General features: G+C 50.5%; 45 protein-coding genes and 4 tRNA genes. 2 read left to right on the top strand and 47 right to left on the bottom strand.

Annotated features, from left to right (window positions below):
- Positions 1-119, bottom strand: a 119-nt coding sequence (locus BMW41_RS06845; RefSeq protein WP_242870304.1) for a transposase, incomplete at its 3' end; no start/stop codon positions are given.
- A gap of 901 nt (positions 120-1,020) precedes the next feature.
- On the opposite strand from BMW41_RS06845, the gene BMW41_RS06840 reads away from it, so the two are divergent.
- Complete coding sequence (locus BMW41_RS06840) at positions 1,021-2,109, top strand: hypothetical protein (RefSeq protein WP_074649443.1); 1,089 nt, start codon at positions 1,021-1,023, stop codon at positions 2,107-2,109.
- A 150-nt stretch (positions 2,110-2,259) separates the two neighbouring features.
- Positions 2,260-2,607 carry a type II toxin-antitoxin system HicB family antitoxin gene (locus BMW41_RS06835; RefSeq protein WP_207646873.1) on the top strand — a complete coding sequence of 116 codons (348 nt, stop codon included), beginning with the start codon at positions 2,260-2,262 and terminating at the stop codon, positions 2,605-2,607.
- 175 nt (positions 2,608-2,782) lie between these two features.
- Here the strand turns inward: BMW41_RS06835 and BMW41_RS06830 are convergent, their stop codons facing one another.
- The 46 genes from BMW41_RS06830 to BMW41_RS06600 all read right to left on the bottom strand — a co-directional run.
- Entirely contained in the window at positions 2,783-3,505 is a 723-nt protein-coding gene (locus tag BMW41_RS06830) for a hypothetical protein (protein ID WP_074649442.1), read from the bottom strand.
- Positions 3,506-3,625: 120 nt separating this feature from the next.
- Entirely contained in the window at positions 3,626-5,920 is a 2,295-nt protein-coding gene (locus BMW41_RS06825; protein WP_143050826.1) for a hypothetical protein, read from the bottom strand.
- 19 nt (positions 5,921-5,939) lie between these two features.
- Positions 5,940-6,215: a type 1 periplasmic-binding domain-containing protein gene (locus BMW41_RS06820; protein WP_143050825.1), complete on the bottom strand. Its 276-nt coding sequence runs from the start codon at positions 6,213-6,215 to the stop codon at positions 5,940-5,942.
- Between the two features lie 153 nt (positions 6,216-6,368).
- A complete protein-coding gene (locus tag BMW41_RS06815; RefSeq protein ID WP_074649439.1) occupies positions 6,369-6,716 on the bottom strand; it encodes a hypothetical protein in 348 nt (115 codons plus the stop codon).
- A gap of 233 nt (positions 6,717-6,949) precedes the next feature.
- The gene (locus tag BMW41_RS06810) at positions 6,950-8,266 is read right to left on the bottom strand and encodes a hypothetical protein (RefSeq protein ID WP_074649438.1); all 1,317 of its coding nucleotides are present in this window, start codon (positions 8,264-8,266) and stop codon (positions 6,950-6,952) included.
- A 174-nt stretch (positions 8,267-8,440) separates the two neighbouring features.
- Positions 8,441-9,094, bottom strand: coding sequence for a hypothetical protein (locus BMW41_RS06805; protein WP_074649437.1), 654 nt, complete (start codon positions 9,092-9,094; stop codon positions 8,441-8,443).
- A gap of 510 nt (positions 9,095-9,604) precedes the next feature.
- Positions 9,605-9,799 carry a hypothetical protein gene (locus BMW41_RS06795; RefSeq protein WP_031474895.1) on the bottom strand — a complete coding sequence of 65 codons (195 nt, stop codon included), beginning with the start codon at positions 9,797-9,799 and terminating at the stop codon, positions 9,605-9,607.
- Positions 9,800-9,821: 22 nt separating this feature from the next.
- The gene (gene hgdB, locus BMW41_RS06790; protein ID WP_031474897.1) at positions 9,822-10,979 is read right to left on the bottom strand and encodes a (R)-2-hydroxyglutaryl-CoA dehydratase subunit beta; all 1,158 of its coding nucleotides are present in this window, start codon (positions 10,977-10,979) and stop codon (positions 9,822-9,824) included.
- A gap of 2 nt (positions 10,980-10,981) precedes the next feature.
- Complete coding sequence (locus BMW41_RS06785) at positions 10,982-12,235, bottom strand: 2-hydroxyacyl-CoA dehydratase subunit D (RefSeq protein WP_420341569.1); 1,254 nt, start codon at positions 12,233-12,235, stop codon at positions 10,982-10,984.
- Between the two features lie 101 nt (positions 12,236-12,336).
- Entirely contained in the window at positions 12,337-13,119 is a 783-nt protein-coding gene (gene hgdC, locus BMW41_RS06780) for a (R)-2-hydroxyglutaryl-CoA dehydratase activase HgdC (protein WP_074649435.1), read from the bottom strand.
- A 433-nt stretch (positions 13,120-13,552) separates the two neighbouring features.
- Complete coding sequence (locus tag BMW41_RS06775; RefSeq protein ID WP_074649434.1) at positions 13,553-15,334, bottom strand: acyl-CoA carboxylase subunit beta; 1,782 nt, start codon at positions 15,332-15,334, stop codon at positions 13,553-13,555.
- A gap of 128 nt (positions 15,335-15,462) precedes the next feature.
- Positions 15,463-16,266 (bottom strand): glutaconate CoA-transferase subunit B, encoded by an 804-nt coding sequence (gctB, locus tag BMW41_RS06770; protein ID WP_074649433.1) that lies wholly within the window; start codon positions 16,264-16,266, stop codon positions 15,463-15,465.
- 2 nt (positions 16,267-16,268) lie between these two features.
- Positions 16,269-17,231 carry a glutaconate CoA-transferase subunit A gene (gene gctA, locus BMW41_RS06765; protein WP_278245611.1) on the bottom strand — a complete coding sequence of 321 codons (963 nt, stop codon included), beginning with the start codon at positions 17,229-17,231 and terminating at the stop codon, positions 16,269-16,271.
- Between the two features lie 250 nt (positions 17,232-17,481).
- Complete coding sequence (locus BMW41_RS06760; RefSeq protein ID WP_074649432.1) at positions 17,482-18,636, bottom strand: sodium ion-translocating decarboxylase subunit beta; 1,155 nt, start codon at positions 18,634-18,636, stop codon at positions 17,482-17,484.
- 17 nt (positions 18,637-18,653) lie between these two features.
- Positions 18,654-19,094, bottom strand: coding sequence for a biotin/lipoyl-containing protein (locus BMW41_RS06755; protein ID WP_074649431.1), 441 nt, complete (start codon positions 19,092-19,094; stop codon positions 18,654-18,656).
- A gap of 34 nt (positions 19,095-19,128) precedes the next feature.
- The gene (locus BMW41_RS06750; RefSeq protein WP_031474913.1) at positions 19,129-19,563 is read right to left on the bottom strand and encodes an acyl-CoA carboxylase biotin carboxyl carrier protein subunit; all 435 of its coding nucleotides are present in this window, start codon (positions 19,561-19,563) and stop codon (positions 19,129-19,131) included.
- A 47-nt stretch (positions 19,564-19,610) separates the two neighbouring features.
- Entirely contained in the window at positions 19,611-19,907 is a 297-nt protein-coding gene (locus BMW41_RS06745; protein ID WP_074649430.1) for an OadG family protein, read from the bottom strand.
- Between the two features lie 472 nt (positions 19,908-20,379).
- Positions 20,380-22,071, bottom strand: a complete 1,692-nt coding sequence (locus BMW41_RS06740; RefSeq protein ID WP_074649429.1) for a glutamine--tRNA ligase/YqeY domain fusion protein — start codon at positions 22,069-22,071, stop codon at positions 20,380-20,382.
- Positions 22,072-22,358: 287 nt separating this feature from the next.
- Positions 22,359-22,431, bottom strand: a tRNA-Lys gene (locus BMW41_RS06735).
- 15 nt (positions 22,432-22,446) lie between these two features.
- Positions 22,447-22,518: transfer RNA gene (locus tag BMW41_RS06730), tRNA-Gln, on the bottom strand.
- 28 nt (positions 22,519-22,546) lie between these two features.
- Positions 22,547-22,620, bottom strand: a tRNA-His gene (locus tag BMW41_RS06725).
- Between the two features lie 24 nt (positions 22,621-22,644).
- Positions 22,645-22,718 (bottom strand) — tRNA-Arg (locus BMW41_RS06720).
- Between the two features lie 104 nt (positions 22,719-22,822).
- Positions 22,823-23,317, bottom strand: coding sequence for a YfcE family phosphodiesterase (locus BMW41_RS06715; protein ID WP_074649428.1), 495 nt, complete (start codon positions 23,315-23,317; stop codon positions 22,823-22,825).
- Between the two features lie 10 nt (positions 23,318-23,327).
- Entirely contained in the window at positions 23,328-23,930 is a 603-nt protein-coding gene (gene rdgB, locus BMW41_RS06710) for an RdgB/HAM1 family non-canonical purine NTP pyrophosphatase (RefSeq protein WP_074649427.1), read from the bottom strand.
- Positions 23,927-25,096, bottom strand: a complete 1,170-nt coding sequence (locus BMW41_RS06705) for a THUMP domain-containing class I SAM-dependent RNA methyltransferase (protein WP_242870303.1) — start codon at positions 25,094-25,096, stop codon at positions 23,927-23,929. Before BMW41_RS06705 ends, rdgB begins: the two co-directional genes overlap by 4 nt.
- A 250-nt stretch (positions 25,097-25,346) precedes the next feature.
- Positions 25,347-27,230: a HAMP domain-containing sensor histidine kinase gene (locus BMW41_RS06700; protein ID WP_074649425.1), complete on the bottom strand. Its 1,884-nt coding sequence runs from the start codon at positions 27,228-27,230 to the stop codon at positions 25,347-25,349.
- Between the two features lie 128 nt (positions 27,231-27,358).
- Positions 27,359-28,045 (bottom strand): response regulator transcription factor, encoded by a 687-nt coding sequence (locus BMW41_RS06695; RefSeq protein WP_074649424.1) that lies wholly within the window; start codon positions 28,043-28,045, stop codon positions 27,359-27,361.
- A 226-nt stretch (positions 28,046-28,271) separates the two neighbouring features.
- Positions 28,272-29,249, bottom strand: coding sequence for a DEAD/DEAH box helicase family protein (locus BMW41_RS06690; RefSeq protein ID WP_074649445.1), 978 nt, complete (start codon positions 29,247-29,249; stop codon positions 28,272-28,274).
- A 7-nt stretch (positions 29,250-29,256) separates the two neighbouring features.
- Entirely contained in the window at positions 29,257-29,694 is a 438-nt protein-coding gene (locus BMW41_RS06685) for a DUF4869 domain-containing protein (RefSeq protein ID WP_074649423.1), read from the bottom strand.
- A 72-nt stretch (positions 29,695-29,766) separates the two neighbouring features.
- Entirely contained in the window at positions 29,767-29,961 is a 195-nt protein-coding gene (locus BMW41_RS06680) for a hypothetical protein (protein ID WP_074649422.1), read from the bottom strand.
- A gap of 369 nt (positions 29,962-30,330) precedes the next feature.
- A complete protein-coding gene (gene mscL / locus BMW41_RS06675; RefSeq protein WP_074649421.1) occupies positions 30,331-30,783 on the bottom strand; it encodes a large conductance mechanosensitive channel protein MscL in 453 nt (150 codons plus the stop codon).
- A gap of 312 nt (positions 30,784-31,095) precedes the next feature.
- Complete coding sequence (aspS, locus tag BMW41_RS06670; protein WP_074649420.1) at positions 31,096-32,904, bottom strand: aspartate--tRNA ligase; 1,809 nt, start codon at positions 32,902-32,904, stop codon at positions 31,096-31,098.
- 207 nt (positions 32,905-33,111) lie between these two features.
- On the bottom strand, positions 33,112-34,374 hold the full coding sequence (hisS, locus tag BMW41_RS06665) for a histidine--tRNA ligase (protein WP_074649419.1): 1,263 nt from the start codon (positions 34,372-34,374) through the stop codon (positions 33,112-33,114).
- 186 nt (positions 34,375-34,560) lie between these two features.
- A complete protein-coding gene (gene hemZ / locus BMW41_RS06660; protein WP_074649418.1) occupies positions 34,561-36,027 on the bottom strand; it encodes a coproporphyrinogen dehydrogenase HemZ in 1,467 nt (488 codons plus the stop codon).
- Positions 36,024-36,698, bottom strand: a complete 675-nt coding sequence (locus tag BMW41_RS06655) for an MBL fold metallo-hydrolase (RefSeq protein WP_074649417.1) — start codon at positions 36,696-36,698, stop codon at positions 36,024-36,026. The genes hemZ and BMW41_RS06655 overlap by 4 nt, the downstream gene beginning before the upstream one ends.
- A gap of 264 nt (positions 36,699-36,962) precedes the next feature.
- Positions 36,963-39,281, bottom strand: coding sequence for a RelA/SpoT family protein (locus BMW41_RS06650; RefSeq protein ID WP_074649416.1), 2,319 nt, complete (start codon positions 39,279-39,281; stop codon positions 36,963-36,965).
- 224 nt (positions 39,282-39,505) lie between these two features.
- Positions 39,506-40,030, bottom strand: a complete 525-nt coding sequence (locus tag BMW41_RS06645) for an adenine phosphoribosyltransferase (RefSeq protein WP_074649415.1) — start codon at positions 40,028-40,030, stop codon at positions 39,506-39,508.
- Complete coding sequence (locus BMW41_RS06640; protein ID WP_074649414.1) at positions 40,017-42,641, bottom strand: YfhO family protein; 2,625 nt, start codon at positions 42,639-42,641, stop codon at positions 40,017-40,019. Before BMW41_RS06640 ends, BMW41_RS06645 begins: the two co-directional genes overlap by 14 nt.
- 155 nt (positions 42,642-42,796) lie before the next feature.
- Positions 42,797-44,641, bottom strand: coding sequence for a YARHG domain-containing protein (locus BMW41_RS06635; RefSeq protein WP_074649413.1), 1,845 nt, complete (start codon positions 44,639-44,641; stop codon positions 42,797-42,799).
- Between the two features lie 22 nt (positions 44,642-44,663).
- The gene (locus tag BMW41_RS06630) at positions 44,664-46,739 is read right to left on the bottom strand and encodes a zinc ribbon domain-containing protein (RefSeq protein WP_074649412.1); all 2,076 of its coding nucleotides are present in this window, start codon (positions 46,737-46,739) and stop codon (positions 44,664-44,666) included.
- 75 nt (positions 46,740-46,814) lie between these two features.
- Positions 46,815-47,603, bottom strand: a complete 789-nt coding sequence (locus BMW41_RS06625) for an N-acetylmuramoyl-L-alanine amidase family protein (RefSeq protein WP_074649411.1) — start codon at positions 47,601-47,603, stop codon at positions 46,815-46,817.
- A gap of 247 nt (positions 47,604-47,850) precedes the next feature.
- A complete protein-coding gene (locus BMW41_RS06620) occupies positions 47,851-50,070 on the bottom strand; it encodes a Stk1 family PASTA domain-containing Ser/Thr kinase (RefSeq protein WP_074649410.1) in 2,220 nt (739 codons plus the stop codon).
- A 5-nt stretch (positions 50,071-50,075) separates the two neighbouring features.
- Positions 50,076-52,835, bottom strand: a complete 2,760-nt coding sequence (locus BMW41_RS06615) for a serine/threonine-protein kinase (protein WP_074649409.1) — start codon at positions 52,833-52,835, stop codon at positions 50,076-50,078.
- 24 nt (positions 52,836-52,859) lie between these two features.
- Positions 52,860-53,615, bottom strand: a complete 756-nt coding sequence (locus BMW41_RS06610; RefSeq protein WP_074649444.1) for a PP2C family protein-serine/threonine phosphatase — start codon at positions 53,613-53,615, stop codon at positions 52,860-52,862.
- 19 nt (positions 53,616-53,634) lie between these two features.
- The gene (locus BMW41_RS06605) at positions 53,635-54,441 is read right to left on the bottom strand and encodes a PP2C family protein-serine/threonine phosphatase (RefSeq protein ID WP_074649408.1); all 807 of its coding nucleotides are present in this window, start codon (positions 54,439-54,441) and stop codon (positions 53,635-53,637) included.
- Between the two features lie 8 nt (positions 54,442-54,449).
- On the bottom strand, positions 54,450-54,860 hold a 411-nt coding region (locus BMW41_RS06600; RefSeq protein ID WP_074649407.1), incomplete at its 5' end, for an FHA domain-containing protein.

Here is a 54,860-nt window from a genome sequence, read left to right as displayed (position 1 = left end):
AATATTTCTTTGAGACGGATTGAGATTTTGTCATCTATCACCTTGTTGCGGTACTTTACGCACATGATAAGGTGATAATGCAGCATGAACACTGAATGATTATTATTATCTAATTTCACAATATTTACGTCCTTTATTATATATACGACTGATTTATAATTAGATTATAATATCATCAGATACAAAAGTCAAGAAACGCCGTATTTATCGCAAGAAATCCCGCCACCTATAGAGGTGGGGGATTTCTTGCTCACGGCGTGTTAAATCTGAAAGTATTTCCTCTGCAAATTCTCCCTTCGATTCTAGCCGTGCCGGACGTATTACCAACTCAGTTTCTTTGTATCCCATTTTCTTTATCGATTCAATTGTCTTTACATAAATTATCGTCCAAAAACGTAAAAAAAGACATTTGGAAAACGCATAGTAAGCGTATGGCTGTCCAGCTCCAGCGTATCTTTTTCTTTTACGGCAGTCACCCTCTGCGCAAGATCCGAAGCCGTCGGAAGGTCAGGCGGCTCATCCATTCCTCCGTAACGGCGGCATCCACGGAATCCACCACAGCGGCTTTTCGTCGAGAATCAGATAGGAGTTATAGGCCATACCGTTTTCCAGATGATCTTGGTGGTATGACATGCGGGATCAAAGAATTACGGATGAATACCTTAATTTTCCACGCCTTTCGTCCAACGTACATTTTTTCGTCCAAATCATTCGGGTTTTGGACGAAAACCCTTATGTCATCTACACGGGCTTTTGCGTAACAACTTGCAAAAAGCGTAAAACCATTCTAAAATAGTAATAAAAAGTAAAAAAATATCAGTTTGCGTAAAAATAAGTGTTGTTACATAAAATATTCCTTCAAAAAGTAAAATCATGCACACATACGTAAACAGTACAGGGGTTACAACCCAAATCGCATCTCGTCGCCCAAAACGAAGCTGCAGAAAGGAGACCTGCCTAAAGGCAGTACGGATTTCTCATCGGTCATCTTCTTTGTGATGACATCCGTAAATCTAAAATATGAGTATTAGAATAGACCCTTTCACAAGAACACCGGGATTAGCCGGCAAAGCATACATCGATACCGGCATTGCAGATACCATTATCGCAAACTTCAAGAGCAACGACTCCGGTAAACATGTGTACAAGATCACCGGTCTTCGCGGATCCGGAAAGTCCGTGGAATACGGCAAAGTTATGCAGAGCCTAAAAGAAGAAAAAGATTGGCTTGTTTATAACCTATCCGCGGCAGGAAACACAGTGTCCACTTTCCTTTCTCTTCTCAGCGGAGAAGACTTCCTGAGAGCACACGAAAGGACCATCGAAAAGAGCTTCCGCGCCTCCATCGGAGGCAGTATGATTGGCGCATCCGGAGAAGGAAGCATAAAAATAACCAATACGCAAGATGACAACACTTTTCCCAAAACAGATGAAGCCCTGATTATCCGGTTGATAGAAAAGGCCAACAAACAAAACTATAAGATTCTCGTAGGAATTGATGATATTTCAAAAACCGCTGACACGGTGAAACTTCTTTCCATAATCGGATCCATGATCGTTGTCGGAGCCGAACTCTATCTTATAGTAACCGGACTCTCCGAAAATATCGAAGAGTTTTCATCTGAAAAAAACCTTACTTTCTTCAAAAGAGCGGATTCAATAGAAGCTTCCGTGTTAAACAAATACGATATCGTGGCCAGATACCAGACGCTTCTTGGTATTGACGCAGCGGAGGCAAGAAAAATCGAGAAAGCAACCAATGACTATGCTTACGCCTATCAGGTTTTGGGTTCTCTATACTTTGACAAAAAAGGAAACCAAACGTTAGAGGATCTAATTCCGACATTTGAGAACATCATGTTCAAAGATTCTTACGACATGATATGGAAAACCCTGACAGAAGGCGAAAAAGAGATGGTTCGATGCATTTGCCGATCAAAAAACGGTCAGATCGATGACATCAAGGCTCAGATGAAAAATCCTTCATCCTACAATGTTTTCAGAAACAAACTCATCAACAAGCATCTCGTAAATGGAAGCAAACGCGGATATTTGCAAATCGATCTCCCGAGATTTCAAAATTTTGTCGAACTTTGGGGCGACGACTAACTGCTCGAATATCAGACACACGCAAGAACCTGCGGCCGGTCATATCAACGTTTACCGGAACGATCATCGAGCCGAAGCGTATTGCAACTGTATTTAGTTGCACTTTATTCTTTTCTATGGTATATTCCATTATAGAGAGGAGGGCCTGCTTTGAATAATATCATGCAGTACAAAGGATATATTGGCAGCGTAGAGTTTTCAGAAAAAAATAAAGTGCTCTTCGGCAAAGTGCAAGGCATTCGTTCCTTGATTTCCTATGAGGGAACCACTGTTCAGGAACTTCTGGATGACTTTCACGGAGCGGTTGACGATTATCTAGCTCTCTGTGAAGCAGAAGGCACCGAACCGGAAGTTGCCTATAAAGGGAGCTTGAACGTTCGTTTCAAAAGTCCGGACACTCACCGACGCGCTGCCATCTACGCTATGACCCACGACCAGACAATTAACGGTTTTATAGATGAATGTGTCGTTGAACGCCTTGACGCGCTACAGGCATGAACATGCACACTTTTCTTTTCTGCCATTCCTGTCTTGCAAACGGAATGGCAGAACTCATTTTAAGAGTTATCACAACACCACAAAAGCCCGTACTCATGCTAAGAAAATTGCATAAGTACGGGCTTTTCACTGAAAACTTCTGTTGTTTGAATTTATTTTTCGCCAGAAGCTAACATTAAGAAACCTTTTTCATTGTAAAAAATCTATGATAATCGCCATCACTACCAACACCTGTCTCTACTATTATCACATCATCCGATATCACATACACACCATGTATAGTACCATCATCACAACCATCTCCATCTAAATCTGTAGCGACATAGTAACCATCATTTCTGTCAAGCAAAGTTCCCTTATACCAGTACCTCCCATAATCATCATAGTCAATCATAAATTGCAGACTTTCTCCGTCATCCGTAACTTTAAAATTATGATCAAAGTAATCTGTATCAATATGGTTTGGTCCGATACTATCTACATATGTTACATTACGTATACTTTTATAGATCCCCGGCTCTATAGTCAGTGGCGAATCCTCGGGGATAAAAACCTTAACCATATAACTGCTATCGTATTTATTTGCATAGAAGCCTCTATCTTCTCTAAGTTCATCATCCGAAATTTCTCTGTAAACCCATTGTCCATCTGCGTTCACTGCATATCCATCTGGGGTAGTGGTGTTGGTGAGAAGGTATCCATCTTGATTAAAGTAATAACACTCTGCCACATGGTCATTATTTACATCTATCCACTGCCATGTTGAAACAGGATATGTCCCGTCACCATTATCCCACCACCAGCCTTTTGCATCCTGTTTCCACTGTCCTGCAAAGGCCGTAAAAGATGAAAACGCTGTAAATAAAACTGAAGTCATTATTAAAATGCGTTTTTTCATGATACTCTGTTCTCCTTAGATTTCATGCTAATATCATAACTTACAGCAGGAACACCCATAAGATATAAGTGCGGAGGCTTACGTCTCCGCAGCACGGCACGTGCAATACTCAGATCTCTACTAACTCCTCCTCGACATCGGTTCCGATCTTCTTTCCTTTTTTCTTCCCAAAGCCTTCTTCCCGCCCAAAAACAGGACGTATGCCAGTCCCGACGCTGCAAGTATAAGCAGCGACAGCACAAAAGTCAACGGTATTTCCTTTACCGTAGTTTTAAACATGAACAGCATCATGACGAGCGCTACCGTCTCGAGAGCCAACATGAGGGCAAACAGCCGCTTCGCCAGTTTCTGTCCAAGAGATGCCTCGATCTCTATGATGACAGCCAAATACCCGATCATCCTCCACACAAAGTGGTAATCACCATGGAACACGAACACAAACAGTACAACGTGGACTGCAAGAAGGACCCTTCTCACCGTCTTTTCGGACAGAAACATATCGCTCGTCTTCTCCGGCAGCCTCTCGGAGGAAACAGCAAGACCTGACGCGCAGTACATAAGGCCAACCGGATACTGAAGCACATATGCCAGTGTCATAATGTACCCGCCAAAAAGGATCTCGTAGGATTTGTTTGTCGAATAGTAAATGAACATGAAAATGCCGAACACAGATATCAGTTTCTGGAGATCCAGAACAATGGCGTTCCGTCGGCGCGCAAACTTCCTGCCGGATAAAACTGCCACTTCCAGGCATATGAGCACGAGCAGCAGAAGGACTATTCCGCCGGCATAGCTTCCTGACCAATACGGAAAAGTAAATCCATGCTTGATGCATTCAAAACCACTATAATAAGAATCACTCCCACAGGACACAAGATTCATCGGCAGCATAATCACCGCAAGCAGAGAGACAACGCGTGAGGCGATGGACAACTTGCTGCGGCGCGATTTTGCCTCCGAACCATCCATTTTGTCAGCTGCGTGGTTGAGCAGCACCGCAATCCAATCTGTGGGCTGCGCGCCGACTACTCTCTTAGCGCTCTGATCTGAAACCCTGATGAGTTTTGTCTGCACATCACCAAACGCCTGTTTTATATTAATGGCAACATTCGCCGGCCCATCTTCAGACGCAACTTTACAGTTCTTAAAGTATGCAAATGCTACAATGTATACGCAAATCAGAAGCTCTGCAATCTTATTTCTAAAGATTATGTACACAACAACTATCACGACTGCTTCAACTGGAGGAAGCATAGTCAATTTCGCCCAAGGAGGAAGCATAGTCAATTCCGCCCAAATAGAACATACGGCTGACACTGCGGCTACCATGCTGAAGATTATTGTCTTTTGAATTTTCCATCTATGTGTTATAAACAGTGTTCCTATCAGAAGAGCCCCCCATACAATGGCAGACGCAAGAAACACAAAACAATAATTGAAAGGATTAAAAGGATGATAATCTATCTCCTTTACAAAATCCAAGAAAAACCAAAGGTCAACCACCGCACTGACGCACAGCCCATAGAGCAGGATATTATTCTTTTGCCTGATTATCGCGATAGCATCTAGTACCACGCACGCGCATAGCAGTAACAAGGATTTGCTGAAATCGGAACTATAATATACAAATGCACTAAAAGCAGCATTGAGGATCAGCAGAACCCCCAAGACGAAACCGAGAACGCTCAGCACCTTCTCGGATTTCTCCGACCGCACTCTCTGTTCCTCTTTTTCCCGTCTCTTCCGTTCGGCCAGTTCATGTTTCTTGCAGAGTTCCTCGATATGTGCGGCGTCATACATGGCCTGCTTGAAGTCACGCCCGCAGTTTGCGCACTTTCCGTCACCTGTGATCAGTCCGCCACAGATACACCTGCTAATCCCCTCTGCGACATTCTCCGGCTGTACCCGCAGGTCCTTCAAAGTAGCGATAACACGATGATACTCGGCCGGAACAGCCGTCTCCAGCGGTTTTGCCTCCGGGATGTTAAAAAAGCCATCCTGGTCAAAGCGCTCACTCGTTCCATCTGCATACGCCACCCTTACTTCCCGGATGAGGCACTTCCTTGCAACGCTTGAGACCTGACTCAGAACTTTATCGCCGAAGCAACCATCCTTTTTACAGTTGACATCTAAATATGCCGCGTCTATGGTCTCCCCTGCGCGTTCTCCGGTATCGTCAATGCAGTCCAGCTTCAGATAGACCGACTTGATCTCCCTCTCGCCGGCATTTGACAGCTTAAGCTGCAGAAACCTCTTTCCTGTAACACTGTCCAGCAGAATCGCACCACGCTGAAGCATGACAGGACACTGTGCGCCCGCCTGCAGTGCGTAGAGGTCCGTTTCTTTCCGAAATCGCATACTCTTAGGCCTTTTCACGGCCGAAATGTTAAGCATTTCTGTATTATCTTTTTTCAAGATCATTCCCCCATATTTCTCACAACTCTGGGATATCGGAATCGTCTATGTCAGCCGTGAATACCTTCTTGGCCTGATTTTCATTCAGGTCCATGACATTCCCGGCGGTTACCGCATTCACCGCATTGCCCTGAATCAGCGCATTAAGGATATTCTGCAGTAATTCATTCGTTTTTTTCTGCTCCTCGAGTCTTGCGTTGATCTTCCAATACCAACACCAAAATGCTCTTAAAATCAGGAATACTGCTATCCATACCAGTATTATGATCAGCAACACGGGTATAAGATTATCCATAAGACTATCCATATTCTTTTTGCGGAGCATATAGCGCCGGATTTATCCGGCAACCGGACACCGCCCTGCCTAAGCAGGCCTCCTTTCTGAAACCTGATAATATTGTTTTTGATTTCACTTAATCTCTGATGGGTTAATTTCGCACAGCCTCTCTCAATCCCTGACATCATCTTTCGAAGTGATGATATTTATCGCAGGAACCCCGTCTGTTTTTTTCGCCTCGCGCTTTCCTGCAATGGCAATAATCATGATGCAGAGCCAGATGACCGCCGGCAAAAACGGGTTGAAGCAAACCGTCGCGATAACAAGTACGTTGAGCGCACAAACCAAAACACGAAGTCTGATCTGCCTAAACGACGCAATAATCGTCGGTATAAAAAACAGAAACCCCATGACAAGAATGAGCACAATAGCCATAAGGCCCATTGTTTTTAGCATCTCAGTAACAGCGTCTGCAAGGCTCTGTCCTGAAGACATGAAATCAATCAGATTTTCCAGCATTTTTCTTCCTCCTCGAGATCGGTTCCGATCTTCTCTCTTTTTTCTCTCTGCAAGCATATTACCATCGGAGAGCAAACGCATTTTCAGCCAATGTTTACGTTACGCCCAACAGCATTCCGTTCATGCATCCAGTTTTTTTTGCAATCAAGTTCAGCTTTTATCGTCTGTCGAACCTAAGCTCGTGCAAGCACATGCTTAGGTTCGACAAGTCCGAAAGGCCAAGCTTTATTGCATTATGACCAACTACGACTAACGACACCAGAAGTAGCCGTTTTGCTTTCAAGCACATCAACATATACCCCATCGCGATTCCGGCCAGTACTATCAATTTTTAAATCGGAAACTGACGGATACAACTGTCTTACTCTAGCTTCCGCAACCTTGCAGCAGTCCAACCAAGTCACTCCGGTATGCTTCATAGAGTCCTCGGCCCCACCAACAAATGGAAAACTATACCGCCTAACTGTATACTCATATTCCGTTTCTCCACCAAAAATACCCGATTCAGAATCAGTAAAACTCTCCGTTGATTCTTTCATATTTTGGTCATAGCCATATTCCTGAATTTTGGCATTCCAGTAGGCATTGTCTTCTTCGCTGTTAAGAATCGGTCCATTATTTTCATGGTCTAAACAGAAGTTACCATCCTGACCTACGTGGCCGGTATCGGTTGTGAAATTCTCAACACGTCCGCCATACTCATCAAAAAATGACAGATAAGTAAAAAAATCCTGGTAAAGATACGATTTCCATCCCGTACAAGGGTGTCCCGTTTTACCATTCTTATAATCTAAAAAATAAGATTTCCCGTCAATCTCTATATAATTATAAGCCTTTTCACCCCAGTTCAACATAAAATACCGATCAGTGGGATAGGGGCCATCTTGAACCCATTCCCCATTGCTTTCTTTACCCCAATACAAGATACGAAATTCTAATTCATCTTTTTTTTCGAAAAACTTACCATCAAAGTATGGAAACAACTGCTCAACTCTCCAATCCGCAACCTCTTTGCAATCAGCGACGGTCTTTCCGGTCATCTTCTTCCCGAAATCCCCGGCGTTGTCAATGTACGGGAAATGCAACACAGCATATTTATATCCGTCGTCCCCCCGAACAACTTCCGATACCTCAATCTTATCATAGCCATATTCCTGAACCTTAGCATTCCAATATTCCTTATCTTCTTTGCTACTAAAATCATGGTCTGTCCGGAATCCCTTCGGCGTCATGTGACCGGTATCGGTGGTGAGATTCTCGATCCATACGCCGGAATCATCCAAATAAAACCACTCCCAGGAAGAGCCATTTTCGTTCTTTACCTCATACCGAAACCAGCCCCCCACATCAAGATATCCATTATAATCAAAGTGATACCATTTTCCGTCGATCTGCTTCCAGTCACTTATGGTCCGACTTCCGTCATCTTCTTTATACCATTTTTGCCAATATTCCGGACCGTCGAAGACCCATTCTCCCGCATACGCCGAAAGAGCGGCTGCCATAGACAGCACTGCAGCCATCAGCACCGTAAAAATCCCTTTCTTCATCAACTGTCCTCCCATAAATCTGTTCCGATTTAAGCCCGTGTTCTCGCAACTACTGCGAAAACACGGGCCTTTCGAAACCTCTGATGATCTGATTATGATCTCATTGCCACTGACCGGATCAGGTCAAGCGATTCTCAACGATCCGAAGCCGAGATGCTTCTGATAGTAGTAATTTCAGCGCATATACTCGTATACAATTTCATTATCTGTTAAATACCAGTAGCAAGACTGCGAAAACTCCGGATACACCTGTCCGACTCTTGCTTTTGCAACCGCTAAGCAGTCTACAAGAGTCTTTCCGGTAAGATTAGAACCATCCTTAGCGTTATCTACATACGGGAAGTGAAGCACTTCATATGTATATCCGTCTTCTTTCGTAATGGTCTCCGATGGCATAATATTGGCATAACCATATTCCTGAATCTTGGCAGCCCAATATACATTATCTTCATCGTCATTGTTAGCCACTCCGACATTGCAATGATCTTCCTGGAATCCCTCCGGCGTCATGTGACCGGTATCGGTGGTGAGATTCTCGATCCATACGCCGGAATCATCCAAATAAAACCACTCCACCCAAGAGCCATATTCATTCTTTGCCTCATAATAATGCCAGCCCACATCAAGGTATCCATTGTCATCAAAGTGATACCATTTTCCGTCAATCTGCTTCCAGTCATTTTTAGTCCAGCTTCCGTCATCTTCCCTATACCATTTCTTCCAGGATTCCGGACCGTCGAATTTCCATTCTCCTGCATACGCCGGAAGAGCAGCTGCCATAGACAGCGCTGCACCCATCAGTACCGCCAAAACTCTTGTTTTCTTCATTTTTCCTCCTCGAGATCCGTTCCGATCTCCATCTTGTTTTTTTGTCTCTGCAAGCATATTACCATCGGAGACCTGACGCATTTTCAGCTAATGTTTACACTACTCCCTCCTGCCCGATTCGTCAAGATTCTCCTTTTTTTATCATTTTTATCCCGTGATTCAGTTTCTTTTGATTCTTCTGTTCTCGCACTGCCAGGATCGCCGTGGCGATCAGGGATCTGATGCCAGATCTGCTTATCCTTCCGTTGCCTTCATTAAACGGGTGAATAAATTCCTGTCTACCTTTGCACTCGTGAATCTTCGCAGCAAGGTTGAATATCTGTATCCCAGGCCTTTTCATATAGCCTGCTGTAATTAAGCTCCCACATTAAATCTTCTTTTGTCCAGTTCATCCTCTTTTCGTCCAATTTGCCTGATTCTGGATGAGAATCCATCTGTTGGACGTAAATGCCCCCGACCGATCCGCTTTTGCGGTCCGGTCGGGGGCATCTAGCACGCATTAATCAGGAATTACTTCTTGATCGGAGCGTCCTTCTCTACGATGAATGTGTGAAGAGTATCGTTAGCCTTCAGCCATGCAAGATAGTTCTTTGCATCTTCCTCATCACGGAAGGTAGCCTTCAGGAACTTTGTCGGCTCAGCAAGAAGGCCGCACTTGTAACCTGTATCATTGGTCTGATAAAGTTTAAACTTGAAATCTGCCATTGTTGTTCACAACCTGCCTTTCTTACTTTCTGAGCTCAAGAACGTCTGCAAATGCCTGCAGAGATGTCTTAGCCTGACCGAAGTCGCGCATCTGCATAGCAACACCGAGTTTTACGTGCGGGATGTTTGCATCGTTGAGAGCCTTCTTCAGGTACGGATACTCCATCTCCTCCGGATCACAGAACTGAGTCATGAATACAACTACACCCTGTGCGCCGTTATCCTGTGCAAGACGTGCAACGTGCTCGCCGCGGCGGTTCTCGTTGGACTTCTCGTCGAAGAGGATGGTATCGTAGTCCTGACGGCTAAACTGTACAGCCAGATCTCTCATCGGATCGTTGGTCTCCGGTGCGTCGGTTCTGAAGGAACGTGTCCACTGAGCAACATCATCTGCAGCGATGGCAATGTTGTACTCATCAAACAGCTTCAGAAGCTCCGGGTTGTCGCAGATGATACCGGAAAGAACAACCTTTGTGCCCTTCCAGTCACATGCCGGAAGCTTAACCAGCTCTGCGTTGAGCTCGTTCAGCTTTGCGGTGTACTCATCTTTCAGCATGAAGTTTGCAGCCTTGAGAACTGCGCTTCTCATACATGCATTGACAACGTCGCAGTGATCATTTGCCAGAGTGGAGAAGAGGCGGCGTGCCTTGCGGCTCTGGTTGTAGACCTTGATTGCCTTCTTCAGAGCATCCATATCGGTTGCCTTGCCGGCGATCTTCTCAAGGTGCTCTCTTACGTTATTGTACTGATCCAGTGTGAACTGAATACCGAACTCCGGAACTCTGTTCTGCGGATGAGACAGGAAGATCGGCTCCGGCTTGCCGTACTTCTCAAATGCTGCCTTGAAGTTCTGGGATGCCGGACGAAGGGTATCACACGGAGTCGGGGTGATGATACCGGACAGGCCATCAAATGTGCCGTCCATGTACATCTCGAAGGAAGTCTGTACAAGGTCACAGTAGAATGTAAGGAAATACTCTTTTGCCTTGGAAACAGTCTTTGTGTTGGAACCCCAGATTCCGAACGGAACCATATCAAGGGCATAAACCAGCTCCTCCGGTGCATAGTACGGAAGGATACCGATTACCTTCTTGCCCTGGTCCATGTATGCTTTCATCTGCTTGCCCGGATTGGAAGCAATCTCGTTAAACTCGTTTAATAATTCTTCAACTCTGCTCATGATTACGCCTCCTGTCCTTTCGCAGCCATTCTCTTCTGTCTGTTCTCTTCCATCGCCTCTACCAGACCCTGAACACGTGTCATGTACTGAGCCTCGTTGAAGTTACGCGGATCTGCCTGGTCACCGTCGAAGGATACGCACGGTACACCCATATCGTCTGTGAATCTTCTCATCATCTCAGACATGTAACCGGACCACGGCTTGCAGGAACGGTTGTTGTGGATGAGAGCGCCGTCAACGTGGTTCGCCTTCATGAGGCCTTCACGCCATGCAACACCCTGCTCCATGGATACGGAGTTTGGAGCCTTGTAGTATGCTCTGCAGAGTCCGTCCAGGTTGTCCAGAGAATCGGAATCGTATACGAAACCGAATGCCGGAGCATAAACAACGGCGGTAACGTTGACACCATTCTCCTTCAGCGGCTTGAACAGAGTCTTCAGCTCCGGCCAGCACGGGATTCCCTCGAAGAGAACTCTGTACTTCTCAGCGAACGGTGCTCTTGTCTCGCCCTTAGCCACTACTTCTGCAAGGTTCTGATCGAGAAGCTCGAATGCCTCAGCGGCAGCAACCTTACCACGAGCGGTAACGACATCAGCCATGTGGTTGAACAGATCGAAACCGGACATCGGAGCCGGATCGTACTGAAGGTAATCACAGACTTTTAACCATGCCTTAGCGGTACGGTTTGCGTTATGACATGCCTCTTTGAACTTCTTCTCGGAGAACTTGGTTCCTGCGATCTTCTCAAGCTTCTTGATGGCATCGAGGAACTGGCCCTTGATGTAAGCAACCTGGGAGTCATCAACTTCCATGTTGTTGTTGTACGGTACATCGATCATGATCAGCGGGATGTTATGCATTCTTGCGATGTTCTCATACCACTTTGTCATGTCGTTACAGATATTGTTACAGCAGAGCACGAAATCCGGCATCGGGACACGGCGTGTCTCGTTTGTGGTCTCATAACCGGCAGCGTAAGCAAGGGAGATACGTGTGTATCCGCAGATATCCGGATCGTATCCCATATCCTCTGCATACTCGCACATACGCTGACCATCGTGACGTGCGCCGATTCCGGCTGCCTGGTTCTCCGGATATACAACCGCGAGGTCAAGAGCCTCACAGATCTCGCACGGGAACTTGGAAGAAGACCAACCTACCGGTCTGCCTGCCTTCTTAGCATCCCAAGCTGCCTGGTAAACATCATTTACAACCTTGCGGAGTGCAAGTACGCCCGGAAGTTCCGGCTTCTTCACTTTTTTCGCCGGTGCCGGAGCTGCTGCAGCATTTACATTTTCTGCCATAATATAATTCTCCTTTCAAAAACATCCGCTTTCACCATGAAAACCGATGATTTTTAACGTGTTGCCTTCTGATAAGCGAACAGAGCTGCGCCCAGTGCGCCTACATACTGTGTCATCGGGTCTGTGTGAATCACATGGCCCAGTTCTTCCTCAAGAGCATTCACTACTCCGGAGTTCTGCGCTACGCCGCCGGTCATCATGACATCGTCACGAACACCGACACGATGTGCCAGTCCGACAACTCTTGCCGCTACGGAATGATGAACACCATTGATGATATCGCACTTGTGCGTGCCAAGTGCAAGCTGGCTGATAACCTCGCTCTCTGCAAATACGGTACAGGTGGAGCTGATATCAACTCTCTGTGTCGACTGCGCGCCCAGATCACCGAGTTCGCTGGTCTTAACCTCCAGAACGCCTGCCATTACATCCAGGAATCGTCCGGTTCCGGCTGCACATTTATCATTCATCTGGAAATTGACCATTGCGCCATTTTCAATCTGAATTACCTTAACGTCCTGACCGCCGATATCGATTACTGTCTTAACCGACGGGAGAAGGAAATACGCTCCCTTGGCGTGACAGCTCAGCTCGGACATGTTGTGATCGACAATCTTCAGAGAGTTACGTCCATATCCGGTACCCATAATGTATGCCATATCCTCTTTGGTCATACCGGCATCCTCAAATACCGCCTGAATCGCTCTCTCCGGACCGGATGTACCGGTTCCAACGTCGATCAGAGATTTACCGACGATCTCTGCACCGTTCTTCAGCACGATTGCCTTGGAAGCGGTAGAGCCAACGTCGATTCCCATCGTGTAAATATCACCCATGATGCAACCTCCGTCTCTAAGTGATGTTTTATCGCCTGACTTTTTCCATTATATCATGTTCGCAACGTAAAACAGCCAAAAACAACAATATTATTGTGCATGTTCACCGATGAAATTATGGAATCGTTTTTCATTCCTTCAGTGTATTGCATAGGATATGCCATTTTTTTCGTTTTCGTTCCGACATTTATTTCGTCACTTTTGGATAAAATATCAGTGCGCAAAAAGGAACGGACCGCATTTGCCGCATAGCCGGCAATATGCGGTCCGCATTGCTCTCGTCGTTATCTCCGGAACCAGCCCCACCAACCTGCCTTAATTGCCGGTGTCTCGGAGCGGAACGAAAAACTTATCCTGTTGTGTCCGACGAACGGACTTATGTTTCAATTGAGACGAAACACACTTCGCGGCTATCGCTCATTGCTTTCGCAAATTACTTCTCGTAGTTAGCCTCAAAATCGCGCTGTGCTCTCGGAGTGATCATCTGATGCATCGGGCAGATGGACTGCGGGTTCTGGTAAGCAGCCTCTGTGAATGCCTGCATGTACGGACGGATCTCTGTCATGTCAACGATCTCGTCTACCATACCCATCTTAGCTGTGTAAGCCGGAGCGGACTTTGTCTCGTAATCCTCGATCAGGTTGTTCATCTTATCGATAACCGGCTGAAGGTCGTTGCCTGCCTTCTGCTCCTTCACAAGTCTTCTGGAGTACAGAGCGTTTGCTGCGGTTACACCCGGCATTACATAGTACTTGGAAACTGCAGTACCGATGGAGAATGCGTTGTTGTCATTACCCTGCGGACCGCCAAGTACATAGTGAGCTGCTGCGGAAGCAACACGGAGTGTTACCTCGAGAGACGGCATACCGGAGTTCTGGATGGAGTAGATCAGGGACTGACCAAGACCAAGAAGCTCAGCCTTCTCTGCATCGTCACCTACATCGATACCGGTTGTATCCTGCAGCCAGATCAGCGGAATGCGGTCACGTGCGCACAGAGTTACGAACTCGTTCATCTTGATGAGACCTTCACGGTAAAGCTTACCACCTACGGATACGTGGCCCTGGCCGCCGTTCTCATAGTACTTCGGATAGTTCATCAGGATACCCTGAACGTTTGCGATGATACCAACAAGGAGACCATTTACCTTTGCAAGACCCGTGGTCATCTCCGGTCCATATGTCTTCTTGTACTCGAGGTACTGGGAATCATCGACAAGACGAGCGATAACCTCACGAACATCGTACGGCTTCTTGCTGTTTGCCGGGATGAGGCTGTAAAGATCCTCTGCCGGGAACTTCGGAGCCTTCGGGCTGTCAACGCGGAAGAACTCAAGGTTGTATGCCGGCAGATAGCTTACATACTTCTTGATGCCCTCGATTACGCCGTAATCGTCCTGATATACCTCACGGAAGAATCCGGTCTGGTCATAGTGAACCGGAACGGAACCCGGAGCCGGAACCTTGTTGTTCTTGTTTGCCTCAAGGTTATCGATGATACCCTGAGCAACTTCCATATCAACTCTGCCCTTCGGGTTCATACCGGAAAGGATACCAGCGCCGCCGACTGCCATGTTCGCATCTTTGTGAGCGATCAGGATGGTCGGGGAGATGGAGTGATAGCCGCCGCCTGCCGGGTTAGTTCCGTAGATACCTACGATTACCGGAAGACCGAGCTGGTTGAGTTCTGCATTGCGGAAGAACGGTGTACCGCCGCCGCGTCTGTTCGGATATACCAGATCCTGTACCGGGAAATCAACGCCGGAGCAGTTCAGAAGGTATACAACCGGAACATGAAGAATCTTAGCAGCATCGGAAGCACGAAGAAGGTTCTCAGCCTGTCCCGGAACCCATGCGCCGGCGATCTTCTTGTTATCGGAAGCGATAACCATAACCCACTTGCCGCCAACACGTGCAAGACCCTTTGTGATGGATGTATCACCAAACTTGTTGTCGCTCGGGTTGAACAGAGAGTTCAGAGAGCAGAATGTGCCCGGATCTACGAGAGCGTTGATTCTCTGCATAGCGGTGAGCTGGCCCTTCGCGTTCAGCTTCTCCTCGGTTGTGATACCAGCAGCGCGGGTTGCCTCAACCTTGTCCTGAATCTGCTTCTCAACAGTCTTGATCTCCTGCTCGTTCTCAGCGTTTGCTGCCGGAATAGCCTTTCCGAGTGTCGGCATATTCTGGAAGTAATTCGGCATAGAATAGAAATCCATTTTAATCTCCTTATTTATACGGACGCCGGGGCGCTTCCGGTGAAATGTCTCCGAAAGCGCTCTGGCGCAATGTTTCGGCTGTGAAACATTGTTCTCTGTATTTTATATCTGGTCTTCGATATCTGGTCTTACTTTGCTTCCGGTACCGGAACCTTGATGAATACCTGATCCGGGTCGATCTCTTCACGGATCATCTTGATAACCTCCGGATCCGGTGCATCGAGCTTAACTGCTCTGGATACATCGATATCAAATCCGGTGTTCTCGATAACCTCTTCCGGAGAAGAAGACTCATAGTAACCTGCAAGGTACATTCTCTTTGTCTTCTCGTCAAACTTCATAACACCGAGGTCAGTAACAACTGCCTGCGGTCCGCGGTTTGCCGGAAGTCCGAGTTTTGCACGGCCGTCCGGTCCGTCGATCCAACCCGGAGAAGTTACGTAATCGATCTTCTGCATGAATCTTCTCTTCTCATGCTGGATCATGATTACGGTGTTGGTGAAGGTAGCGATTGCGTTTGCGCCGCCGGAACCGGTAAATCTTGTCTTCGGATGGTTGTACTCACCGATGCAGGTGGAGTTAACGTTTCCGTACGGGTCGATCTGCGCGCCGCCGATGAAGCCGATCATTCTGTCGGAATCGTGGAGCCACTCGTTTGTCTCGAATCCGATGAAACGGATATTCGGCCACTGAACACCGCAGTGTGCCATGAAACGAAGGTCACCTACAGAACGCGGTACCTCGATCGGGGAGCAGTCCATAAGACCGGACTCTACGACAAGGTTGCAGTTCGGAGCATATACTCTCTTAGCTACGGAAGCGCCGATCAGCGGAAGACCGGTACCTACGATTGCGATCTGGCCATCATGGAGCATCTTTGCAAGGGTGATAGCCTGCATTTCCTTATTGGTGTAATTTGTATAATCTGCCATGATTAGTCCTCCTTAGCTACATCTGTATGATAACCATAGCCCTCTGTTACTTTCAGGTTGAGAAGGCGCTTAACACCCAGCTTCTCCAGGTACTCATCCTGGTCCTTAACGTCGTAGATCCACTCATTCAGGAATGTGTGGAAGTCTTCCTCTGTCTTGGAAGCTGCGCCATAAGCCTTAAGGAATGCGTTATCATAATCATAGTAATCGTAGCACTGTGTCGGATGAGCACCGTACGGAACTACGCAGACAGCGTCTACAGTGAAGCACGGAAGCTTTGTCTTGGTCGGATCACGACGGATCTCCTCGTTGCTTACGAGCTCTTCGCAAGTAACGATGGTCTTCTTTGCTGCAACAGCAATATCAACATCGTGGAACTCATCGCCGAGAAGTACACAGGTACCGTCCGGGGATGCCTTCTGAACGTGGATGATTGCGGTATCAAGCTGCGGAACCGGAAGAGCAACAACCTTCTCGCCCTTCTTGAACGGGTTCTCTACATATACGAACTTATCCTCGGTAAGGCCCGGGATGGTCTTGCGTACTTCCTTGGAGATTCCCCACTCGTCAACAAGACCGGAACCGATCATGAAGCGAACCGGAAGGAACGGAAGTCCGAGAGATGCAGCGTGGAGCATGTACATGATAGCATCCTGAGAATAGTCCTCATAGATGAGCTCTCCAGACTCGATCTTCTTTCTGAAACGGCGGGAAACGTTGGTTACACCGGAATCTGCGGTATAGCAGTTGATGTAAGCTTTTACGCGGTTCTCACCGATCATCATATCCCAGTCAGATCCTGCCGGACCTGCCCATACGATGAAATCTTTCTGTCCCTGACGAAGGATCTCACGAACAGCAGCCATCGGCTTCTTGTTTGTTGTGAATCCACCGAAGGAGATCTGGTCGCCAGACTGTACGTACTTGGCAACTGCATCATGTAAAGACATTACTTTATTACTCACAATAAAGCCTCCTTTTGTAAAACTTTTAAAGCATCTTATTTATACAAACTGCGGGGCGTCTCCGCGCCCGGGCTGGCACACACCCCAGCCGGGCGCGCTTTACGCGCGTCTTCCTGTCTGCCTGTGAAGCAGCATATGAAGCGGTGGGAGTCATCAGCCTACGGCCGGTGACTACCCCGCAGTGCATAACAATTTAATATGGATTTGTGGCTCGCGCTTTGAATACGTTGGAATGGTATCCTTATGTACATCAGCCCTTGAAAAGAACCATGAAGAAACCGGCTGCAACCGCAGAACCGATAACTCCGGCAACGTTCGGGCCCATAGCATTCATCAGAAGGAAGTTAGCCGGATCAGCCTCGGATCCAACCTTCTGGGCGATACGAGCAGCCATCGGAACGGCAGATACACCTGCGGAACCGATCAGCGGATTGATCTTCTTTCCTGTGCAGATGTACATGACCTTGCCAAGGATAAGACCGCCGGCAGTAGCGAAACCGAATGCAAGAAGACCGAGAGCAATGATAGCCAGGGTCTGCGGTCTCAGGAATACCGGACCGGTTGCAGTGGAACCTACGCCCACGCCAAGGAAGATGGTAACAATGTTGCACAGCTGGTTTGTTGCAGTATCAACAAGACGATCTACAACTCCGGACTCCTTGAACAGGTTTCCGAGCATCAGCATACCAAGAAGCGGTGCTACGGACGGAAGGAGAAGGGATGTGAAGAGTGCTACGAATACCGGGAATACGATCTTCTCTGCCTTTGTTACGGCACGAAGCTGCGGCATTCTTGTCTTTCTCTCTTCGAGTGTGGTCATTGCCTTCATGATCGGCGGCTGGATCATCGGGATCAGCGCCATGTAGGAATATGCAGCAACGGCGATCGGGGACATCAGCTCCGGTGCCAGGTTGTTTGCAAGATAAATCGCGGTCGGGCCGTCAGCACCACCGATGATACCGATGGAAGCTGCCTGCTGCGGTGTGAACATACCTGTGATGATTGCAAGGCAGAACGCAACGTAGATACCGAACTGTGCTGCCGCACCGAGGATCAGAGCGATCGGGTTCGCAATCAGCGGTCCGAAGTCTGTCATCGCACCGATGCAGAGGAACATCAGACACGGGAACAGGTTACATTTCTCACCCATGAACAGGATGTGAAGAAGTCCGGAATCATACCAGGCACCGCCGTTTGCTGTTGCATCGTATGCAAGGTTTGCAGCCGGAAGGTTTGTCAGGAGCATACCGAACGCGATCGGCAGAAGCAGAAGCGGTTCGAACTCCTTTACAATTGCCAGGTAGATCAGGATGAAAGAAACAGCGATCATGACGCACTGCTCCCACTGCAGAGACGCGAAACCGGACTCAGCAGCAAGACTCGTCAGAATTCCAATAAAATCCATTACTTGCCTCCTGTCAATTAGTTAAGGGTCATCAGAACTGCGCCGGTATCTACAGAGTCGCCGGCCTTTACGTTAACGGAAGCAACGGTTCCGTCCTGCGGAGCTACGATCTCGTTCTCCATCTTCATAGCTTCCATGACAATTACGCACTCACCGTACTTAACTGCCTGTCCAACATTTGCGTTAACCTTCAGGATCTTGCCCGGCATCGGGGCTTCAACGGAAGCTGCGCCTGCTGCTGCCGGAGCTGCCGCCGGAGCCGGTGCTGCCGCCGGAGCCGGTGCCGGTGCCGGTGCCGGAGCTGCTGCCGGAGCCGGTGCTGCCGCAACCGGTGCGGACTGCGGAAGTGCTACTGCCTGCGGAGCTGCAACGCCGTTGCGGTCCAGAGACTTGTAGCCGTTCACCTGCTGTACTTCTACTTCATATTTTTTTCCATTGATGGTAGCAATGTACTTCATATCGTTTTTATCCTTTCCCTTGATTTGCTGCGGATCAATTCAGAGTTGCAAGGACAGCGCCGGTATCAACCATATCGCCAGCCTTTACATTAACAGAAGCAACCGTGCCGTCCTGCGGAGCTACGATCTCATTTTCCATCTTCATCGCTTCCATAACAATGACACACTCACCATACTTAACTGCCTGTCCGGATGTAACATTAACCTTAAGGATCTTACCCGGCATCGGAGCTTCAACATTAACGGAACCTGCGCCTGCCGGTGCTGCTGCCGGAGCCGGAGCTGCTGCCGGAGCCGGTGCTGCTGCCTGAACCGGAGCGGTAGCCGGAGCTACGGCCGGTGCCGGTGCTGCGATCGGTGCTGTCGGAGCTGCCTGTGCCTCACCGAATCTCGGGATCGGTGCATAAGCGTCAACTCTCTCTAATTCTACTTCGTAATTCTTACCGTTCAGAGTAGCTGTGTACTTCATAACTGCGGTAACCTTCCTTTCAAAAATCCTTCATTCCCAGAAATAAATTATCTGATCTCCGTAACTTTTGTGATCTGGAACTCATCCGGCTGACTGCCGAGATCCTCTGCAATGGTAGCTGCGAGAACTGCAAGAAGTTCCTTGTCTGCCTCGTCGTTCACTACCGGAGCGGCTGCTGCTGCCTTAACCGGCTGCTGTTTCTTTGTTCCCGCAATGCTTCCGACTATGGAAGAAATGATTGCGATGGCGAACATCAGAATGAGCAGCATGATGAAAACGACAGCCAATCCGCTGACAGAGACAACCAGAGCGGTAGGAATGTTCATTGTGGTTGCTGTATACATCTGGACTACACCTCCTTTGAAATATGACCCGCGGCTGGAAAAGGCCGCAATGCAAAGTTAAGATTCCGCATTATGGAACGTATTCCATTTTCAAAAGGGCAAAATATAAAAAGGGAAGATTGCCCTTTTGCTAGATTTGTCCACATTCACAGAATCTGCCCTTTTTCCTTTTGGAATTATAGCGTATGTGCTATGGAAAGTCAACGAACTTCCTTACGAAATCATAATCTTTCATTAATCTACGTTAAAATTCAAACCGGCTTTCCAACTATACGCAATATCGTCCATAAATGAGCAAAAAACACCGCAACGGCGATAATCTGCAATAGATATATCGACGGTGCGGTGATGAATTATTACTATATTATAGTGGTTATCGGTTCCGGTTATATTTCTCTGTGTCCCTGCCGTTTTATCATAGAGAAATCTCTATATAATTTCGGTCTCAGGCAGATCCAAAAAACCGTTTTTCTTACTTCTGAACTTTGAACGAGCTCTTCAGCGGAACAATACGGTTGAATACCGGCTGGCCCTCTTTGCTGTCCTTGCAGTCAACACAGTAGAAACCGTCACGGACAAACTGGAAGCGGTCGAATTCCTTCGCGCTCTTGAGGCTCGGTTCCAGATAAGCATCCTCGATCACGGTCAGGCTGTGCGGATTCAGGTTCAGCGTGCCGTCGGCATTGAGTTTGCCCTTCTCCTCGTCAACCAGGTTCTCATACAGACGAACGGTTGCCTTGAATGCGGTCTTTGCCGCAACCCAATGGATGGTTCCCTTAACCTTTCTGGTAGCGCAGTCGCCTCCGCGGGTTTCCGGATCGTAGGTAGCGTGAACGGCGGTGATGTTGCCGTCCGCATCTTTATCTACGCCGGTGCAGGTTACGAAGTATGCATTCATCAGGCGGACCTCATTGCCCGGATACAGTCTTCTGTACTTCTTCTCCGGAACCTCCATGAAGTCATCCTGCTCGATCCAGAGTTCTCTGCCGAAAGGCACCTTTCTGCTTCCCAGCGCCTCATTCTCGGTGTTGTTGGAAACATCCAGTTCCTCGATCTGATCTTCCGGATAATTGTCGATGATCAGCTTCAGCGGATGGAGAACCGCCATGACACGCTTCGCCTTCAGTTTCAGATCGTCGCGGATGCAGCTCTCCAGGGACGCGCTGTCGATGGAGTTGTCTGCCTTGGATACGCCGGCAAGTTCTACAAACTTCTGGATGGACTCCGGTGTGTATCCTCTTCTTCTCAGAGCAGCGATGGTAACCAGTCTCGGATCATCCCATCCGTCAACCACCTTGTCCTCTACCAGCTTTTTGATGTAACGCTTTCCCGTTACCACGTTGGTCAGGTACATTTTGGCAAACTCGATCTGTCTCGGCGGCATCTCGAATCCGCACTCACGGACAACCCAGTCATACAACGGTCTGTGATCCTCGAATTCCAGTGTGCAGATGGAGTGAGTGATTCCCTCTACCGCATCCTCGATCGGATGCGCGAAATCGTACATCGGGTAAATGCACCATTTGTCGCCGGTATTGTGGTGATGCTGACGCGCCACGCGGTAGATGACCGGATCTCTCATATTAATATTCGGAGACGCCATGTCGATCTTTGCGCGGAGAACCTTCTCGCCGTCCTTGTACACGCCGTTCTTCATGTTTTCAAAGAGTTCCAGGTTCTCTTCCACAGAACGGTTCCGGTACGGGCTCTCCTTGCCCGGATGTGTGAAATCGCCGCGGTATTCACGGATTTCATCCGCTGTCAGATCACAGACAAAGGCTTTTCCTTTTTTGATCAGTTCCACCGCGCACTCATACATCTTATCAAAGTAGTTGGATGCGTAGAAGACTTCATCGCCGAAATCCGCTCCGAGCCACTTTACATCCGCAATGATGGACTGAACGAATTCGGTCTTTTCCTTGGTCGGATTGGTATCATCAAAGCGGAAATTGAACTTGCCGCCGTACTCTTTCGCAAGGCCGTAATTCAAAAGAATCGACTTTGCATGTCCGATGTGAAGATATCCGTTCGGCTCCGGCGGAAAACGGGTCTGAACATGGTCGTAAACTCCCTCCGCAAGGTCTTTATCAATCTCGCGCTCGATAAAGTTTTTGCTTACCGGCTCTTTGGACTCCTCTTCTGTTTTTTTCGTAATGTCCTCCATACTCTTCCTCCCGTATTATCCGCACAGAAAGCGGTAAATTGTATAAATATATCGAATAAATGATATCATATTTTGCCCATAGGCTCAAGCAGACAAGTTAGTTTGTCTATTTGAGCCGCACCAACTTTTTAGGCGCGCGCATCCTCCCGAATCGTTTTGTGTCACAGGATCATTCGGCGAACTTTTCTATGACGGAACAAAGTCCGCGGAGCGTTTTTTTCATAGGGAATTTCGGAGAAATTTCCTATGAAAAAAGGGAGCACCTTCGTGCTCCCTTCATCGTTTCATGAGGCATCGGGGACTCGAACCCCGGACAACTTGATTAAAAGTCAAGTGCTCTACCACCTGAGCTAATACCCCGAATCATAAACCAGACTGGGCCAGTTGGATTCGGACCAACGCTGCAGGAGTCAAAGTCCTGTGCCTTAACCGCTTGGCTATGGCCCAAAATATTCTCCTTGTCCAGTAAGGAAAGGGTGGATAGTGGGACTCGAACCCACGATCTCCAGATCCACAATCTGGCGCGTTAACCGACTACGCCATACCCACCATATTTGATTGTCTTGCAATCAATGACCCAGCGGGGATTCGAACCCCGGACACACGGCTTAGAAGGCCGTTGCTCTATCCAGCTGAGCTACTGAGTCATTCGCTGTCGATCGCTCAACAGCAAAGGTAGTATACTAAACATCCGAGTCAATGTCAAGCATGTTTTTTATATTTTTTTAATTGGTTTGACATCTCCGACATTTTATAGGTAGTAATGCCCGATTTCCAGTTCTCCGTTTTCGTCGATCTCCAGAATCGCAAACGTGGGTCTTCGCCCCTCCTGCCGCGGATAAGAGATGCTGCCCGGGTTCAGCACGGTCAGCCCGTCTTCCCTGCCCAGATACGGCTTGTGCGTATGGCCGAACATGGCAATTTTTGCGCCCCTCGCCTCCGCTTCGTCCGCCAGACGCTCCGGTCCCATGGAAACCCCGTACCGGTGTCCGTGTGTGATAAACGTGCGGTACGGGCCGATCATAAACTCTTCCTCACTCGGCAGTCCCGAAAAGAAATCATTGTTGCCCTGAACCATATGGATCTCACAGCCCGGGCTTGCCTCCTCGCACCATCCGCGAATCATTTCATCGCTTCCTTCCCCGTCCCCGAGATGAATCATCATATCGAACGGGGCGGTTCCCTGTATCACTTCCAGCAGATTCCCGTCTTTGCGATGGGAGTCACTCACAATCAGAACTTTCATCCTTTTTCCTTTATTTCGCCAGCTTTTTCACGAGAATCTCCCGCATCGCACGGAGTGCCTTCCCCCGATGACTGATGGTATTCTTCTCCTCTTCCGTGATCTCGGCACTTGTCTTTCCATATTCCGGAAGATACAGAATCGGATCGTAGCCGAAGCCGCCGTCTCCCGCCGGTTTTTCCGCGATCTCTCCCTCCATCGTCTTCTGAGTGTGCTCTACCGATCCGTCCGGAAGAACGGCGCAGATATCCGCGACAAAGCGGGCTGTTCTTGCGCCGCCGGCCTGGTTGACCCGTTCGATCAGATTCGCGTTCTTTTCCTCATAGGAATGGCCTTCCATATAACGGGCCGAGAGGACGCCCGGCTCTCCGCCGAGGCAGTCGATCACAAGACCGGAATCGTCCGCCAGGACTACGCCTCCGGTCTTCGCCCATACCGCCTTCGCCTTAATCTCGCTGTTTGCGGCAAAGGAATCTGCGCCCTCTTCGATGTCGCCGTCAAAGCCGGCTTCTTTCATCGTCACGATCTCAAAACCGAGACCGTCCATGATCTCGCGGATCTCACGGATCTTTCCCTTGTTTCCGGTGGCAAATACAATTCGGTTCATGTCTTTCATCCTTCCGTCTTCGGAGTCTCAATTCTGCGCTTCGGCGGCTTCTTTCCCATAAAGGAATAGAAATACGTTTTCAGCATTCCGTTATAAATCTTTCGGTTCTTGTCCGCCTTCCGCCCGATGTCCTTCTCCGCCTTCTCGTAGGAAGTAATCATAAACATCGACCAGTCGTCGAGATTCCGAAACCGCTCGCCGAGTGCCCGATAGATAGCCGGAAGTGCTTTTTTCTCTTCCAGTCGCTCGCCGTAGGGCGGGTTGGTGATGATAAATCCGTATTTTTTCGGATGGCTGAGCTGATCGACCGGTCTCTGCTGAAAATGAATCAGGTGGTCTACGCCGGCGCGTTCCGCGTTCTCTCTGGCCACTTTGATGATATCCGGGTCAATGTCATATCCCTGAATATCGCAGACCGCATCCTCTTTCACCATATCCTGTGCCTCATCAATGGCGTCGTACCAGCATTTTTTCGGAATCAGATGATTCCAGGATTCCGCCACAAAAGAGCGGTTCATGCCCGGGGCGATTCCCGCCGCGATCATGGCCGCCTCGATGGGAAAGGTTCCGGATCCGCAGAACGGATCCACCAGAATGCGGTCCGGATGCCACGGCGTCAGCAGTATCAGCGCCGCTGCCAGCGTCTCGGTGATCGGCGCCGCGCCCTGCATCAGGCGGTAGCCCCGCTTGTGAAGAGAGTCTCCGCTGGTATCGATTCCGACGACGCACCTGTCTTTCAGGAAGAAGACACGCAGCGGAAATTCCTCTCCGGTCTCCGGCATGCGGTCCATATGGTACGCATCCTGCATACGGTTTGCCAGCGCCCTCTTCATAATGCGCTGGATATCCGATGTCGAGAAAAGTTTACTATTAATAGAAGAAGCCTTTTTTACCCAGCATTTTCCGTCCTTCGGGAGATATTCCTCCCACGGAATTGCCTTTGTCTCCTCAAACAGCTCGTCGAAGCTTTTCGCCTCGAAATCGCCCACCTTCAGAAGCACGCGTTCTGCAGTGCGGAGGAAAATGTTGGCGCGGGCCACCGCGGAAGCGTCGCCGCGGAAGGTTACTCTTCCGTTTTCCACCTCCGTGATCTCATATCCGAGATCGGTGATCTCGCGTTTTAATACGGACTCCAGTCCGAAATGGCAGGGTGCCAGCAATTCAAATTTTGTCACATTGTTCTCCTGTATCAAAAACGGTTTTGTCATGACTTCTGATTCGTCACGAACTATACTCTAAAAATATTATATTATCGTTTTCCCATATTTCTGTCAACGAACCTCCGAACCGCCGGAAGGTTTTCGGCATCCCCTTCCATAAAGCGTTCCGGCCCGATCCGCCCGTCTTTCCGCACAATCACAAAACTCCGGCAGCGTTTGCCGGAGTTTATCATGATTCATGGTCTCGGAGCCCCGGTGGCTGATCTCACTCCGCCCCCGGTGTTTCCTGCTCCGCAAGCTTCAGTTCGAACCAGAACTCGACGCCGCCGGAGACATTGGTCACGCCGTATGCCTGATGATGGCCGTCCATAATGGCTTTCACGATTGAGAGACCGATACCGCTTCCGCCGTATGCCCGGGTTCTCGCCTTGTCCACCTTATAGAACTTCTGCCAGAGTTTTCCGAGTTCCTCCTGCGGAATGTTTTTTCCGCTGTTGAAGACGGTGGTTCGCACAACGCCGCGCATCTCATCTCTCTCCATCCGGATCGAGATTCTCTTTTCGCCTTCTGCGTGGTTTACCGCATTGTTCAGATAATTGGTGATGACCTGCTCTATCTGGAATTCGTCGGCCAGAACCATCTGCGGAACCGCCCCGTCAAATTCCGCCGACAGTCCTTTTTCTTTCAGGCGGATCTGGTTCGCCGTAATCACGCCGCGCACAACCTCGGTCAGATTGATCTCCCGGAAATCCGTCCTCTCGCGGCCGAACTCGAGAGCGGTCAGCGTCAGCAGCTGACGCACCATCTTGTTCATCTTGTTGGCCTCATCCATAATGACGCCGCAGTAATAGTCCCGGTTCTCCGGGTCTTCCGCCATGCCCTCGACGAGTCCCTCCGCATATCCCTGAATCAGTGCAATCGGCGTCTTCAGCTCATGAGAAACATTGGCGATAAACTCTTTTCGGAGTTCATCGATCTTCACCTTCTCATCGATGTCCTTCTGGAGCTGTTCGTTGGCCGTCTTCAGTTCCTCAATCGTGCTGCTCAGACGGTCCGACAGAACATTCATGCTCTTTCCGAGGGTTGTCACCTCCGCAGCCGCATTTTTCCGGTCACTGTATTTCGCCGTAAAATCAAGCTGCGACATGCGCTCGGACAATTTTGACAAATCTGCCAGCGGTTCGGTGATCCGCTTCGTGATCAGATAGATCAGGATACTTCCCACCACGATCACAATCAGACCGACCCGCATCAGAAAGCTGTTGGAGATACCGGACGCCTCACGGATCGAATCCAGAGGGATCGCCATGATGAAGACGGTTCCGTTGTCCGTAAAATATCCCCAGCTCTCCAGCGATTTTGTGTTGGAAAACGCGTCGAAGGCGGTCTGAATCTTGTAGTTTTCATCCTCATAGAGGACGTCCAGATCTTTCGGATACTGGCCAATGATGTAGCGCTGCACACGGTCGCGGAGTTTCCGCGCATCCGCCGTGGAGGTCAGAAGCGTCTCGTTCCGCAGACTGTCATAAATGACAATGGAGATGCCGGAGGTATCCCGGAGTCTGCGCACGGTTTCCGCCACCGTCGGATCCGTGGCGATGCTGAAATCATCTTCGTCATCGTCGGAACCGGCGTCCGCAGCACTGCTCTGTGTCTTCTCTGCGCTGTCCGTTCCGGCTTCGCTCTGCGTCTTCTCTGCGCTGTCTGATCCGTTTTCACTCTGCGTCTTCTCTGCGCCGTCCCCGGAACCGGCCTGTTTTTTCTCCTCATAGCCGTCCCGGTCCCCACGGTCCTCCGGCTGTAGAACCGGGCCGGCCATCGGCGGCTTCATGTTAAAGCGCTTCGAATTTCCATCGTCTCCGGTGATGACGGTCACACCGTCTTTGGGATCATTGATCACCTCCGTCCCGCCGGAATCCTCTTCTTCCCCGGTGATCATTTCCTTCTGGTCCCGCTCCGCCGCTTCCTGGACAACCGCATTGATCTCCTCATAGGCATCTTTCAAAACCTGAACTTTATAATTCCGGTAATAACCTTCAAGGAACCAGGTGTTCACCGCCAGAACCGATGCAAACAGCACCGCCGTGACGGCCACAAAAGTCAGCGTGACGCGGAACCGGAGGGATTTCGGATTGATTCTGCATTTCATGAGCAACCCTCTCCTATCGTATTTCTGCTTCTTTTCTTCCCTGAGACACTCTTTTCATTCAAGAAATATTTTTTCATCCGCATGACCGTCGTCGCCGGATGCTTTGTACCGGCATAAGTATCCGCCGGTCACTTCGCGTCATGTTCCGGCAGGAACTTGTATCCCATGCCCCAAACCGTCTTTATGTAATCGCCATCCGGTCCGAGCTTGCTGCGTAGCTTCTTCACATGAGTGTCGATGGTGCGGGCGTCGCCGTAGTAGTCGTAGTTCCACACGTTGTTCAGAATCTTTTCTCTGGACAGCGCCTGCCCCTGATTCTCGACAAAATAGGTCAGGAGTTCAAACTCCTTGAAGCTGAGATCCACCGTCTCCCCTTCCACACTGACCTGATGCGCTGACTTGTCGATCTTGATTCCGCCGACATCGATCACATCCGAAGACGCAGTTCCGCTTCTGCGAAGAATCGCCTCGACACGGGCAACCAGGATTTTCGGGCTGAAGGGCTTGGCAATGTACTCGTCCGCGCCGAGCCCGAACCCGTTCAGCTCATCATTTTCCTCCGTCCGGGCTGTCAGCATGATAACCGGCACCTCGGAATACTTCCGGATGGTGCGAAGGACATCCCATCCGTCCATCTTCGGCATCATGACATCCAGAATGATCAGCTGGATGTCTTTCTGGTCGAAAAAGATCTCCACCGCCTGCTCACCGTCTTCCGCCTCCACAACCTGAAAATCCTTCAGCATCAGGAAATCACGGACCAGTTTCCGCATACGCGCTTCATCATCCACAATAAGAATTTTCGCCTTATCCATATCTGTCACCTCAATCTTTTCCCATCGTTATCCTTGTAAGCCACAGGTTTTCCGTTTTAGGAAAATCACCTTCAAAAACGATTCTTCTTTCTTGTTGGCTACATTCTAACAGAGGTCGTCCGCAAGCGCCATACACTTCACAGAAACTACATATGTGAATTGTCAATGTGCAAGTTCTACCTGATCGGAATCCTTTGCTTTTGTTATTGCCTGAAGTCCCCTCTGTTTACGCTCCGTTTCCGTCTATCCCTATCAGTGCCACGACCTGTTCCATGTTATTGCGAACTGTATAGAAACTGCTCATACCATTCTTGCTGTATCTATAATGCGTACCCTGTGTATTATGCACCAGATAATCCGTAAAAAACTGTTCCCAACTAAAGTGTTTAGATGACTCAATGTAATCGGAAGGGTTGTCAAGTATCTCCTTTAAATCGCTGGTCTGAACAAGTCCGGATTTCAGGATCAGCCATTCAAAGGATTCCGGCAGGCAGATCGTCATATCCGGATAATGTTCCTGCAGTGCCATAATACGGTTCATTTCGGCGCCGAATGCTGCGCCATCTGCAATGACAAATATTTTTTTATCCTTATTGGCCGTCAACCAAGAATAAATGGACGAATTTGATTTTGCGGAAACGCACCTGACGGAACTGCCGTCAAAATAGTGCTCATAAAACTCAAAGCCACTTTTGGAATCCTCTGTGATGAAATGGGAGAATTCGGTCTTCTTTCTTCGTCCGGCCTTCCGTGAATATCTGAAATTGGGCTGCTGCTTATACAACTTGCGGAAGGTATGGAGCTTGCCGGATGTATGGATCTCGTAGATCTCCTCCACGCTGTAGGGCAGATTATGCAGGTTTTCACGTGTGAAAATAACATAGTAATTATCGGTTTGCTTGATTGCATAGGCAAACTCCTGTTTTCCGACATAATCGGACTCCTCATCAATGAAAACGATACTGTCCCTTGTGTTTTCCAGCATATGCTGCCAGTCAGAATCCGGCCGGAGAGCAACACAGGGCTTGTCGCAGATAATCTGCACACTACTCTTGTCCTTAAGCCGTGCATACGCGGCAACCATATCGTAGAGAGTCGTTTTTCCGGTACCGCTGTTGCCCTGCACTATGGTAATGTTCCGAACCAGTTCAAAGCTGTACTTAACCCGGTTATCCGAGATTTTAACTATATGTTTTCCCTTCATACCGACCTCACACATACTCACCGGCAAGAAGGACCAATTCCTTCATGTTGGTGGCAATCTTTCCGTTATTTACAACTTTGACCTTAAATTTTCCGTTTCCAAAATCCATGATGTGACGCAGGTTAATGACTTTTTTCTTCTTTTCCGACATCTTCAGCAGCCATTTTGCGCAGTTATCCCCGCATTTGGAAGCATTGAAGATTTTATCGGAATCCTTATAAATCAGAATAAGCGTTTTCGCACCGCCGGATAATTGTGATGGAGAGATCGGCCCTAAGACCGGACTCTGAATCAGATTATCGTCAATCACCTCAGATTTATCTACGTCCCTGATCATTTCAACCGTCATAGGATCGGTGATCCACTTGTTCTTATAAGCATGCCGAAAATAGGTCGATGTGTCATAGATGGCCTCCGGCATCTCACCAAAATATATGTTTAACATTTTCGTCCCCCCACATGAAATATGCCTGCCGCCTGCTTCTTTCAATGCAAACGGCAGGCATAAATTAAAAGTTCAATCATTTTTTTCGATCTGCATATTGTCCAGTGCAAACTCTATGCTGAGCAGTAATATTTCATTTCGGGTCTTACCCGTTTCAGCCGCAACCGCATCGACAGCCGTCAGCATATCCTTAGGCAGTCTCATCGACGTAACAGATGTCGCGCCATTGTACTTATTCGGCCGAATCACAAGCCTTTTTTCAGTCAATGCTGTACCTCCTGTTCAAAACACAAAAGCATCTGTACTGTAGTCAATCGTAATACGTTTGTATTTTTTTATCAAGATTCATTCCTCAATGTCGTGAAATCGTTTTACGCCATCTTTCCACGATATTACTTTGAGACCTCTTCCATAGCCGAGCGCGCAAAGTCCGCAAGCGGACTTCGGCTTCCCCATACCCTCAGTCCTGAGGGAAGCCCCGCGGACTTTGCGCGCCGCCGCTGGGCACCGTAAGGTGACAGTTTCTTTACAGCGGCGTGCACATCCTCGAGGAGCATTTTATGTCATGAGAAATTTCGGAGACATTTCCTATGAAATAAGAAAAGAAGCCATCCGCAGACAGCTTCTTTCCAAAACTTATCCCTCGCTTGCCGGACGCATCTTCGGGATCTCCGATGTGCAGTGCGGACATCTGATTGCCTCCAAAGCGATCTCTGATTTGCAGAACGGGCAGATCTTCGTCGTCGGAGCGGCCGGCGCTTCCGGCTTTTTCGGCGTCGCCTTATCCACGATGCGGTTGACGGTCTTCACCAGCCAGAACACCACAAACGCCATGATCAGGAAATTGATCACTGCCGTGATGAATTTACCGTAACTGATGACTGCGTCTCCGGACAGCGGAAGAACGTACTGGTCAAAATTCGCTCCGCCGAAAAGTCCGAGGATCGGGGAAATAATGTCATCTGTCAGCGATTTGGTGATGTTGGAAAACGCACCGCCGATGATAACGCCGACTGCCATGTTCATGACATTTCCACGAGCCACAAATTCACCGAATTCCTTGATAAATCCCTTCTTTTCCTCAGCCATTACCTATCCTCCCTACTGTAAATATTGTTCATACAATTATTATATACCAAAAACCGTAGTCCGCAAGCAGACTTCGGTTTTCCCGTTTCTCAGAAATGAAGAGAAACCGCAGCAGACTTTCCCATAACAAAGTCAAAGAAAAACCAGAGAGACATTTTTTCAAAAATGCACTCTCCGGCTTGCTTTATCTATTGTTTATTCGTTCGGCCGATCGGACACGATCGCAGTCAATGAAACGCGACCGTATTCCGTCCAGCCAGGCGTGGATCTGCGTTCGGACGTTCCGCAGTTTCAGGGTATCCCGTACCGGGCTTACTCCGCGTCCTTCTCTGCCGTCTCTTCCTGCGGCTTAACGGCAATGCCAAGCTCATCGAGCTGCTTCACGTCAACCTCGGACGGAGCTTCCATCATCAAGCAGGAAGCATCCTTAACCTTCGGGAATGCGATGACATCGCGGATGGAATCCGCCTCTACCATCAGCATCACCAGACGGTCCAGACCGTAGGCAAGACCGGCGTGCGGCGGTACTCCGTACTTGAACGCATCGAGCAGGAAGCCGAACTGCTCCTGTGCCTTCTCCTTGGTGAATCCAAGAACTTCCAGCATCTTCTCCTGGATGTGTCCCTGATGGATACGGACAGAACCTCCGCCGATCTCATTTCCGTTCAGGGTGATATCATACGCCTTCGCACGGACTGCACCCGGATCGGTATCGATCTTGTCCAGGTCTTCCTCCATCGGCATGGTAAACGGATGATGCATCGCGACAAAGCGCTCTTCCTCGTCGGACCACTCCAGCAGCGGGAACTCGGTTACCCAAAGGAAACGATAGTCGTCTTTTCTGGTCAGTTCGAGCTGACGCGCCATCTCCAGACGGAGTGCGCCGAGCACCTGGAATACGATCTTGTTGCGGTCAGCCGCAAACAGAAGAAGGTCTCCGGCTTTCGCGCCCATGGCCTCGATCAGGGCCTTCTCGATCTCCGGTGTCAGGAACTTCGCAAAAGAAGACTTGGTTGTGCCGTCTTCCTTCAGTGCCAGCCATGCAAGACCCTTCGCGCCGTTGCCCTTTGCGAACTCTACGAGAGCGTCGATCTTCTTTCTCGGCATCTCGCCCTGACCCTCGACATTGATACCGCGAACACTGCCGCCGGCCTCCAGCGCGCTCTTAAACACCACAAATTCGGAGTCTTTTACAACATCGGAAACGTTCTTCAGTTCCATGCCGAAACGGATATCCGGTTTATCGGAGCCGAAACGCTCCATACACTCCTTCCAGGTCATTCTCTGGATCGGAGTCGGAATATCAATTCCCTTAACTTCCTTGAAGAGCTTCTTCAGGAATCTCTCGTTGACATCAATGACATCCTCTACATCCACAAAGGACAGCTCCATATCGACCTGTGTGAACTCCGGCTGACGGTCCGCGCGGAGATCCTCGTCACGGTAGCAGCGTGCGATCTGGAAGTAACGGTCATAGCCCGCTACCATCAGGAGCTGCTTTAAAAGCTGCGGAGACTGCGGAAGAGCATAGAAATTGCCCGGGTGCATACGGCTCGGAACCAGATAGTCTCTCGCGCCTTCCGGTGTGGACTTGATCAGCGTCGGGGTCTCCACCTCGAGGAAACCTTCCTCAGCGAAGAAGTTTCTCGCCACGTTCGCGATCTTGGAGCGGGTCATCAGATTTCTCTGGATATCCGGTCTTCTGAGGTCCAGATACCGGTATTTGAAGCGAAGATCCTCTCTTGTCTTGGAGTTCTCCTCGATCGGGAATGGCGGGGTCTCTGCCTCTGCAAGGATGCGAAGGGTCTTCGCCACGATCTCAATGTGTCCGGTCGGGATCTTGTCGTTCACTGCGGAACGTGCTCTTACCTCACCCTCAACGGCGATGACGTATTCCGCATGAAGTTTCCCCGCCTTCTCATAATACTCATTTCCGCAGTTTTCTTCCTCGAAAACGATCTGAAGAATACCGGAGCGGTCTCTGAGATCCGTGAAAATGATGCTTCCTTTATTTCTGCTTCTCTGAACCCAGCCCATAACGGTGACGTTTTCGCCGATATTTGCCTCACTCAGCTCGGTGCACCGATGTGTGCGATGCAGTCCGGCCATCGATTCTGCCATGATATGTTCCTCCTAAATCTTTATATACAATCGCGCGGATGACTCCGGCGCGATGCGCAAGCGAACACTCCGCATTCCGCGCTCCATGTTCTTATGTCCGGAAAACGTCTGCCCGCCAAAAACGCAGAGCCCTTTCCCGGGTCTTTCCATCCGAAAGCCGGGGCTGCCGCGATACCGTCGTCGCAAGTCCGTTTTCTGCCTTTTTCTTTACAGATCCTTCTTATAGAACTCGACAAACTCCCCAAATCCGTTCTCCACGAACTGATCCTTCTGGAATTTCTTGTTCTTTGCCATCATCGCAAGCGCTACCTTATGGCCCTTGCTGCGCTCTTCCTCAGCTGCCGCGATAACTTTGCGGAACTGAGCGGCGTCCAGTCCCTTCTCATACAGGAAGGCCTTGCTGACATTCTTCGCCGGAACCTTGAAGCCCTGATCCATCAGAATGGTGATGATGCGCTCGAATCCGATGGAAATGCCACATGCCGGGGTATCCTGACCGGTAAACTTTCCAACCAGCTGGTCGTAACGGCCGCCGCCGGATACGGATCCGCCGAAGCCCTCCATGGAAACCTCAAAAATAGTTCCGGTGTAATAACCCATACCGCGGACAAGTGTCGGATCGAACTCCAGATTGAAGTCCAGCGTGGTTACTGCCCTGGCAGTCTCCATGATCTCCGCCAGATTCTCCGCCTTTGCCGGATCCATGACAGAGGCAATCTGCTGTCCCAGTTCGCGGACACCGTCCGGTGTGTTTTTGATCGCGCCGAGAAGGCCGACATATTTGTCGACAGACTCCTGCGCGTAACCATTGTCCAGAAGTTCCTGCTTTACGCCGTCCAGACCGATCTTGTCCATCTTATCCAGTGTGATGAACACATCCATGGTCTTGTCTTCCGGGAAACCGCAGTAATCCGCCATTCCCTTGAGGATAGCACGGTCATTGACGCGAACCGTGAGCTTGTTGTCCGGGAGGATTCTCTTGAGCGTCTTTGTGATCGCGAGAATGGACTCGATCTCAACCTGATTGGATGCATCGCCTAAAACATCGATATCGCACTGTACGAACTGACGGAAACGTCCCTTCTGCGGACGGTCCGCACGCCATACACTTCCGACCTGCAGTGCCTTGAACGGCTGGGGAAGGGATGCGGCATTGTTGGAATAATATCTGCACAGCGGAAGGGTCAGGTCATAGCGAAGACCGGAATCCGCGATCTCGTCCCATTTGCTCTCATCCAGAGCACTCTGAAGCTTGTCGCCTCTCTTCATGATCTTGAAGATCAGCTTCTCGTTGTCTCCGCCCTGCTTACTGGTAAGGTTCTCAATATGTTCAACGCACGGCGTCTCGATGGTCGAGTAACCGTACTCGCGGTATGTATCTTTGATAATGCCCAGAACGTAGTCTCTGATCTCCATCTCTGCCGGCAGAATATCTTTCATGCCGGTCACCGGTTTCTTCTTTAAAGCCATGGTATCCTCCTTCGATTGCTCTCGGCGAAAAATTTCACAAATTTAAGTATAGCGGAATTGGCGCCATTTTCAAGTAAATGTTTCCCTTCGGGTTCGCTCTCCTGCGTCAGAATCCGATGGTTCTCCGTCCTTCGTTTCCTGCCGCAGGCTCTCCGCCCCTGCGGATTTTGCTCCTGTGTTTCCGGTTCAGTCACCGAGCATCCCGAAGAGCTGCTCTTTGCGCCCGATCATCTCATCCACGCGGTCGATATACTGCTGAACGTCCTTGCAGTTTTCCGCTCTCTCATGGCGGTTTTCGGCCGGAATCAGGAACTTGGTGGTCGTCCCCGCGCCGCAGGCCATGATCGTCTGCTTTTCTTCCATGATCAGAATATTGTAAAGGCACTCTTTTCCCGGCACCGCATACCCGACGTTCTCAAAATTCCCGGCCATGTTCTTCTGGCGATAGAGATAATACGGAACAAGTCCCATCTCTTTCGCCGTCTTCCGGGTCTCATCGATCATCTCGCCGGTGTTCGTAATCTTGTAATCCTTATACTGTTCCTTCATGGTATTGAGCCGGGCCGCCCTTTTGATCGCCAGCGAATGTACCGTGAGGCTGTCCGGCGCCAGTTCCCGGATTTTGGAGAGTGTCGTCTGCACCTGCTCCATATCCTCCCCCGGAAGACCGACGATGATATCCATGTTGATGTTGTCCATGCCGAGTTCCCGCGCGATGCGGAATTTCTCAATCACCTCGTCCACCGTGTGGTGGCGGCCGATGAGCTTCAGCGTCTCCTGATTCATGGTCTGCGGGTTGATGGAAATGCGGGTGATCCCGTGTTTTTTCAGCACGCGGAGTTTCTCTGCCGTGATGGAATCCGGCCGTCCCGCTTCCACCGTGAACTCCTGCACCCGGTCCATGGGAAATGTATTCTTCACTTCCGTGATCAGCCGGTCCAGATGCTCCGCATCCAGCGAGGTCGGCGTACCGCCGCCGAAATAAACGGTTTCCAGCGGTCTCCCCTTCATCTTTTCCGCCACATAGTGAAGTTCTTTGAACAGCGCCTCAAAATAGCTGTCCAGCTTCTTCTGCCAGACGCCGATGGGGAAGGACGTAAAGGAACAATAAAGGCAGGTGGTAGGACAGAAGGGGATGCCCACGTAGAGGCTGTATCCGTTCTCATAATCCAGCGTGGAGAGAAGTTTCTTCTCCCTCGCCGCCACGTCGATGGCAAGTTCCGTCTTCTCCTCCCCGGTGAAATACACCGTGTGCATGTATTCCCGGATCTCATCCTCCGTCTTTCCCTCTTCCAGCATGGTCAGGGCAATCTTGGTCGGACGGATTCCGGTGAGGGTTCCCCATGGAAGTTCCGTTCCGGTAATTGCCCGAAGAATCCGGTAGAGCCGGCGCTTGATCTCATTTTTCGCCAGTTTCCGCACGGAACGGTCCACCGCAAATTCTGCATTCTCCGTCCGCACCGCTTCTCCCGCGGCCCGTTCGGTCACTTCCAGAAGAAAGGTTCCGTCTTCTTTCTGCGTTCCCCGGGCTGTAATACGGGATACCGCTGCATCCTTCTCCTTATGGGAGAAATCTTCTCCCGGAAAAAATGCCATCAGAAGCTCGCGGATGTCCTGTTCAAAGGAATTGTCATTTAAAAGGATGGTGATCATATATCTGTCTCCCAGCTCGCGTATTTCGCGAGCACATTGTAAATCTTTTCATATCCGATCTGTGTCTCATTCATGTGACCCGGATACGCAGTCACATCATCCGGAAGCCGGAAAAGGATCTGGCATACGGAATGCGCAATCTGCTGCATGCTTCCGGTGGGCATGTCCGTGCGTCCGCAGGAACGGTAAAAGAGGGTGTCTCCGCAGAAGAGAACCTTTTCCGCCTCTTCATAATAACAGCAGCTTCCCTCCGTGTGTCCCGGCGTGTGAAGGACCTTCAGCCTGAGGCCCGCCAGTTCCAGCACATCGCCGTCTTTTACCCACACATCGGCGGAAAAACTCGTTCCGTGACCCGGTCCGAAGACATAGAGATCGCCGGAAAGATTTTTCGCCGGATCCGCCAGAACCTCTCTCTCTCTGTCGCAGGCATAGACCTTTGCATTCAGCGCTTTCCGGACTTCCTCCAGCGCGCCGGTGTGGTCGTAATGGCCGTGAGTCAGAAGAATCGCCTCGATCTTCAGGTTTTTCTTAGCAACCTCGCGAAGAATCCGTTCCGCTTCCGCGCCCGGATCGATCAGAATGCCCGGAATCTGCCCGTTTCCCGGCTTGAAGCCGGACACCAGATAGCAGTTCGTTTCAATGTTGCCGACACAGATGGTCTGAATATACATATTTTGTCCTCCAGGCTCAGGCAGACAAGCTTGCTTGTCTATTTGAGCCGTCAATCAAAGTTTGAAAGCTTACTTTCAAACTTTTGTCCTCCAGGCTCAGGCACGGACCAGATGATTCTGAATCCGTATCCGAGCCGCCCGTCGAAGTTTAAAAGCTTTCCTGCAAACCTCTGCCTTTTGTCGTGACACAGGAATGCCCGGCCCGGATGCCCACGGAAGACAGCCGGAACCGGGCCAAAATCATATCATGTTTCGTCTCGTTCATCAGCCGGCGCTCCGGACAATGTCGAGAACGCCTTCGATCTGGCGGAGCTTTTCCGCGATCGATGCCAGTTCTTCTTTGCTGTGGATGTCGAAGGAGCAGATGATCGTCGCCTTTCCCTGCTTGTTTACCTTGACATTCATGCTCTGGATGTCGATATTGCGCTCGCTGAATACCTTGGAGATATCGACGAACATACCGACTCGGTTGTTGGCGTAGATGCGGATCTCGGTGGTGTATTTCTCGGTGCCGTTCGTGTCCTCCGGTGCCTGCCACTCAGCATCCGTCATTCGCTCCCGCTCATCTTCCGGAAGACTCAGGATGTTGATGCAGTCACTCCGGTGAATCGTGATTCCGCGGCCTCTGGTGACAAATCCCTTGATCTCGTCCCCCGGAACCGGATTACAGCATTTTGCGAAACGCACGGACAGATCGCCGAGACCTTTGACGATGATTCCGGTCTTCGCCTTGCTTCTTCTGACCGGCGTGATCGGAATCTTGTTGCCGTCCGCCTGGATCGTATCCAGAATCGTCTCGTCGGTGATATTCTTGCGCTCGATGGCCTTCTTGGCCTCGACCATCTTGTTGATGACCTGACCTTCCTTGATTCCTCCGTGGCCGACGGAAGCCAGAACCGATTCCCAGTCGCGGTAGGAATAGCGCTGGAGCACTTTTTCCTGATATTCCGGCTTGTTGATCGAACCGATCTCGATTCCCTTGGATTTACAGTAATGATCCAGAAGTTCGCGTCCCCGCTGGATATTGTCCTCACGAAGTTCAGACTTGAACCACTGGTTGATCTTGTTTCTCGCCTGCGTGCTCCGCACGAAGTTCATCCAGTCGCGGCTCGGTCCCTTCGAATTCTGTGACGTGACAACTTCGATGCGGTCGCCGTTCTGAATCACATAGTTGATCGGAACCTGCTGCCCGTTGACGCGGGCGCCCACCATCTTATTGCCGACCGCACTGTGGATCGAATACGCGAAATCGATGGGGGTCGACCCCTTCGGGAGATTCTTGACATCTCCGGTGGGAGTGAAACAATATACGCTGTCCTGGAACAGGTCAAGATCGCTCTTGAGCATGTTCATGAACTCGTGGTTGTCGGACATATCCTGCTGCCACTCCAGAATCTGGCGCAGCCAGGACAGTTTTGCCTCCGTGTTGTCGATGTTGTTCTTCTCGAGGCTTCCGCCGCTCTCCTTGTATTTCCAGTGCGCCGCGATACCGTATTCGGCGGTGCGGTGCATCTCATACGTGCGGATCTGGATCTCGAAGGGCTGGCCCGTCCGGCTGATCAGCGTCGTATGAAGCGACTGGTACATATTCGGTTTCGGCATTGCGATATAATCTTTGAAACGGCCCGGGATCGGCTTGTACATCTCATGGATGACGCCCAGTGCCGCATAACAGTCTTTCACATTGTCCACCAGAATGCGGATCGCGAACAGATCGTAGATCTGGTCCAGCGTCTTGTTCTGGTTGACCATCTTTTTGTAAATGCTGAAGAAATGCTTTACGCGGCCGGTAACCTTGCAGCTGATCTCCTGCTTTTTCATCTCCTCGGAGACTTCGTGCATGATCGCATTGATGAAACTCTCTCTGCTTCCCTTGCGGCTTGCAACCTTCTCTTCCAGCTCTTTGTATTTTTCCGGTTCCAGATATCGGAGCGAGAGATCGTCGAGTTCTGTCTTGATCCGGCTGATACCGAGACGGTCGGCGATGGGCGCATAGATGTCCATGGTTTCTCTGGCCTTCTCCTGCTGCTTCGCCGGCGTCATGTACTGGAGCGTTCTCATGTTGTGGAGACGGTCGGCCAGCTTGATCAGAATGACGCGGATATCCTTCGCCATCGCGAGGAACATTTTCCTCAGGTTCTCCGCCTGAATATCGAGTTTATCCTTGTGCCAGGAGATCTGGGTCAGCTTGGTGACGCCGTCCACCAGTTCCGCAACCTCCACGCCGAACTCTTCCTTCACCTGATCGTAGGTCATGGACGTATCTTCCACAACATCATGCAGAATGCCGGCGGTCAGCGTCTCCTTATCAAGCTCGAGATCCGCCAGAATGATCGCCACACAGAGCGGATGAATAATGTAGGGTTCTCCGGATTTTCGTTTCTGATCCTTATGATTCTCAAAGGCGATGCGATACGCCTTCTCGATCATGCTGAGATCGTCCGACGGATGATATCTCCGGATCGCAGCGATCAGCTGTCTGTAAAGAATCTCCGGACTTGTGAAATCGGAAGGATGCTCGATCTTCTGTTCCGCCTTTGCAGGCGTCATTTCCACTTTCGTGGTCTGTTCGGTATTCTCCATGCAAAGCACCTCCTGTCCTCAAGTCCTGTGTCGTCCGGTAACGGTTCGTTTCCTGCAGATTTCGCCCGTGATCTCGTCAGCCGCCGACTCATTCTGACATCATCATCATCGGCAGACTGACCGCAAAAGTTTAAAGCATTGTAATGTTACTATTATAAATAATACCAGCCAAAAATGCAATATGCCGGGGAACTGCTCCCCGGCATACCGAACGGTTTTCTGCGTTATTTACCCGGATAGGTAATGAGCGCATCCACCTCTGTATCTTCGTTTTTCTTTCTTCCCTCAAGGCCGGCCAGTTCCATGACAAAGCACATCTTCACTACCTCGCCGCCCATTTTTCTCACCAGCTTTTTGATCGCTTCCACGGTTCCGCCCGTCGCCAGCAGATCATCCACGATGACAACCTTCTGTCCCGGCATAATGGCGTCCGCATGCATCTCCTGCTCCGCGCTTCCGTACTCCAGATCATAGGTGACTGACACGGTCTTCCACGGAAGTTTACCCTTCTTTCTCACCGGAACGAAACCCTTGTGCATCTTATATGCGACCGGAACGCCGAAGATAAATCCTCTCGACTCCGGGCCCACCACGATATCAAAATCAACATCCTTCAGCATGTCGCAGAGTCCGTCCACCGACATCTGCAGTCCGTCCGGATCTTTGATAAGCGTCGTGATATCACGGAAAATGATGCCCGGTTCCGGAAAATCCGGAATATTTCTGACGTACTCTTCAAGCTTCTTCATCAATATGTTCTCCTTTTAACTCTAACTCCTCAGAGTGATGATATTCCGCTGGTATCTGCGCGGCTCTCCTGTCTCTCCTTCGACCGAAAACAGCCAGCAGTATCATCAGCAGCACCGCCGCGCCGCTGATTGCCGCCCCCGGGATCAGTCCCTGCGGCATATACCGGAGTTCAATCCTATGTGTGCCCGGATCAAGCTTCACTTTACTTAACGACCCAAAAGCCTCATCTATTATACTCTTTTTTCCGTCAACAGTCACGCTCCAACCTTTATCATACGGAATGGAGAGAAAAAGATCTCCTCCCTTCGCCGTCGTGACGGTTCCCGAGAGAAAACTGTCCTTCCACTCCGAAACGTTCAGCTGTTCTTTTCCCAGCACTGATGTGACCTGCTTCAGCGCGTCAAAATCATACCGGTAGACTGTTCCGCGCGGTTCCTCATTGACCGGGGAGGTGGATTCCAGCGAGACATACTGTCCCGCATTCACATATCCTACCGGAATCAGGTAGTCCCGCTGCAGGTCCTCATAGGTCTGGGTCCGTCCGTTCACAGTCAGCTTCGCTTTTTTGACGGAGCGGTTGCTCAGACGGATATAATACACCCCGGACTCATCCGCCGTAAAGGACAACATTCCGGATTTTTCCTGCGAGATCACGCTGTTCATCAGATCGTCAAATCCAAGGAGCTCCGCCAGATGGTTCTGCACCTCCGGGGCAATGGAGCCGCTCAGCTTCCAATCTTTCTCAAGGCCTTCCGGAAGCATAAACCCGACAGAGAGAACATCCGGATTTTCGTACAGGTACATCCCGGCGGATTCCTGAATAAAATGAAGATTCGGGTCATTCTGTTCTCTATTATATAAGGTATACCGGATCGAAAACAGACTGTTCACCAGCGGAGTCACACCCTGTGTGCTGTAAGCATTGACCGATCCTTCACAGCCGAGTTTGGAGAACAGCGAGGTCATATTGGCATCCGTCATGGATGAAAACAGCGACGGGGACGGAAAATTCATCCATGCGCCGTCATTTTTCGTGCGGTAATCCCTCTTGTCAATGCGGTAGAAACCGACATCGGTCGGCCGTTCCCCGGTCAGCATCCGGATTCCTGCATTGTCCGCCGTGTAGGATGCCCGGCTTGTGGTCGGCACGCTGGTGATCATCGTGTTCGCCAGATTCTCTCCGAACGCTGCCAGGATGAGAAGCACTGCCATGGTCTCCGCCGAAAATCTTCTTTTTCTGTACAGAAACATGAGCAGCGCGTACAGGCCGAGAAGTCCTATGGCAGCATAGAACACTGGAAATTTAAACGCGTCATCCGTCACCGTCTTCTCCGCCAGCAGTACAAACCCGATTGCGCCGGCAAGAAACATGCCGATCCGCCGTTCGCTCAGCTCATCCAGATTCTGGTAGACACGGCAGCACATCGTCAGAAGAAGCGCAATATAGATAAAGGACTGGCGGCACGGAAGACTGTTCGGATAATGCAGTCCGTGCCAGATAAAGTTCAGTATATTGATGGAGAAGCTGGCATAAAAGAAGATCAGAAGTGCTCCATTGACCAGTTTCTGCTTCCGATCGATCCGACGGCTCACAAAATACATCGGCACCATCAGGAACACGGCGGTACCGCAGAAAACATTCGGCCAGTGATCCAGTCCCGTCTCCACCGTGACGCCGCACATATGGCGGGCGATCATATCAAATATCGGGAAATACGTCTCCCAGGTTTTCGGGAAATCCATATCTGCCGACGCCGTGCGCCGGAGCGCCGCGATCTCCGGAAGAAGCATCACCGCCGCCAGTGCACCGGCCAGAAGAGAATAGAAGGCAAACCGGCCTACCGATGCCCAGAATTTCTTCCACGGGCAGGCTCCCCGAAGAATCAGAAGACAGCCAAAGTACACGATCATAAACAGGCAGATCATGATGGAAATATAGTAATTCGAAAGGATCGAGAATCCCAGCGCTATGCCATAAAAAAGCCCCTTTCCCTCAAACACAAGGCGCTCCAGTCCGAGAAGAATCAGCGGAAACATCAGAATGCAGTCGAGCCACATGATATTCCAGCTGTATGCCGCCTGATATCCCGACAGGGCGTAGAACACGCCGAAGATTCCGGCGCCGAACATCGGCGCCCCCAGATGATGGTTCAGATAATAGGTGAAGGTCACGCCGGAAAGGGCAATCTTCAGCACGATCAGGGCCGTGATAAACTCGATCAGATGTGCCTTTGGAATCAGCGCGACGATCCAGTTGACCGGGCTCGCGAGATAATACGCGTAGAGGGCGCTGAAATTGACGCCCATGCCGATGTCCCAGCTGTAGAGAAGACTTCCTCCGTGCTGGAGCTTATACTGCAGTTCGGAAAAGAACGGCGCATACTGATGATACAGATCCGTGCGCAGAAACTGATTGTCGCCGAAGGGCCAGATTCTGCGGTTCACGAAGGTGACCAGCATCACCAGCACCGGCAGAAAGAAAGCGACGAAATATCCTTCCTCCGCTTCCATTCCCGGGATGATGAAGATCTCTCTCAGCCAGCGGCCAATTCCGACGCGCCGCTGGATCTGTTTCCGGCTTTTCGTGTCCCCGTACCGATTCTCCGTCATAGCTTCCTCCCTGCTGTTTTCGATACCATTGATCGTTTTATCGTTCCAAATGCTGTTCTTCCGCTCATTTGGACAAATGCTTTGTTATTATATCACAAAAAGGAGAGGTATCATACCTCTCCCCTTTGCGGCGTCAGCGTTCCACTACCGCCATATTACATATTTGCATTGGCGATCGCCGATTTTATGAACTCGATATTCTGATCCCGGACTGCCGACTGCGGGTATGTCTCAACCTGTGACAATGCCTTCTTCAGGACGGCTTTTGTCAGCGCCACATCGTATGTGACCAGCGGGACCGTTGCAGCGTTCGGGAAGATCATCTCATTCTCCGTGATCTGTTTTTCCCTCGCGATGATCTGGTTGCAGTTTGCGCTCTCCAGTTTTGAGAGCGGAGACGGATTCAGGCGCTCATAATCTGCCGGCGAGTATTTTGTATCGATCTGCAGATACCAGCTCTTCGAGAGGAACCACTGATTCAGCAGGATATCCTTAAACATGCGGCCATGGCGGGCAAAGATCTCATTTCGCGCGATCCGGAGCTCCGCCAGGCTGAGACCGTTCAGGTCCGCTGCCGTGATCGCTCTGCTGCTGGAGTCCGGAATGATCTGGTCCTTATCGATGCCAAAGTTCCTGTCGATCGCGGTCTGTGTCACCGGAGCATACTCTCTTGTCACGGTTCCGATATATCCCGAATCATCTTTTGCCGTAAGGGAGATCTTTCGCACGGCTGCGGTATCGGATTCATCCGGTGCCTGATAGGTAAAGACATAATCGTTCTGCTGTTCCGTGTAGATACGGTCGTAAATATTTCGAAGTTCCGTCTCGAGGTCGCGATCCGAGGCGGAATAATACTCTCCCGAACACCGATGTGCGAGATCCGCGAGGGCGCCGCCGTCAATGCTGTCTCCGATGCCGATCAGATATACCGGGATACCGGTGCTCTGCGACAGACTGATCACATCATTCACCGTGTAATTGCTGGCATTCTCCATCCCGTCCGTAAACCCGATCACGCACTTTGCGCCGTCCCCGGCATAATAGGTGTCAAAAATGCCGGCGTACAAGGCATCCATAAGGGCTGTGGTTCCCCTTGTCGTGATAGCACTGATCGCCGCCCGTCCGCCTTCCAGGTCGGTCGAATACGGATAATTCTGATACACATTATCGTCGAAGGAAATGATCTCGACGGAATTTCCCTGACGGATATTGTTCAGGAACGTGGAAGCCGCAGCCTTCGCCTGCTCCATTCTTCCACCGTCCATGCTGGAGCTGCGGTCAAGCACAAGATCGATGTAAGCCTTATCCGAATTCAGCACCTGATAGACCTCCTGCAAGTCGACCGGCTTGGACGTCCCGTCTGCCTGGATTTCCTCGACGCGGAATTGTTCCGCGCTCAGCTCCCGGACCGTTTCTCCGCTGCTGTCTGTGATATTGGCATAGAATTTTACAATAGGAAATGCTGAGTTCTCGATCTGCCGAATCTGAATGCTCAACTGCTGCGGTTCCCCGACAGGAGCTTTCGTTTCGGCGATACTCCCGGTTTCCGTTTCACTCTCCGCAGAGGCCGTTTCCGACCTGTTCTCCTCTTCCACCGTCGGCTCTTGCTCCGAAGGTCTGCCAACAATGTGGAAATATGCCATAACTCCAACGATTCCCGCAACCACCAGAGCGATCAGGATCCCCAGAATAATTGGAAGGATCCTTCTTTTTCGGAGAGTTTCCGATTCAATGAATTCTCCGGTCCCCGATTCGTTTTCCGGTGCATCGCCCGGAAACTCCGACATATCATCCGGATCCTCCCGCGCGCCGTCCGGCTTCACCCGCATGCCGTCCGGATCCTTCAACGTGTCTTCCGGTCTCTCCGGACGTTCGCCGGGATCCCCCTCCGAAACCGGATCCATTTCCACAGGCGCTTCACTTTCCGTCACCGGAGAACCACACTCTGTGCAGAATCTTGCCCCCTTCGGAAGCGGGTGCCCACAATTCGTACAAAACATTACGATCGTCTCTCCATTTCAATCAGCGATACCATACTGCAGAAACATCATCATCAATCTTTTCGAGCTTTTTGCCGTCAAAAATTCCGAGGGAGCCATACCAATGTTTGGTATTGTAGTCATACAGAACCGCGATCTTTTTGCCGTCCAGCGCGACTTCATCTCCCACATCGTCCGCGACCTTCACGCCCTTTTTCCCATCCAGCCAGTATAGCGTGTAAAGTCCTGTGCTGGAGCTGCGGTCTCCACGGAAGAATACTTCCGAGTTCTTCGTGTTGCCCTGAGCGCAAATCAGTCCGTCACAATCCGACTGAATGAAAGTTCCGTCGCGATACAGATCTCCCATTCCCTGATTGTTGGCGTCCTTCAGATAGAATACGGATCCCTCACAGGCCGTCACATTCCAGACATCCTGGTCGAGCTTTGCAAGTCCGCCCTTATCAAGGTTCAGAGAGAAAAGATCATTCTGGTTTTCATCTGAATTATATGCGGACAGATATGCGGTTCCGGACTTGCGATCCCAGTAAACAGAAGCGCCGTCCGCCGAATATGCGCCCGAGCCTTCCGAAGACAGGTCGACAACGGACTTCTTGTTCTTATAGATCATATTCAGTTTTGACTGATTGTAGATCTTCGCACGCAGATCGTCCAGATTTCCGGATCGCGTGCTGGAATCCTTCGACCAGACATCCGACAGCGCTGTCTTTGTCACGCCGTCCTGCTCCAGCATGGTAAACATGATCAGACTGTTTTCTTCCCCGCTGTCACTGTTCAGAAGCGCTCTGAAATATCCCTGGGCCAGTTCCTGATTCGTGCCATCCGAAGCATAGGCAATCAGTTTCACATCGTTAAAGCCCGGCTTGTCTTTCTTCAGCTGCTCACGGAAATCATCCCGGTCGATCTTTTTCTGGTATTCCTCATACTTTGTACGGTACTCCGGCGAAACATCCGTCGTCGTATGCGTTCCCCACCAGTCCGTGACCGTCTTCGTGATCTCGTAATCCACCCGTCTCGGCTCTTTCATGTCCGCATCGCCCGGATAGTCATCATCGACAAAATCCCACAGGGAAATGTCGCCGCCGTTGTCTTTCTCCGCGATGGCCCACAGTTTCCCGTCAGCAGTATAGGTCGTCGGCACATCCAAAAGATCTGATGCCAGTTTTTCCTTATCGCTCAGATTCCGGTTCACATATAACGCGTACGTTGTTCTTCCGGATTCCAGTGTGCCATTCTCTTTCGTATACATGATCGTTTTCAGATCATCGGTGGATCCGCAGATCGCTGCCACATCCGAATCCAGTTTCTCCTTCTTCGGCTCCTTGTATAAGGACGTCACGCTATAGAGCATTCCATCCTGATTTTGGACAAGAACGCTCTCCTTGTCCCTTGAGATCTTGAAAACGCGGTCCACATCCGACATGATCTTGTTCTTGTTTCCCTTTACATCATTGATGTAGAGGGCATGATCCCTGACGTAGAGCACGGAATTGCCGTTCATGGCATAAAATGTGGTCACGTCCGAATCGATTTTTTCACTGTCTCCGCCGTTTTTCGGCATATAGCGCAGCTGATAGGAACCGTTGCTGATCCTCTCCGGGAAAAACACATATTTCCCGTCTCCACTGGTCTCCGGTTCGGTAACGGCATTCCCCATTCCGTCCGCATCCGCTTTATCTTCAAAATATTTGGAGGTAAGAGACAGCGGCTTTTTCTGCTGACGGAAAAGTTCATTATCCTTTAAATAGTAGACCTGTTTCTCTTCTCTGCTGCCATCAAGGAATGTCCGGATCCCGAAAAATGCGCCGCCGGCGACCACTGCCGCGGCTACGGTTGCGGCAACCGGAATAAGCGGAAATTTCTTCTTTTTTCGATCCGGAGAAACGGGGCCTGTTCCGGCCGAAGCCGCGCTGTCTGCCGGAGCCGCGCTGTCCGCCGGAGCCACGTTGTCTGCCGGAACCGCGCTGTCCGCCGGAGCCACCGTGTTTTCATTCCCTTTTTCTTCAAGCGCTTCCGCTGCATCGTCCTCCAGCCGTTCACCGCAATACGGGCAGGCCGTCACGCCATCCGGAACCTTTTCACCACAATTTGAACAAAACATTTTTCCCTCGCCTTACATCAGTCAACTATGTTTACAGTTTAGATCTGTCTCCGCGCCAGACGGATCGGATCACTCTCAGTCTTCCCACTGGCTGTTCCAGGTATCCAACATTTCCTCGTAATAGCTCTGATCCGGAACATAAGTCCAATTATATGAATCGAACACTTCCTGAATAAAGTCATTGATCTCCGCTGTCGACACATCCATCTGCGTTAACTTTCTGCGTGCTTCATCCTCAAACTGTCTGCGGGTAAGCCGACCGCTGTTCAGATCGTCCTCCAATTTGTATTTCACCTCATCAACCTGATCTTCGTTGGAAGCCACGGTCATCCATTTTTTGTAATCCTTATTGTAAACAGATGTGACTCCGTTCGAATCAAAGGAGAAATACACTCCGTTGATCTTCATTTTTTTGTCCTTGATGATCTGACCGCCATCCAGTGTTCTGTAATGAAGTCCGTTCACCTCAATCACGCCGGTCTGCATTTTTCCCTCATCATTGAAGTAATAGGTGTAGTTGCCCACGTCCTGAAAACCGGTCGTCATCTCTCCGGAATACTCATTTAAATAATAATATACATTTCCGTCCTGATACCATCCCGTCCGCATCGCTCCGGTCTCATCGAACGAATATGTATGCCCCTTAAAGTTCTGCCATCCCGTCAGCATATATCCGGATGCGTCAAACAGATACTTTTTCCCATCGATCTCACAGATCTCATCCGCCGGGTAAGAGCCGTTATCTTTCAGATACCAGTATCTTCCGTCTACTTCCTGCTGCCAGCTTGCCGCCATCGCAGGGACCCCTGCTGCGCAGCTCAAAACCAGTGAAGTCAACACCATCAACGCTGTTTTTCTTTTCATTTCATTTTCCTCCCGCATATTATTCACATATTAAGTTGCCTGATCATTAAATGGATTTAACTCTTGAACAAAGTCCGCAAGCGGACTTCGGCTCCCCCATCTCCTCACTCCTGATGGGACCTTGACGGACATTGCGTGCCGCCGCTGGTCACCGTAAGGTGACATTTTTCCTTGCAGCGGCGTGCGCATCCTCGCGGAGCGTTTTTGTGTTATAGGAATTTCGGAGAAATTTCCTATAACACAGAGCTCAGCCGCCCATCAGTTTTGCAAATGCATCATCCGAAACCGCCGCCTCAGCGCCGCCTTTGTTTTGCTGTTTTGCGGTTTGTTGCTGCGCCGCCTGTTGCTGTGCTGCCTGTTGCTGCGCTGCTTTCTGCTGCGCTGCCTGTTGTTGCGCTGCTTTCTGCTGCGCCGCCTGTTGCTGCGCTGCCTGCTGCTGCGCTGCTTTCTGTTGCGCCGCCTGTTGCTGCGCCGCCTGCTGCTGCGCTGCTTTCTGTTGCGCCGCCTGTTGCTGCGCCGCCTGCTGCTGCGCTGCCTGCTGCTGCGCCGCCTGACTCTGCGCCGCCTGGCGCTGCTCCGTTGCCGCAACATTGGCAAGAGTGCCGCCGCTGACCGTAAGATGAACTACGGATCCCTTTTCAAGCTCGGTGTCAGCAACCGGATCCTGCACCATAACAAGTCCCTTTGCCACCGATTCGCTGGAGATCTCTGTGATCTCAACCGTAAGTCCTGCGTCTTCCAGAAGCTGTCTTGCCGCGCTCTGCTCTGTCAGTTCAACTGACGGAACTTTCGTTCTCTCCCGTCCGTCACTGACAACGAGTCTTACCACGTCATAATAATCGATCGTCGCATTGGCCGCCGGCTCCTGCCGAATGACCGCGCCTCTCGGAACGGTATCACTGTATTCCAGTCCGCTTCGCTCGATATAATAGTGATCCTGCTGAGCCTGCTGACCGGCTTCATCAAGAAAACGTCCGGTGAAATCCCCGACCGTTCCCTGGCCTTTCAGGCTGACATCCTGATATCCTCCGGACAGGGTCACCGAAATCTCCGAGCCGGTGTCGACCATGGATCCGGCTTCCAGACTCTGTCCCATCACGATGCCCGGTTTGAAATAAGAGTATTCTTCGCTGAAGCTGGCGATCAGATCGGCAGCTCCGAGGGCCGAAAGCGCGTCATCTTTCGGAATACCCGTCACATCCGGCACGTTTGTCGGCTGGATACCGGCGGAAACGACCACGTCCACCGTTCCTTCCGCCGGAACTTCCTCTCCGCTGCCGACGTTCTGTTCAATAATGCGATTTCTCAGGATCTCATTGGAGTATTTCTTTGACACTACATTGATTCGGATGCCGGTGTCCTTCGCCATCGCTTCCGCCGCGGAAAGGTCGATATTGACAAAATTCGGAACGCGGACGGCAGACGACGCCGGGTTACTGAATCGGGCAATATCCCTGATCCCCGCTCCGCTTGCGACATAGGCAGCGCCTCCCAGCGCGATCGCAATGGCTCCCGCAACGGCGCATTTTTGCCACAACGGCATTTTTCCGATGTCTTCCTTTTTCTTCTCTTCTGCCCGGCGCTTTACCTCCTCCGCGCAGATCTCATTGCGGAACATTTCTGCCGTCGGAGTCCGGTTCTCCGGAAAGACGTTCAGCGCATTCATTACGGCATTGCTCAGGCTCTCCCTGACCCCGACCGCTTTTTTGGACAGCGGAACCAGCGTATCAGCGGTCATTCGCTCCATCGAATCCGGCGGGATCTCTCCGGTAACCATGTGGTAGAATACGGCAGCAGCCGCATAGACATCCGTCCATGTCCCCTGATTGCCGTGGCTCTGATACTGTTCCACCGGTGTATATCCGCTCTTGACCTGAACGGTCAGACTTCGGCTTTTCTGCGTCACCGCATATCTGGACGCGCCGAAATCAAAAAGCTTTACCTCACCGGATGACAGCAAAAAGATATTATCCGGCGCGATGTCACGGTGCAGCAGTCCCTGGGCATGGACCTTTTCCAATCCGTTCAGCACCGGGATCAGGATCTGAATGGCTTCCTGAACCGGGATCCGGTGAACCCGGTTCATTCTCTCCCGGAGCGTCTCGCCGATCAGAAGTTCCATGACAATGTACGCTGTGTTGTTTTCCTCAAAATAATCGAAAATATGCACAACTTCCTGTTCTGAACGAAGGTTTGCCAGTTTTTCCGATTCTTCGATGAATTTTTCTCTGCCGGCCCGGAACTGTTCTCCCGCCTCACCGTCATAGATGATAACTTCTTTTGTTCCAGGCACTCTGGTAGCCGTTTCTCCCTGGAGATATTCCTTGATGGCCACCTTCTGCTGAAGCTTCTCATCGATAACGGAATAGGTGATCCCAAAGCCGCCCATTCCAAGAACTTCCTCGATCCGATAGCGATCGTGAAGGATCGTCCCTCTCACCAGATGATAGTTTTCTGTCTCATTCATAATACTTATCCGTTCTCTTCACTGCCTTTGTTCTGTTCTTCCGGAGCGCCCTCTGTCTGTGCCTGCTGAGTTTCCGGAGCGTCGCCTTCTGTCTCTGCCTGCTGCGCTTCCGGGGCGCTCTCCTCTGCCTGCTGAGCCTCCGGGGCATCGCCTTCTGTCTCTGCCTGCTGTTCTTCCGGAGTGTTCGCCGTCCCCGCCAGATACGTCAGGTCATCTTCTTTCTTCAGTTCTGCAAAGATCGCTTCTTTTCGAGCCTCCAGCGATGTCGGATCCACCACTTCCGCAGAATCGATCCCGTCGGAGATCGCCCTGATCTCCGCATTGACCCTGAAATAGTTCTCCAGCGATGTTTTGTTCAGCGGCATGGAACTGCGATTCTCGATAAACATCACATCCTGCGCCGCGCTTCCGAGAAGGTAATATACCACTCGCACGCCCGCATCCCGTTTCTCTTTGGATGAACTTCCATTTACACTGAGAAAATGGTCAAATACTACCGCCTGATGGTCCGGCGGATTGACGGTGTATGCTCCCGGCATCACATTCTGTATTTCCGAATACTCCCCAATATCGCCGATCGCAAATGCCGACTTTTTCTCGCAGAAATCTTCCACTGAGTTACGGTAAGGAGATGTATCTCCTTCGCGGATCATCAATGGATTCGCATACACCGCCAATTCACGGAATCCAATGGGAAGCTGGCGATGATCGGAATACATTTTTTCGTATTCGTCAAAGAACCGGTAGCTCGCGTGGTCCAGAAGGCTGAGGGCAGGACTGAGATCTTCAAATCCGGCCGTCTGCTGCGCCGGGATGCCGTCGCTGATAAAAACATCCGGCGCATCTTCCGCATCCAGACTGTGAAGCACCTTCGTTTCATATTCTTCTTCCGGAATGCAGGTGATCTCAATATCGACATGGGAATAATCCGTCCGGAACTGCCCCAAAGCATTCTCCCACGTCCGTCTTGTCATTTCTTCGTCTGTCCCCGCCGGTTCCGGGACCCAAAGATTTACCTTAACGTCGCCCAGTTCCACCGACTTCCGCTGCGAACTGTAATAGTACCATGCGCCGGATCCGATCAGCGCGGCAGCCGCAAAGCCGGCTGCCAGGATCGCTGCGCGCTTTTTCTTTCTCTTTTTGATCTCTTTTTCTAATGCAAGAACCTTTTCCTGATTGTTCAGCGCCTTTCGGAATTCCGTCATGGAGCGGAATCTCAGATCTTCCCGTAGCGCCATTCCTTTCAGAATGACCCTGTTCAGGTAATCCGGGATATCCGGATCGATATCCACCGGCGTGACGAGATCATCTTTTTTCAGTCGATCGGTTGATTCTACGGGTTCCACGCCGGTCACGACCCAGTACAGAGACGCGCACAGCGCATAGACATCGGTCCACGGTCCCTGATGTCCTTTCTTATGGTACTGCTCCGGCGGAGCAAGACCGATCTTCACGACCACGGTCTTATCCGATTCGTCAATATTGCTCGAGAATCGGGCCGCGCCCAGATCCATCAGCCGAATGCTGCCGTCATTACAGAGATAGATATTGTCCGGACTGAGATCCCGATGGATCATGTTTTTCTGATGCATCGCATCGACCGCGTCGGAAATGAAACTGAAGATCCTCACGGCTTCCTGATACGGGATCTTCCCTCCCCTGGTCTTGACATACTCTTCCAGCGTTGTTCCCTGCAAAAGTTCCATCGTCATGTAGGCTGTATCATTTTCCTCAAAGTAATCATACACATGAACGATATTCGGGTGATGATTGAACTTTGCGGTATTCAGAGCCTCTTCCCGGAATCGCTCCATTCCCTTTTCAAAGTTCATTTTTCCTTTTCCGGAATATCGGATCACATTCTTGGTTCCCGGGATCCGGTTTGCGGATCCGGACGGGAAATATTCCTTAATGGCGATCGCTGTTTTCAGTTCCGTGTCCCACGCCTTATAGGAAATGCCGAAACCGCCAAAACCCAGAACCGTTCCAACAATGTAGCGGTTGCTGAGGACATGGCCCGGCGCCAGATGAAATGCAACTCTCGGCGGAGTATTTCTGCGGAATCCACAATCCGGACAACACTTCATGTCATCTTCCATTGTGTTCTTCATGCAGTTCAGGCATAACTTCGGAGCATGTATTCTGACAAAATCCTGCTCGTTCTGTGACAGACTGACCTGGATATTAAAGTCTCCTTTTTTCTTCGCCGTCTGCGCGCCATCCGTCTTTTCCCCGTCACCGAGGAACACCGTCTTATGGCTGCGGCCATCCGGAGCAACTTCATCTCCGAGGAATACCGTCTTGTGGCTGCGACCCTCTACTGCCTTCGGGGCTTCCTCCTCCCCGAGAAACACCGTCTTGTGGCTGCGGCCCTCTGCTTCCTTCGGGGCTTCCTCCTCCCCGAGGAACACCGTCTTGTGGCTGCGGCTTTCTGCTGCCTCCGGGGCTTCCTCCTCTCCGAGAAATACCGTCTTGTGGCTGCGGCTCTCTGCTGCCTTCGGGGCTTCCTCCTCCCCGAGGAATACCGTCTTGTGGCTGCGGCTCTCTGCTGCCTTCGGGGCTTCCTCCTCCCCGAGGAATACCGTCTTGTGGCTGCGGCTCTCTGCTGCCTTCGGGGCTTCCTCCTCCCCGAGGAATACCGTCTTCCGTGCGTCGTCAGATCGTCCCGCTGCGCTCACACTGTTTTCACCGGCTCTGCAATATGGGCAAAAGGCATATCGATCCCCATCATAAATGTGATTTTGATCACATTTCACCATCTTCATAGTTCTGCAAATCCCCCTAAAACCTTAAAAAAGAAACGATTTCTTCTTTTTTCCTATCCACGCGGCAGCCGCGGTATAATTGTCCATTCCTTCGCTGCCGTTCCTACGGATGATCTCGCGCATCAGGGCAAGCCACTGTTCCGGAGAATCCGCTTTTTTCAGACACGAGGACATTTCTTTCTCATCGATCAGTTCCCACCAGCCATCACTGCACAGGAGAACGGCATAAAACGCTCCGTCTGTCTGTCTGGTTTCCACATCACAGTACCGGGTCCCTTCCTTCCACGGACTGCCCACCACTCGGAGCACGCGATTGCGGTCTTCATGATGGCGGATCTCCGATTCCCGGATCATCCCTGCATTGACCAGAGATTGGGGAACACTGTGGTCAAGGGTTCTCGATTCATAACGGCAGTTCCGAAAAATATATGCCCGTGAATCCCCGATATGTCCTCTCACGATCTCTCCATCCCGGATCAACGCGCAGGTCAGGGTGGTTTTCATTTGAGATTCCGCATTCTGAGCCTTCTGTTCCTGCAGAACCTTCTCCTGAGATCGCTCAAACCATGTTCGAATATCACTGTCCGGATCTTTTTTCCAGCATTCTTTCACTGTTTCAACGGCAAGAGCCGAGGCAACCTCTCCCTTCCCGTGCCCCCCCAGTCCATCTGCCAGGACCAGCAGCGCCGAGTGATCGTCCTGAAGAGCGTCCGCGCAGTCTTCATTGTGATCCCGGCCTCCGACATCCGTCAGGACAGCGCATCTGATCTCATTTTTCATAATATTCTCCCGATCTTGATCATTCATCGTTCTCCGGTTCGAGCGTCACGGTCGTTCTGCGTTCCATGCCGCATTTCTGCAACAGAATGCCGGTCAGATTATCGTCTGCTTCCTTACTCTTGATATCATCCTTAACCGCTGTCATCTTCTGTTGCGCGGATCCTTCGCCGGCCAGGGTCTGAAAATCCCGCGCCGTCATAAACTCATAAAAGCCGTCGGAGCATAATAAAAACCGGTCCGAAGCGGCCGCCATGCCGCGATAAGTATCGATCTGCATCTTTCCGATGCCCAACGCATTGACCAGCGTATGCCGAAGCGATTCGTCCGCTTCGTTCTCCGGCGTGAGCGTTCCTTCCATCCGTTTCTTCTCATAAAGGGTATGGTCCCGGGTGATCTGTTCCCATCCATCCGGCGTCACGCGATAGATCCTGGAATCCCCAATATGCTTGCACAGATACGAATCCCGAAAGAAAAACATCGCGCTGAGCGTTGTGCCGCCCCGTTCACCGATCTGCTCAAAAAAAGCATGCAGTGTTGAATCGGTCTCCCGAATGGCCTCGTCAAGAGACTGCTCCAGCTGTTCCATATCAAAAGCGTTCTGCTTCCATGCTTCTGCCACTTTTGTCTTCCACCATGTTTCAAGCACTGCCACGCAGGTACAGCTGGCCTCCTCACCGTGAGACATGCCACCCATGCCATCCGCCACGGCCAGAAAACAAAATTCTTCGTCTCCGGCCGCTCCTGTCCGGATCAGGTGGCTGTCCTGGTTATCCGCCCGAACATTTCCGCAGTCGGTTATGCCAAAAATGTCATACGTTTTCTTCATTCTCCAAATTACCCGATCCGAAATACAAAGTTCAGTTTTCCAAGCGTGATGACATCGCCGTCCACGATCTTTTTCATTTCCTCCGGTTCCAGACGGATCCCGTTGACCATCGTATGATTGGTTGAATTCAGATCCTTGACATAAAACGATGCATCCATATATTCGATCTTTGCATGCTCATAGGAAATGTAATCCACCGGAACCAGCAGATCTCCGGATTCTCTTCCGATCACAAACGGATTCGAGTCGATCGAATAGGGAACATTTTTCAAAACCAGAGAAGCCGGCGGCATCTTTTCTTCTCCATCCACCGAAACGATCTGGGGAGCCTTCTCTTCGCCGAGATCTACCTGAACCGCGGTTTTCCGGCGTTCCTCTTCTTTCCGGCGCGCAAGCTCCTCCGCCTCCGCTTTCCGGCG

The organism is [Clostridium] aminophilum, assembly GCF_900101295.1.
Taxonomy (GTDB): domain Bacteria; phylum Bacillota; class Clostridia; order Lachnospirales; family Lachnospiraceae; genus Clostridium_R; species Clostridium_R aminophilum_A.
The sequence above is the reverse complement of the archived record's forward strand: the minus strand, read 5'-3'. Positions and strand labels throughout refer to the sequence as shown.

Bases quoted from the DNA above. Each gene is read 5' to 3' on its own strand.
- BMW41_RS06695 (WP_074649424.1), bottom strand. From the start codon at position 28,045: ATGGATAAGGCGAAAATTCTTATTGTGGATGATGAAGCGCGTATGCGG.
- BMW41_RS06755 (WP_074649431.1), bottom strand. From the start codon at position 19,094: ATGAAGTACATTGCTACCATCAATGGAAAAAAATATGAAGTAGAAGTA.
- rdgB (WP_074649427.1), bottom strand. From the start codon at position 23,930: ATGAAAGACATGAACCGAATTGTATTTGCCACCGGAAACAAGGGAAAG.
- BMW41_RS06700 (WP_074649425.1), bottom strand. From the start codon at position 27,230: ATGAAATGCAGAATCAATCCGAAATCCCTCCGGTTCCGCGTCACGCTG.
- aspS (WP_074649420.1), bottom strand. From the start codon at position 32,904: ATGGCAGAATCGATGGCCGGACTGCATCGCACACATCGGTGCACCGAG.
- hisS (WP_074649419.1), bottom strand. From the start codon at position 34,374: ATGGCTTTAAAGAAGAAACCGGTGACCGGCATGAAAGATATTCTGCCG.
- BMW41_RS06805 (WP_074649437.1), bottom strand. From the start codon at position 9,094: ATGAAGAAAACAAGAGTTTTGGCGGTACTGATGGGTGCAGCGCTGTCT.
- BMW41_RS06815 (WP_074649439.1), bottom strand. From the start codon at position 6,716: ATGCTGGAAAATCTGATTGATTTCATGTCTTCAGGACAGAGCCTTGCA.
- BMW41_RS06605 (WP_074649408.1), bottom strand. From the start codon at position 54,441: ATGAAGAAAACGTATGACATTTTTGGCATAACCGACTGCGGAAATGTT.
- BMW41_RS06620 (WP_074649410.1), bottom strand. From the start codon at position 50,070: ATGAATGAGACAGAAAACTATCATCTGGTGAGAGGGACGATCCTTCAC.
- gctB (WP_074649433.1), bottom strand. From the start codon at position 16,266: ATGGCAGATTATACAAATTACACCAATAAGGAAATGCAGGCTATCACC.
- BMW41_RS06795 (WP_031474895.1), bottom strand. From the start codon at position 9,799: ATGGCAGATTTCAAGTTTAAACTTTATCAGACCAATGATACAGGTTAC.
- mscL (WP_074649421.1), bottom strand. From the start codon at position 30,783: ATGGCTGAGGAAAAGAAGGGATTTATCAAGGAATTCGGTGAATTTGTG.
- BMW41_RS06690 (WP_074649445.1), bottom strand. From the start codon at position 29,249: ATGAAGGGAAAACATATAGTTAAAATCTCGGATAACCGGGTTAAGTAC.
- BMW41_RS06715 (WP_074649428.1), bottom strand. From the start codon at position 23,317: ATGAAAGTTCTGATTGTGAGTGACTCCCATCGCAAAGACGGGAATCTG.
- BMW41_RS06635 (WP_074649413.1), bottom strand. From the start codon at position 44,641: ATGTTTTGTACGAATTGTGGGCACCCGCTTCCGAAGGGGGCAAGATTC.
- BMW41_RS06775 (WP_074649434.1), bottom strand. From the start codon at position 15,334: ATGGATTTCTATTCTATGCCGAATTACTTCCAGAATATGCCGACACTC.
- hgdC (WP_074649435.1), bottom strand. From the start codon at position 13,119: ATGGGTGATATTTACACGATGGGAATCGACGTTGGCTCTACCGCTTCC.
- hemZ (WP_074649418.1), bottom strand. From the start codon at position 36,027: ATGATCACCATCCTTTTAAATGACAATTCCTTTGAACAGGACATCCGC.
- BMW41_RS06650 (WP_074649416.1), bottom strand. From the start codon at position 39,281: ATGGAGAATACCGAACAGACCACGAAAGTGGAAATGACGCCTGCAAAG.
- hgdB (WP_031474897.1), bottom strand. From the start codon at position 10,979: ATGAGCAGAGTTGAAGAATTATTAAACGAGTTTAACGAGATTGCTTCC.
- BMW41_RS06760 (WP_074649432.1), bottom strand. From the start codon at position 18,636: ATGGATTTTATTGGAATTCTGACGAGTCTTGCTGCTGAGTCCGGTTTC.
- BMW41_RS06640 (WP_074649414.1), bottom strand. From the start codon at position 42,641: ATGACGGAGAATCGGTACGGGGACACGAAAAGCCGGAAACAGATCCAG.
- BMW41_RS06685 (WP_074649423.1), bottom strand. From the start codon at position 29,694: ATGTTAAACATATATTTTGGTGAGATGCCGGAGGCCATCTATGACACA.
- BMW41_RS06810 (WP_074649438.1), bottom strand. From the start codon at position 8,266: ATGAAGAAAGGGATTTTTACGGTGCTGATGGCTGCAGTGCTGTCTATG.
- BMW41_RS06820 (WP_143050825.1), bottom strand. From the start codon at position 6,215: ATGGATAATCTTATACCCGTGTTGCTGATCATAATACTGGTATGGATA.
- BMW41_RS06610 (WP_074649444.1), bottom strand. From the start codon at position 53,615: ATGAAAAATGAGATCAGATGCGCTGTCCTGACGGATGTCGGAGGCCGG.
- BMW41_RS06830 (WP_074649442.1), bottom strand. From the start codon at position 3,505: ATGAAAAAACGCATTTTAATAATGACTTCAGTTTTATTTACAGCGTTT.
- BMW41_RS06750 (WP_031474913.1), bottom strand. From the start codon at position 19,563: ATGAAGTACACAGCTACTCTGAACGGTAAGAATTACGAAGTAGAATTA.
- BMW41_RS06645 (WP_074649415.1), bottom strand. From the start codon at position 40,030: ATGAAGAAGCTTGAAGAGTACGTCAGAAATATTCCGGATTTTCCGGAA.
- BMW41_RS06625 (WP_074649411.1), bottom strand. From the start codon at position 47,603: ATGAAAAGAAAAACAGCGTTGATGGTGTTGACTTCACTGGTTTTGAGC.
- BMW41_RS06655 (WP_074649417.1), bottom strand. From the start codon at position 36,698: ATGTATATTCAGACCATCTGTGTCGGCAACATTGAAACGAACTGCTAT.
- BMW41_RS06630 (WP_074649412.1), bottom strand. From the start codon at position 46,739: ATGTTTTGTTCAAATTGTGGTGAAAAGGTTCCGGATGGCGTGACGGCC.
- BMW41_RS06740 (WP_074649429.1), bottom strand. From the start codon at position 22,071: ATGGAGGACATTACGAAAAAAACAGAAGAGGAGTCCAAAGAGCCGGTA.
- BMW41_RS06615 (WP_074649409.1), bottom strand. From the start codon at position 52,835: ATGAAGATGGTGAAATGTGATCAAAATCACATTTATGATGGGGATCGA.
- BMW41_RS06745 (WP_074649430.1), bottom strand. From the start codon at position 19,907: ATGTATACAGCAACCACAATGAACATTCCTACCGCTCTGGTTGTCTCT.
- BMW41_RS06840 (WP_074649443.1), top strand. From the start codon at position 1,021: ATGAGTATTAGAATAGACCCTTTCACAAGAACACCGGGATTAGCCGGC.